Consider the following 56,856-nt stretch of genomic DNA (forward strand, 5'->3'; position numbering starts at 1 on the left):
GGTCCGCCGCCGGCGACTGGTCCGGCGTCCGCACCCTCGCCTGATCCGCCGAGCCGACCAGAAACGAGAAGGAAATGTCCTTCCTGCAACGACTTGCGGCCGGTGTCCTGGCGACCGCCGTCATCACCGGTGGCACGACCACCGCCCACGCCACGCCCGGTGACGCTCCGGGAGCCCAGGACGCGAACGAGGCGTGCGTCGCCCCGCCGGTCCGCGACCTCAACGTCACCAAGATCGTCTACCGGGTGGCCAGAGACCTGAGCGTGTCGGACAAGGTCATGCTCGCGGGCTTCGAGACGGGCTGGGTCGAGTCGCACATGACCAACCTGCCGTGCGGTGACCTGGACTCCCTCGGGGTGTTCCAGCAGCGGCCCTCACAGGGCTGGGGAACGCCGGATCAGATCATGGACGTGGTCTACGCGTCCACGGCGTTCTTCCAGTCGGCGATTCGCGTCGACCGCGCCAATCCCGGGCTGTCCCCGGGCCAGCTCGCGCAGAAGGTCCAGAAGTCGGACTACCCCGAGCGGTACGACCAGGTGGAGGGGCACGCGCGAACGCTGATGGCCGAGGTCGCGATCCCGGTGGACCGGGTGAGCGACATCAACCGGGACGGCTGGGGTGACCTGGTCGCGGTGGACGGCAACGGTGAGTTGTTCGGCTACAACAACGCCACCCTGGTCAGTGGTGACCGCAAGCCGTTCACCTCGGAGACGTGGCGGTACCCCGGCAGCGACTGGACCGGCGCGAAGCTGCTGGCGTCGGGCGATGTGACCGGTGACGGCTACGCGGACCTCGTCGCGACTGGCACCGACGGCACGTTGTCGGTGTACGGCAACGGTTCCCAGGTCAACCCCGGCGGCAAGCCGTTCGGTGGCGTGACGTGGACGTACCAGGGTTCCTGGGCGGACGTCCGGCAGCTGGCGATCGCGGACGTCACCGGGGACGGCTGGGGTGACCTGGTCGCGGTGGAGGGCTCGGGTGCGTTGGTGGTGTACGCCAACGGCAGCAAGGTGAATCCGGGCGGCAAGCCGTTCGGCGGGGAGACCTACCGGTTGGGCGTGGGCTGGGGCAACGTCAAGCAACTCGGTGTCGCCGACCTCAACCGGGACGGGTTCGGTGACCTGGTCGCGGTCGACGGCAACGGTGAGTTGTTCGGCTACAACAACGCCACTTTGGTGAGCGGTGATCGCAAGCCGTTCACCGGGGAGACGTGGCGGATCCGGAACAGCAACTGGTCCGCGGTCAAGCAGTTCACGGTGACGGACGCGTCCGGCGACGGTTACGCGGACATCGTGGCCGTGGAGCCGGACGGGAAGTTGTCCGTGTACGCCAACGGTTCTCTCGTCAATCCCGGCGGAGTCCCGTATGCCGGTGTGACGTGGTCCATCGGTGGTGACTGGTCCCAGGTGCGCACGTTCGCCTGACCGGTTCACCACGAACAGCGCCCCAGGATCCCCGGGGCGCTGTTCGCGTCAGGTTCAGGCCAGCCAGACCGCGGTGTCCGGGGGCAGCTGGTCGCCGTCCATCGGACCGGACGACAGCAGCACCTGACCGGGAGGCAGCGGCACGGAGGCGCCCGAGGTGTTCAGGGCGCAGATCAGCCCGCCGCCCTTGCGCCGGAACGCGAAGCAGCCGGCCGGTGCGCCGTACCACTCCAGTTCCTCACCGGCGAAGCCCGCGTTGGACTTCCGGTGCTCCAGCGCCTCGCGGTAGAGCGAGAGCATCGAACCGGGGTCTTCCAGCTGCGCCTCGGCCGTGAGGTGGTCCCACTCGTTCGGCTGCGGCAGCCAGGTGTTCACGGCCGTGGAGAACCCGAACGGCGGACTGGTGCCCTCCCACGGGATCGGCACGCGGCAGCCGTCCCGGCCGCGCTCGGTGTGCCCGGAACGCTCCCAGGTCGGGTCCTGCAGGGCCCAGTCCGGCAGCTCCACGTTCGGCAGGCCGAGCTCTTCGCCGTTGTAGAGGTAGATCACGCCCGGCAGCGCCAGCTCGACCAGCGTCATCGCGCGGGCCCGCTGCTCGCCCAGCGCGCCGCCGCCGTACCGCGTCACGTGGCGGACCACGTCGTGGTTCGACAGCGTCCAGGTCGCGGGGGTGCCGCTCAGCGCGACGGCCGCGAGCGAGTGCTCGATGGCCGAACGGACCGCGTCGGCGTCGAAGCCTGCCTCGACCAGCCGGAAGTTGAAGCCCAGGTGCAGCTCGTCGGGACGGACGTAGGCGGCGAAGCGCTCGTCGTCGCGCACCCAGATCTCGCCGACGGCCATGGTGCCGGGGTAGCCGTCCATGACCTTGCGGATCATGCGGTGGATCTCGTGCACGCCGTCGTTGTCGAAGCGCGGGTCGTGCGCGTCGTCGGACAGCACACCGGGGGCCTGCGGGCGGATCTCCATGTCCGGCAGGCCGTCGGGCTTGGCCATGCCGTGCGCCACGTCGATGCGGAAGCCGTCGACCCCGCGGTCCAGCCAGAACCGCAGCGTCTGCTCCAGGTCGGCGCGGACCTCCGGGTGGTCCCAGTTGAGGTCGGGCTGCTCCGGTGCGAACAGGTGCAGGTACCACTGGCCGTCCGGCACGCGGGTCCACGCGGGACCGCCGAAGACGGACGTCCAGTTGTTCGGCGGCTGCGAGCCGTCGAAGCCGCGGCCCTCGCGGAAGATGTAGCGGGCGCGCTCCATGCTGCCGGGGCCTGCCTGCAGCGCCTCCTGGAACCACACGTGCAGGTCGCTGGTGTGGTTCGGGACCAGGTCGACCGTCACGCGGATGTTGTGCTCGTGCGCGTCCGCCACCAGCCGGTCGAACGCGGCCAGGTCGCCGAACATCGGGTCCACGTCGCGCGGGTCGGCGACGTCGTAGCCGTGGTCGGCCATCGGCGAGCGGTAGAACGGGGTGAGCCAGAGCGCGTCGACCCCGAGCAGCTCCAGGTAGCCGAGGCGGGACCGGATGCCGTCGAGGTCGCCGACGCCGTCGCCGTTGGAGTCGGCGAAGGAGCGCACGTAGACCTGGTAGAAGACGGCGTCACGCCACCAGACGGACTCTTCGGCGATCTCGGGGCTGAGGTCGGAGGAACGTCGCACGGGGGGTCATCCTGCCATTCGTCTCGCTGCTAAAGGACCCGAACGGGTGATGGGCGCTCAGGAAAAGCTGTTCATCAAGCTGTTCGCGGCCATCTCCATGTAGTCCCAGAGCTGCTTGCGGTGAGCCTCGTCCAGGCCGGCCTCGTCGACGGCGATCCTCATGCAGCGCAGCCACGCGTCCCGCTCGATCGGTCCGATCTTGAACGGTGCGTGCCGCATCCGCAGCCTCGGGTGGCCCCGGTTGTCCGAGTAGGTGTGGGGGCCGCCCCAGTACTGCATGAGGAACAGCCGCAGCCGCTCCTCCGCAGGTCCGAGGTCTTCTTCGGGGTACAGCGGGAGGAGGATCTCGTCGGCCTTCACCTCTTTGTAGAAGCGCGCGACGATGCGGTGGAACGTCTCCTCGCCACCGACCTGTTCGAAGAAGCTCACGGGGTTTCCCACGCACCCATCCTGACTCACGACAGCCACCGCGTGCAGGCCGCCCCGGCTGTTGGCTCTGCCATAGGCGTGTGAACTGGCAGGACGCCTGATGATCACCGTCTCGAATGGGTGTTCTAACTCACTTGGCGGTGAAGCCCGCCTCTTCCAGCGCCGGCATGAGCTGCGCGCGCAGGTTGCGCTGGACCGCCCACTGACGGCCGGGACGCGTCTTCACGGTGACCCGCAGGGTGATTCCCTCCGGCGTGAACTTCTCGACGCCCAGCACCTCGGGCTTGGCCGTGATGTCCGTCTTGAGCGGGTCCTTCTCGGCCACCTCGCCGGCCCGGCGCTCCAGCACCTGGGTGGCCTCCGCGAGGTTCGCGCCGTAGCTCAGCGGCAGGTCGACGACCGCGACCGCGAAACCCTGCGACGAGTTGCCGACGCGCAGGATCTCGCCGTTGCGGACGTACCAGACCGTGCCGCCGGTGTCCCGGATCGTGGTGGTGCGCAGCGCGACCGCCTCGACGGTGCCGGTCGCCGGGCCGAGGTCCACGACGTCGCCGACGCCGTACTGGTCCTCCAGCAGCATGAACATGCCGGCCAGGAAGTCCTTCACCAGGTTCTGGGCGCCGAAACCGATCGCGACGCCCAGGATGCCCGCCGAGGTCAGCACCGGCGTGATGTCGAGCTTCACCACGATCAGGACCTCGAGGAACGCGATTCCGAAGATCAGGATCGTGACGATCGACTTCAGCACCGAGCCGATCGTGCGGGCGCGCTGCTCCCGGCGCTCGGAGATGAGGTTCCCGAGCGCCTGGGGTGCGCGTTCCCGCAACGGCTTGAGCAGGCCCGGCTTCTTGCCTTCCTTGCCGGGCGTCGTGATCCGGTCGATGACCTTGCGCAGCATGGCCCGGAGGATGAAGGCGGCGATCAGGATCACGACGATCTTGATGCCGCCCGCGATGATGTCGGGGCCGTACTTCTCGAAGAAGCCGACCGCCTGCGCGGTCTTGTTCTCGATGTCATCCACGGGACTGGTCACGTGGTCGTGCCCTCCTACAACTCCATGCCGGTGGCATTCGCGAGAAACGTCAGCTGGTCCACGGCGAGAGACACCGTCCGGCTGACCGACCGGCCCGCGTGACCGACCTCGGTCTCGCGGCGGATCAGCACGGGGTGCTTGGTCGGATCACTTGACGAAGCGTGCTGCAGAGCCGCGCACATCTTCCTGGCGTGGTTGGGGTCCACACGAGAATCCGACTCGAACACCGTGAACAAGACCGAAGGGTACTCAACGTCCGTTACCACTCGGTGATAAGGCGAGTAGGAGAGCAGCCAGCCCAGCTCCTCGGAAACGCTTGCGCTGCCGTACTCGTCGGCCCACAACCGTCCGAGCAGGAACTTCTCGTAGCGCACCATGTCGAGCAGTGGCGCTGAGCACACCACCGCCGCGTAGAGCTCGGGGCGCTGGGTCAGCGCGGCGCCCACGAGCAGGCCACCGTTGGACCCTCCCATGATCGACAGCTGCTGCGGCGTGGTCCACCCGTCGCGCACCAGACGCTCTGCGGCGGCGTGGAAGTCGTCGAACACGTTCTGCTTGTTGGCGCGCATACCGGCGACATGCCAGTCCTCGCCTTCCTCGTCGCCGCCGCGCAACGACACATGCACCCACACGCCGCCCGCCTCGACCCACGCCAGCGTGGTGGCGCTGTAGCCGGGGCCGCGGCCGATCGCGAAGCCGCCGTAGCCGGTGAGCAGCGCGGGACGGGGCAGATCGGGCTTCTGCTCTCCGCTGACGACGAACATGTGGACCGTCGTGCCGTCCTTGGACCGGTACGCGATCTGCTGCGTCGTCACGGTCGGAAGCTCGACACGACCCGGTGCGGCCTCGTGCAGCACCGTCTCACCCGTGGTCTTCGAGAACCGGAACACCGACTGCGGCGTCACGAAGTCCGTCCACCCGAACCACAGCGTGTCCTGGTCGTGGTCCGTCTGAGCGTCCACAACGGACATGCCGTGCAACGAACCAGTGCCGGGCAGGGGGATCTCCTGGACGTGCGCGCCGGTCGCGGCGTCGTGCAGGTGCAGCTCGGACACCGCGTGCCGGGTGCGCAGGATGACGAGATCGCCGTTGAGCCACCGCACGCCGTCGAGCACCGAGTCCGGTTCCTCGCTGATCAGCTCGGTCCACTCGGTGGGGTTCGCGGGATCGGCGACGCAGAGCCGCTGCCGGGGCGCGCCGTGGTTGGTGTGCAGGTAGAGCCTGCCGTCACGGGCGACGAACGCCGAGCACTGCACGCCGGCCTCGGTCAGGATCACCGGCTTGAGCGCGCCGTCGCCGTGCAGGTCCGCGATCCACACGGAGTCGTGCTTCATCGTGCTGGGCGCACCGCTCACGACCAGCCAACGGCCGTCCTGCGACACGGTGAGTGAGTAGTAGAAGGTGTGCGCCTGATCGTCGCCGTGCACGTTGAGGTCCGTGGCGGGGTCCGTGCCGACGCGGTGACGCCACACGCGGCGATGGAACAGCTTCTCGTCCTCGGGCAGCAGCGCCGGGTCGAGCTGGCGGACGTAGAAGAACTCCTCGCCGCCGGGCAGCCAGCCGATCGAGGAGTAGCGGCACCGGTCGATGGGCCCCTCGATGAGCTCGCCGGACTCGACGTCGATCACGTGCAGCAGCGAGTGCTCGTTGCCGCCGATCGACACCTGGTACGCGAGGCGCGTGCCTTCGAGGCTGGGGGACCAGCCGTCCAGGGTGGTCCGGCCGGACGGGTCGAGCGCGCTGACGTCGAGCAGCACGCGTTCGGTGCCGTCGGTCTCGCGCACCACGACGACGGGGTGGTCCTGCTCGGGACCGCGGCGGCTGAAGAACGCCCTGCCCGCGCGCCAGGTCGGCGTGGACACCGACCCCGTGCGCATCAGCTCCTTCAGGCGCTCGCCCAGGCGTGCGCGGCCGGGCATCGCGTCCAACCAGGAGCGCGCGAGCACGTCCTGTGCCTGCGACCACTCCGCGGTGCGGGGGTCCGCGGTGTCTTCGAGCCACCTGTACGGATCGGCGACGTCGCGCCCGTGAATCTGCTCGGCGATGTTTAGCCGCTCGGCGATCGGGTAGGTGATCGTCGCAGGCAGTGGAGTGGAGGGAGCCTCTGTCACCTTGTCAAGCGTACCGGGCTCTTGAAAACGACTTCCGATAGGGAGTTCATTCACCCCAGGTTTGATCACACATCCGTGACGCGTCACTTATCACACGTGATTTTTTCCTGGTAAGTGTGGTCTCCTATGGCTGAACCGGTGGAGGTGGTCGCGTGCCAGACCGACAACCGACCCCTATCGGCACCTCGCTACCAGGCGAGACGGCGCCGACGGTCCCCCCATGCCGAAATCAGCCCGAGCTCCGGGTCGTGCCGGATGGGGATCGAGATGGGGGAGGTCCCGGTCCGACGCCGGCGGTTTTCCCCTGGGGAAGACGCAAGGTCCTGCTGCTGAACGCCACGTTCGAGCCGCTCACGGCGTTGTCACTGCGCCGCGCGGTCGTCCTGGTGGTGTGCGGGAAGGCCGAAGTCGTGCACGGAGACGCCTCCGGGCTGGTGCTGCACTCGTCGAAGTCCGAGGTGCTCGTGCCGTCCGTGATCCGGCTGAGCTCCTACGTTCGCGTGCCTTATCGCGGTCGCGTGCCGATGACCCGTGCCGGGCTCATGCACCGCGACCGTTATCGCTGCGCCTACTGCGGCGGGCGGGCCGAGACGATCGACCACGTCGTGCCGCGCTCGCGTGGCGGACCTCACACCTGGACCAACTGCGTCGCCTGCTGTGCGAAGTGCAACCACCGCAAGGCGGACAAGTTGCTGTCCGAACTGGGCTGGCGGCTGCGCGTCGTTCCCGCGGCGCCACGCGGCCCGCACTGGCGACTGCTCGCCGGCGTGGCCGAGGCTGATCCGCAGTGGTTGCCGTACCTGGGCGAACCTGCTGCCTGAGGCTGGTCGTTCGGGTCAGGCCGCGAGGGAGAACTCGTTCTGGCGCGCCGTGATGCGCACGGAGTCGTCCATCGTGATGCGCACGGAGTCTTCGCGTGCGGTGATGCGGACGCTGTCCTGCTGAGCGGTGATGCGCACGGAGTCGTCGTGGGCCGTGATGCGCACGCTGTCGTCCATGGTGATGCGCACCGAGTCGTCGTGCGCGGTGATCCGGACGGAATCGTCGTGCGCGGTGATGCGGACGGAGTCGTCCATCGTGATGCGGACCGAGTCCTGAGCGGTGATGCGGACCGAGTCGTCGTGGGCCGTGATGCGCACGGAGTCGTCCATGGTGATCCGGACGGAGTCCTCACGCGCAGTGATCCTCACCGAATCCTGCTGAGCGGTGATCCGAACGGAGTCGTCGTGTGCCGTGATCCGGACGGAGTCGGCGCACGTGATCCTGACCGAATCGCTCGCCGTGATGCGCACCGAGTCTGCCATCGTGATGCGGACGGAGTCGCGGGCCGTGATCCTGACCGAATCGCTCGCGGTGATCCGAACGGAGTCGGTCGTGGTGATCCGGACGGAGTCACTGGCCGTGATACGCACTGAATCGTCCTTGTAGCTCGGAAGAGTGAAGGTCACGGCCTGGGGGCGGGTCATCGTGAACATTTTGTGTCCTCCAGCTCGCTCGGGGCGGGTGCGCAAGACCCGTATAGGTGAAAAGCTAAGAGGTGGGTGATCCGGGAACAAGACCCCAAACCGGCACCCGTTCGCCGCCGACCGGGTGAGGCCTGACCGGGTGTAACCGCTGCGCCGCACGAGAGCACTCATTGCCCTTACTGGCGGGTATGGACACGCTCTGTAGCGTTCAATCCGATGGAACGTGACATGCGTCATAGTGCAAAAGGCGTGCATGGACGGGGTTTTCGAGCGCTCACCGGTGCCTGGGCGGTGTCGCTCGTGGGCGACGGCGTGCGCATCGTCGCGCTGCCCCTGTTCGCCGCCGCCAGCACCCGCAGCCCGCTCGCGGTGTCCGCTGTGGCCGTCGCGCTCACCCTGCCCTGGTTGCTCGTGGCGCTGCCCGCGGGCGCCCTTGTGGACCGTTGGAGACCGAGAACCGTTGTCGTGGTGGCACATTGGCTGCGCGCCGGGGTGACCGGAGTGCTCGCTCTGGCAGTCCACACCGGACACGCGACGGTCGTCGTCTTGTGCGCCACGGCTTTCGTGCTGACCTCCGCGGAGACGTTCGCGGACTCGGCGTCCCAGGTGCTGCTGGTCGAGCTCGCGGGCCGGGACGAGCTGGAGGCGGCCAACGGCCGGTTCGTGACGGTCGAGACGATCGGCATGGACCTGGCGGGGCCGCTGGCCGCCGCGGTGCTGTTCTGGTGGGCGCCGGCGGCCTGTTTCGCGCTCGACGCGCTCTCGTTCGTCGTCGCCGCGGTGCTCGTGTCGCGCGTGCCGGACGTCGCTCCGGAACGTTCGAGCAGTGATCTTCGCGGACAGCTGGCCGAGGGCGCGCGGTTCCTCGCGCGGACTCCTGGCCTGCGGTCACTGGTAGTTGCTGTTGCAATCACAGCTGTCTGCGCGGCCGCGATCAACGCCATGCTGGCGCTCTACTCCATCCAGGTACTCGGCCTCGCCGAACCGGTGGTTCCTGTTCTCGTCGTGTGCATGGCGGCCGGTGCTCTGCTAGGCGTCCGGCTGTCCCCGCGGCTCGCGGCGCGGTGGGGTGCCGGACGGGTCATGGTCGGGTTCCTGGCGTTGCTCGGCGCCGCGTTCGCGTTGTTCGGCCTCACGCCGTGGCTGGTGGTGGCGGTGCTCGCGTGCGTGCTGTTCGGCGTGGCGTCCGCGGGCTGGAACGTGCTGTCCGCGACCCGGCGGCAACGGCTCACACCAGGTCCGATGATGGGCCGCGTGACCAGCGCTTATCGGGTGCTCGCGTGGGGTCTGTCGCCGTTGGGCGCGGGTCTCGCCGGGCCGCTCGCCGAGGCGACGTCGCTGGGCACCGTCTACGTCGTGGCGGGCTCGATCGTGGGATTCACCGCGATCTTGCTGGCCCGGCCGCTCGCGCGCGGCTGAGTTCGGCTACCGTACCCGCCGTGACCATCGTGGAGACCGTTCTCGTCTTCGCGTTGATCCCGCTGGCGATCTACGGCGTGATCACGCTGCTGACGGTGAGGCCAAAGGCCACCCGGATTCCCCGGTACCGGCCCGGCCAGGAGTGGGGCTACGCCCCGGTGTGGTGGAGTGCGAACCCGGCAGGGTTGAGCGCTGAGCACCACAGCGCCGCCGAGTCCGGTGCCTCGGACTCGACCGCCAAGGGAGGCGCACGTGGCAACTGGTAAGGCGATCGAGGCCGTCGACCCGTCGACGCTGCCCGTCGGTGCCGTCGTGACGAACAGCGGCCGGGTGTCCGCGGCGAAGATGTACGAGCCGCACGCGCCGGAGCTGCCGTTCACGCCCTCCCAGCTCGCGCAGCTGGACGAGGCGCTGACGCTCTCCAGCCGCTCCACGGGCCTCGACTTCAGCGTGTACCTGGGCGAGCTCGGCGCGAACGCTCACGAGCGCGCGCAGGAGCTGCACGGCGCCACCGAGCGCCCGACGCACCACGTTCTCGTGGCCGTGTCGCCGGGCGAGCGCGTCGTCGAGATCGTGACGGGCGAGGAGTCCCACCGCCGTCTCGCCGACCGCGGTGCCAAGCTCGCGGTGATGAGCATGGTGGCGTCCTTCAAGGAGGGCGACCTCGCGGGCGGCCTCGTGTCGGGCCTGCGCATGCTGACCGACCAGGCAGGCAGCGCGCCGCGTTCCTGATCTTGCTTTCGAACGCCCCCGGCACCTCGCCGGGGGCGTTTTTCACGCGCTGACCTCGTTGCGGGCCACCACCAGGTCGGAGATCTTCTCCCAGCCGAGGCTGCGGTAGAGGTGGATGCCGTCGGTGGAGGAGAACAGCAGCCCGGTCGTCGCCCCGTCCCGTGCGGCCTCCCGGACCAAAGTGCCCATCACAACGCGGCCGAGGCCGCGCCGCCGATGCTCCTCCGCGGTCTCGATGCGGTGTGCGACAGCGTCTTCGCCGACCACGACCATCAACCCGCTGGCCGCCACCTCGCCGTCCGCCAGCACCTGGACCTTGATCACCGGATCCCTGGTGATCTCGAGCTGGTAGCCGGCGGGCGGTTCGGGTGCCGGGTGGCCGGCGAGCGCGCGGCGCATGAACGTCTCGTCCGGGCGTGCGACGACCAGTCCGGCCGCCTCGATCTCCGCGATCACCTTGCCCGGAGCGTGCGTGGGGATGCTCAGCCAGCTCGGTTCCCGTTCCGCGGCCACGACTCCGGCCACCGCACCGGCTTCCGCGTCGTCCGTGGCGATCCACTCGAACACCCGGTGCGGCCGGTTCACGTGGACCACCAGGTAGCCGTCGCGGTACTCCGACGTCAGCCCGTCGGCCGCGATCCAGCCGCGGTGCCAGCGCTCCACCAGTTCACCGATCATGCTTCCCCCTTGTCGTTCGCCGCGATCACGACGTCGGAAATCTTGTCCCAGCCCAGTTTCCGGTACAGGTGCAGGCCTTCTTCCGTTGCGAACAGCAGTCCGTCACTCGCGCCGGCCTTGACCGCCTCCTGGACCAGGGCGCCCATCACGACGCTGCCCAGCCCGCGCCGCCGATGCGCCGGCTTCGTCTCGATGCGGTGGGGCACAGCGTCTTCGCCCACGACGGCGATGAGCCCGCTCGCCGCCTCCTCGCCGTCGAACGTCACCACGACCTCGATCACGTCTCCCGGCATCACCCGCACCGAGTAGCCGTCGGGAGGTTTCGGTGCGGGGTGGTCGAAGAGGCCGCGCCGCATGAACGTCTCCGGTGCGCGGGCGACCAGCCCGGCCTGCTCGACCACGCGGGTCACCTCGTCCGGCGAGTCCGTCGCCACCGTCAGCCAGGTCGGCACGGACTGGAGTTCGACGTCTTCCGCGTGCTGCACCACGTTCGCGTCCCCCGCCAGGATCCGTTCCTCCTCCCGGCCGGGCAGATCGGCCCAGACGTGCCAGTTGTCCAGCAGGTCGTGCGGCTCCACCTCCTGCGCCCTGGCCCAGCCGGCGATCCAGCGGTCAACGAACGAGCCGAGCTCCACGCACCGGTCGAGCCGGTCCGCCAGGTCCTCTGTGGACGATTCCAGCACGACGTCGACTCCGTTGCGCCGCAGGTTCTTCAGCAGTCCGAGGAAGTAGTCGGGCATCGTCTCGAACGCCACGCCGGGTTCGTGCCACACGAGCGTGATACCCGGCACGAACCACCACTCCTCGTACATGCCGGTGATGGCGTAGACGCTGCCCAGGAACCGGCCGGGTCCGACCAGTGCCTCGCTCAGCGCGAGGTGCAGGCCGAACTCGTCCGTGGCGTGCCTGCCGTCGACGTGGTGCACGCCGGCGGTGGGACGCGTGCGGGGTGCCTTGGCGGCGATCTCGTTCCACCACATGCGGCCCTCGGGGCTCAGCGGCGCCCACAGGTTCCGTTCCGCCGGAACGCCTTCCATCCAGACGCGCCAGGCGCCGCGGGCGGCGGGAGTGGGCCGCTCGGCCACCGTCCAGTCGTCGCCGTAGCGGGACTGGTCGAGCACCACGTCGAAAAGTCCTTCACCGGCAGCGGAAGGGGACACCGACGCGACGTCCAGCGCGACCCCGGCGTGCGCCACGATCCGGCCGCCGCGGTCCAGGGCGCGCAACCCCACCCACGGACCCTGCTCGTCGACGGGAGCCGAAGGCCGGATGCGGCCGGGGTTGTCGCAGCCGATCAGCGTCACCGGTGGCCAGACGCTCTCGAACGAGCGGGGAAACCCTTCCACGGCACGACATGTGCCGGTTTCCCGTAGGTCCTTGTACAGGGTGTACGCCGGGGGAGTGCCGAAGTCGCCGCCGTCGATCAGCTGGCTCACGCAGGCACTGGCGAGGAGATCACCGCCGGGCAGTTCGGCGTGCACGACCAGATCGCCCAGCAGCCACCACTGCGAGCCCGAGATGCCGAGGTGGAAGTCTCCGGTGAGCTCGTCGGGTGCGACCGTGCATCCGCGCAGCACCAGCCGTTCACGCTCGGGCGGTACGGGATCGGCGAACAGCCCGTCGACGTCCACGACCCGTGCCAGGACCTCGTCGACGAACTCCCCGTCCTCGAGCCACCAGCGCACGACCTCGTAGCGAACTCTCACCGGACCTCCCCAGGACAGCCGCCCGACGCTATGGGAAAGCCCCGCAACGCGCGAACGCATTACGGGGCCCTCGCCGGTTCCAGCTTACGAGCGGTCGAACTCCTGTGCCGCAAGGGCGCGCACGATGCCGGCGCGGCCCTCGGACACCAGCCGCCGCAGGGCGGGCGGGTGCTCGTCCGCCAGCCACGCGTCAGCGGCCTCCACAGTGGACTTCGCGATCGACCACGCCGGGAACATGCCCACGACCATCGACTGCGCGCGCTCGGAGGTGCGGCGGTCCCACACGCCCTTCACGTCGCCGAAGTAGCGCTCGACGTACGGCGCGAGCAGCTCCTTCTGGCCGGGGTGCGAGATGCCCGCGATGATCGCCTCGCTGACCGCGTTGGGCAGGTCGTCGTCGTTCACGGCCCGGTCCCACGCCTCGTCCTTCGCCGCGATCGTCGGACGCAGCGCACGGGTCGACTGCGCGCGGCGGTGACCGGTGGAGGTCGGGTCGCGCTCCTCCTCCGCGGTGATCTCCGGCAGGTCCGCCTTGCCGTGCGCGACGAGTGCCTGCAGCAGACGCCAGCGCAGGTCCGTGTCCACGTCCAGGCCTTCCAGCACGGCCGAGCCGTCGTACCAGCCGCGCAGAACGTCCACAGTGGAGTCGTCGAGCACCGACGAGGTCAGTGCGTTCACGAACGCCAGCTGGTGGTCGGAGCCCGGTTCGGCCGCCTGCGCCAGTTCCAGCGCCTTGGCCACGAACCGGCGCCAGCCCTCCGCGCGCCACGAGTCGTCCGCGTAGGACGACAACGAGGTCTGCGCCTGCAGCAGAAGCCGTTGCACCACACCGACCTCGGACTCCGAGTGCAGCCCGCCGAGCACCAGGTTCACGAAGTCGCGGGCCTTCAGCTCGGCCTCGCGGGTCATCTCCCACGCGGCCGACCAGCACAGCGTGCGCGGCAGCGGCTCGGCGATGTCGGAGATGTGGTCGATCAGCCCGGCCAGCGAGTCCGGGTCGAGGCGCATCGTGCAGTACGTCAGGTCGTCGTCGTTGACCAGCACGATCTTGCCGCGGTGCACGCCGACCAGTTCGGGAACCTCGGTGCGGTCGCCCGTCACGTCCAGCTCGTGGCGGTGCGTGCGGACGAGCTTGCCCGTGCCGTCGTCGTCGTAGACACCGATCGCGATGCGGTGCGTGCGCAGTTCGCCCGCACCCGGACGCGCGCCGCCCTGCAGCACGGCGAACTCGGTGAACTTGCCCTGTGCGTCAACGGTGAACTTGGGGCGCAACAGGTTCAGGCCCGTCGTCTCCAGCCACTGCGCGCTCCACCACGACAGGTCGCGGCCGGACGCCTCCTCCAGCGCACCCAGCAGGTCCGCGAGCGTGGCGTTGCCCCAGGCGTGCTTGCCGAAGTAGACCCGCAGGCCCGCCAGGAAGTTCTCCAGCCCGACGTACGCGACGAGCTGCTTGAGCACCGAGGCGCCCTTGGCGTAGGTGATGCCGTCGAAGTTGACCTCGACCGCCTGCACGTCGGAGATGTCGGCCGCGACCGGGTGCGTGGAGGGCAGCTGGTCTTGCCGGTACGCCCACGACTTCTCGATCTTCGCGAACGTCGTCCAGGCCTGGCGGTACTCGGTGGCCTCCGCCTGCGCGAGCACGGACGCCCAGGTGGCGAACGACTCGTTCAGCCACAGGTCGTCCCACCAGCGCATGGTGACCAGGTCGCCGAACCACATGTGCGCCATCTCGTGCAGCACGGTCTCGGCGCGGCGCTCGTAGAGGTAGCGGGTGACGCGGCTGCGGAAGACGTAGTCCTCGAGGAACGTGACGCAGCCGGCGTTCTCCATCGCGCCCGCGTTGAACTCCGGCACGAAGCACTGGTCGTACTTGCCGAACGGGTACTGCACGCCGAACGCCTTGTGGAAGAACCCGAAGCCCTGTTTGGTCTCCGTGAACAGCCGCTCGTGGTCCATGTGAGGAGCGAGCGAGGCGCGGCAGTAGATGCCGAGCGGGATCTTGAAGTCACCCTCGACGAACTCGTCACGCCACTCGGCGTAAGGCCCGGCGACCAGGGCCACGATGTAGGTCGACATCGGCTTGGTGGTGGCGAACGTGTGCACGTCCGAACCGCCCTCGCCGTCCTCGGTGGCGATGATCTCGCCGTTCGAGATGACCTTCCAGTCGTGCGGCGCCGTCACCTTCATGGAGTAGACGGACTTGAGGTCGGGCTGGTCGAAGCACGCGAACATGCGCTTGGCGTCCGCGGTCTCGAACTGCGAGTACAGGTAGACACCGCCGTCGACCGGGTCGACGAACCGGTGCAGGCCCTCGCCGGTGTTCATGTACCGGCAGTCGGCCTCGATGGTGAGCTCGTTGGTCTCCGCGAGGTCCGGCAGCTTGACGCCGTCCTCCTCGCGGTAGCCGGAGACGTCGAGCTCGCTGCCGTTGAGCACAGCGCGGTGCACGGTCGCCGCCACGATGTCGATCCACGAGGAAGCACCCGGAGTCCGGCTGCGGAACACCACGGTGGTGGTGGAGCGGAACGTGTCCGAACCCGGCTTTCCGCCGCCGTCGGTCAGGTCCAGCTCGATCCGGTAGGACTCCACTTCCAGCAGCTCAGCACGGTCCTGAGCCTGGTCGCGGGTGAGGTTGGGCGCGGCCACTGGTCACCTCGTCTGCCGCGCGTGTGGTTACGCGCTGACGTCGTCGGGAATGGTTATGACTCCCGCATCCAATCACGGAACCGGCGTACGGGAAGAGATGACAGGGTGATCTGGTTGGGCTGATGGGGCGATAACGCCACCGACCGTCACTGAAGGGGCACGCATGACCGACAAGGCGAAGGTCGACTTCTACTTCGACCCTCTTTGCCCGTTCGCCTGGATCTCCTCCCGGTGGATCCTCGAGGTGGAGAAGGTCCGCGACATCGACCTGAGCTTCCACGTGATGAGCCTGTCCGTGCTGAACGAGGGCCGCGACCTGCCCGAGCAGTACAAGGAGCTCATGACGAAGGGCTTCGGACCGGTTCGCGTCGCCATCGCGGCGGAGCAGAAGTTCGGCAACGAGGTGCTGCCGAAGCTGTACACCGCGCTGGGCACCCGCATCCACAACGAGGGAATCAAGGACTTCGACGAGGTCATCCCGCTGGCCCTCGCGGACGCCGGCCTGCCCGCCGAGCTCGCCGAGGCCGCGACCTCGACCGAGTACGACGAGGAGCTGCGGGCGTCGCACCACCGCGGCATGGACCCGGTCGGCATGGACGTCGGCACGCCGACCATCCACATCGACAACGTCGCGTTCTTCGGCCCGGTGCTCACGAAGATCCCGCGCGGCGAGGAGGCGGGCACGATCTTCGACGGTGCCAAGCTGCTGGCCTCGTACCCGTACTTCTTCGAGCTCAAGCGCACCCGGACGGGTGACCTGGACTTCAGCTGAGCCCTTCGGGGGTGTTCAGCTGAGTTTTCTGTCGGGGGTGCTGGCTAGCGTCTCCGGACATGACAGTTCACCGCGTCGAAGTCGCAGTTCAGGGCCCCTGGTCGTTGGCGACGTCCAGGGAGTTCTGGGAGGGCTTCACGCCGTCCGCGTTGCCCGTGCTCGCGGGCGAGGCTCTGCAGGCGACGTTTCTCGTCGAAGGTGAGTGGCGCCGCGCATCGGTCTCCGTGACCCAGCGCGGCGCCTCTGCCGTTCTGGAGCTGTCCGGCGAGGGCGACCTAGATCTGGCGGCCTCGCAGGTGTGCCGCTTCCTGTCGCTGGACGTCGACGGCCGTGCCTGGCCGGACGTCGGTCTGCGCGATCCGGTGATCGCGTCGGCGCAGGCTTCCTTACCCGGCTTGCGGCCGTGCGGCTTCTATTCGCCGTACGAGGCGGCGGCCTGGTCGGTGCTGTCGCAGCGGATCCGCGTGTCCCAGGCCGCTGTGTTGAAGGCTTCGCTGCTGCGGGACGGCGTGTTCCCGGCACCGGCGGAGTTGCTCGGGCTCGACCTCGACCTGCCCGGCCGCAAGCCCGAGTACCTGCGCGCGGTGGCCGAGGCCGCGCTGGACGGGGTCTTGGACGCGGTCTCGTTGCGTGCTCTGAAACCTGCGGCCGCGGTGCTGGCGGTGCAGCAGGTCAAGGGGTTGGGGCCGTTCGCGGCCGAGCTGGTCGTGCTGCGCGGAGCCAACGCTCCGGACGCCGTGCCGCACAACGAGTCCCGGCTGAGTGATGAGGTTTCTGAGCGGTACGGGCGGCCGCTGGCCGAGGTGTCCGAGGCGTGGCGGCCGTATCGGACTTGGGCGGCGGTGCATCTGCGGGTGCTGCGCGAGCGGCGGCTTGGGGGTGCGATGGCGTCTACCTGAGTGTGCTGGCGGTGGTTGAGCTTGGTTCGTGCGACCGAGGTCGCGCACCACCACGAACGACACCAGCGACCGAACCGGCCGCCTTGGTCGGCGGTGGTTGCCCTCGCTCACCATGTCGAGGTTGCCGACGCGTGTCGCCAGGCTCGGCATCCGCGCGGTGCCTACCCTCGTTCACCAGGCTGCCGTCCGACTCGCCCCGCCACCCTTCGGCCCACCCGACATGCGTCACCCATCGGTCCACCACGCCACCTTCCAGTTGGCGTGACCGTCGCCGACGCACGTCTCAGGACACGGCATCCGCGGGGCGCCGCACCCGTTCATCAGGCCAACTTCCGCCCCGCCACTCTCCGGCCCACCCGGCATCCATCACCGTCGGGCTCGCCACGCCCCCTCCGGTCGGCGTGACCGTCGTCGGCGGATGTGACAGGCTGACTGCTGTCAGCGCCGCAAGTGTCACAACCGCCTGGAGGGCTCCCGTGATCGAGGTCGTCAACCCCGCCACCGAGGAAGTCATCGGCACGCTCGCCGAGGGCACGCCGGCCGACGTCGACGTGGCTGTGGCCGCCGCGGTGGCCGCGTTTCCCGCGTGGTCGGAGACCTCGGTGGACGAGCGGGCGAAGGCGGTCCGGGCGATCATCGACGGCCTGCGTGAGCGGGGCGGCGAGCTCGCGGCGACCATGACGCGGGAGATGGGCACACCTCTCACCTTCAGCCAGAAGGTGCAGGTCGCGAACCCCGTCGCCATCGCGGAGGGGGTCGCGGACGTGCTGGAGCGGGGCTACTTCGAGCCCGAGGAGATCGGCAACTCGCTGGTCTTCCGCGAGCCGATCGGGGTGGTCGCGGCCATCACGCCGTGGAACTTCCCGTTGCAGCAGATGGTCGCGAAGGTGGTGCCGGCGCTGGCCGCCGGGAACACCGTGGTGCTCAAGCCGAGCGAGCTCGCACCGGGGACGGCCGATCTGCTCGCCGAGATCATCACGGCCGCTGTTCCCGAGAACGTCTTCGCGCTGGTGCACGGCACCGGGCCTGTCGTGGGTGAGGCGCTGGCCGCGCATCCGGACGTGGACATGGTGTCGTTCACCGGGTCCACGAAGGCCGGGCGGCGGGTGTCCGCCGTCGCCGCTGAGACGGTCAAGCGGGTCGCGCTGGAGTTGGGCGGCAAGTCGGCGTGCATCGTGCTCGACGACGCTGATCTCGGGCGCGCGGTGAAGATCGCGGTCGCCAACGCGTTCATGAACAACGGGCAGGCGTGCAGCGCGTGGACTCGGCTGCTGGTGCCCGCCGACCGGCACGACGAGGCCGTCGAGTTGGCCGCTCAGGCCGCGAAGAAGTACACCTCGGCCGATCCGGGTGAGCCGTCCACGCGGATCGGGCCGGCGGTGTCGAAGGCGCAGCGCGATCGTGTTGTCGGGTACATCCGCAAGGGTGTCGAGGAAGGCGCGACGCTGGCCGCCGGTGGGCCGGAAGCTCCGCTGCCGCAGGGGTTCTACGTCGCGCCGACGGTGTTCGGTGGCGTGACGCCGGAGATGGCGATCGCGCAGGAGGAGATCTTCGGGCCGGTGCTGTCGGTCATGCCGTACGCCGACGAGGACGACGCGGTGCGGATCGCGAACTCCACCATCTACGGGCTGGCGGGCGGTGTGTTCTCCGCGGACACCGATCGGGCGCTCCGGGTCGCCCGGAGGTTGCGGACGGGGCAGGTCGACATCAACGCCGCCGCGTTCAACACGAGCGCGCCGTTCGGCGGGTACCGGCAGTCGGGCAACGGGCGGGAGTTCGGCCGGTTCGGGCTGGACGAGTTCTGCGAGGTCAAGTCGATCCAGCGCTAATTGGGCTGCGGATGACGCCATGGCGGCGTATCACTGCTGCCATGGCTGACTCGGCGCTGAGCATCAGGACCATCGACGAATCCGACGTCTCCGACTTCCAACTGGTGATGGCGTGGGCGTTCCTCAGCGATCCCATGGGAGAGGACAGCAAGTGGCTCAAGGTCCTGGAACTGGACCGGGCGCACGCGGTGTTCGACGGCGACGAGATGATCGGCACCGCCGGGGTGCTGAGCCGCGAGATCACCATTCCCGGTGACCGACAGGTACCCGCCGGCGCGGTGACCGTGGTCGGGGTGAAGCCCGGCCATCGGCGTCGTGGTGTGGCGTCGTTGCTGATGAAGACACAGCTGCACGGCATGCACGAGAGTGGTGAGGCGCTCGCGATGCTGTGGGCGTCTGAGGGCGCCATCTACCGTCGGTACGGCTACGGCGAATACGCGACGAGTCTTGCCATGCTGACGATGCCGACGCGTATGCCGTTCCATCCCGGTGTGCACGTCAGTGACGCACGGATCCGTCAGGTGTCGCGAGAAGAAGCGCTGCCGGTCATGCGTGAGATCCACGAACGGGTGCGCGGCACACGGGTCGGCTGGCTGAGCCGGGTCGAGCACACCTGGGACGTGCAACTCGCGGACCGCGAGGTAGATCGCGACGGGCTCACCGGCTACCGCTACTGCCTGCATCCCGAGGGCTACGTGGTGTTCCGGGTCAAAGCGAACAAGGACGCGGGCGGGCCTGCCGACGAACTGCACGTGCGCGAACTGGTCTGCGAGACCGAGCAGGCGTACGCCGACCTCTACCGGTTCCTGCTGGACATGGACCTCGCGGGGAAGATCTCCTTCTACACCGCCTGGGACGACCCGATCCTGCACATGGTCGACAACCCGCGGAAGGTCTGCCGCGAAGCCGGCGACGCGTTGTGGCTGCGGATCGTCGACATCGACCGGGCTCTGCCGCTGCGCCACTACTCGTCCGATGTGGACACCGTGCTGGAGGTCGAGGACTCGTTCTGCCCGTGGAACTCCGGCCGTTGGCGCTTCACGGCCAAGGGCGGCGAGGCCACCGTCACGCGCACCGAGGACCCTGCGGACGTGTCGCTGGACATCGCGTCGCTCGGCAGTGCTTTCCTCGGTGGGGTACGGCTTTCCGTGCTCAAGCGCGCACACCGCGTGGTCGAGCACACGCCCGGTCACGTGGACGCGTTGTCGATGGCGTTCCTCGGCGCACGTGAGCCGCATTGCCCCGAGGTGTTCTGACGGAACTCATGGCCGCGGTCGCTCGTTGACGGTTCACCTGGTGTGGGAGGTAAAGCCGTGGCCGCCGTGGTGTGGATTGTTGTGCTGGTACTGCTGATCGCAGGGGTGTTCTACCTGGTCAGCCAGAGCAACGCGCGCAAAGCGCGGGAGCTCGACGACGCCAAGGCGGAAGCACGCCGCTGGGTCGAGCGGCTGGGCGGGCAGGTGATGAGCCTCACCGGCAGCAACGCCGCGTCGACGCAGGCGATGGCCGACGCGTCCGAGCGCTTCACCGCCGCCGGCTCGCAGATGGAGCAGGCCCGCACGATCCCGCAGGCACGGCTGGTCACCGAGACCGCGATGGAAGGCCTGCACTACGTGCGCGCCGCGCGTGAGGCCATGGGCATGGACCCCGGTCCCGCGCTGCCCGAGAGCGCTAGCCAGAAGCAGGCGGGCGCCGTCAGCGAGGCCCGCCAGGTCGCCGTCGAGGGTCACCAGTACGCCGCGTCCCCGCACTCCGGTTCGGGCACGCCCTACTACTACCCCGGTGGCATGGTCGCCGGACGTCCGGTGCCTCGTGGCTGGTACTCCGAGCCGTGGTGGAAGCCCGCGCTCGTGGCCGGCGCATGGGGCGTGGGCACGTTCCTGCTGATGGACGCCATGTTCTCCGGCATGCACGGAGTCGGCGACTACGGCATGGGCGACATGGGCATGGGCGACGTCGGCATGGGAGACATGGGCGACATGGGCGGTGCCGACGTCGGCGACGCCGGCGGGTTCGACTTCGGCGACATGGGCGGCTTCGACTTCTAGGGCTGGCAGGCGGGGCACCAGAAGAGGTTGCGCGCCGCCAGTTCCGTGGTCAGCACCTCGGTGCCGCAGACCAGGCACGGCTCCCCGGCACGGCGGTAGACGTACACCTCACCGCCGTGCCGATCCACGCGTGGCGCGCGGCCCATGGCACGGGGCATGTGCTCGGCACGGACGGTGTTGATCTGCCCGACCTTCACGCCGTCCTTCATCAGCACGACCAGGTCCGCCCAGATCGCGTCCCACAGCTCGCGGCTGACCTTGTTGCCGACCAGCAACGGGTTCACGTTGTGCCGGAACAGCACCTCGGCGCGGTAGACGTTGCCGACGCCCGCGAGGATCTTCTGATCCATCAGCAGCACGGCCAGCGACTGCTTCGACCGGATGATCCGCTCGTAGGCGCGGTCGGGGTCGGCGTCGCGGCGCAACGGGTCGGGCCCGAGGCGCTCCCGGATGAGCTTGACCTCGTCTTTGTTCAGCACTTCGCACGCAGTCGGGCCGCGCAGGTCGGTCCAGTGCGTTTCGCCGGCCATCCGCATCCGGACCTGACCCACGGGCAACAGGACCGGCAGCGGTGACTCGGTGAAAGTGCCGTACAGGCCGAGGTGGACGTGCACGATCGCGTCCGGGCCGTAGACGTGGAACAGGTGCTTGCCGTGCGCCTCGGCACGAACCAGCTTGCGACCGTCCACAAGGGACGCCGCGAAGCGTCCCTGCGGACTGGTGACGGTCACGGGCTTGCCCGCGTACCGGCGCTGGTGCAGCCGCGCGAGGCGGTGCAGCGTGTGGCCCTCAGGCACGCTTGTTCTCGTAGGCGCTGACCTGGTCGATGCGACGCTGGTGCCGCGGCTCGCCCGAGAACGGCGTCTTGAGGAACGCCGACACGATCTCGGTCGCTTCCTCGGCCGTGTGCTGGCGAGCACCGATGCCGACCAGAAGGGCGTCGTTGTGCTGGCGGGCGAGCTGCGCGGTGTCGACGTTCCACGCCAACGCGGCGCGGGCGCCCTTCACCTTGTTCGCGGCGATCTGCTCGCCGTTGCCGGAGCCGCCGATCACGACGCCGAGGCTGCCGGGGTCCGCGACGACCTTCTCCGCGGCGTCGACGCAGAACGACACGTAGTCGTCCAGAGCGTCGTACTCGTGGGCGCCGACGTCGACGACCTCGTAGCCCTGCTCGGTGAGAGCCGTGGACAGGTGGGACTTCAGTTCGAAGCCAGCGTGGTCTGCTGCCAGATAAACGCGCACGTCACGGAGTCTGACACGCTGGTGGGTGTGTTCAGCCAGGAGGGGTACCAGCTGAGGCTGGAATGGGGGCCCGAGGGCGTCGGCGCTCTGCGGGACTGTGACGTGCTGATAGTCGTGGACGTGCTGTCGTTCACGACGTCCGTCGACCTGGTGGTCGGCAACGGAGGCCGGGTGCGGCCGTCCCGGTGGAAGCCGGCGTCGGGCAAGACGCTGCGACCAGCATCACTCGTCAGCGCTACGGGATTGGTCGAGTTGCCGTCGCCGAACGGGTCGAACCTCTGCTTCCTCGCCGCCGAGACAGGAGCCCACGTCCTCGCGGCCTGCCTGCGCAACGCCTCGGCGGTGGCCAAGCGGGCCCAGGAGCTGGGGGAGACCATCGGCGTGATCCCCGGCGGCGAGCGGTGGGGCCTCGACATCCTCAACTCGGGTCCGCGCGAGTTCGGACCGTTGCGGCCGTGCATCGAGGACTACCTGGGTGCGGGCGCGGCGCTCGCGGCGCTGGAAGGCAAGGCCTCGCCCGAGGCGCAGCTCGCGGCGACGGCGTTCCGGAACACCGACGTCGAGACCGCCGTGCGGGAGTGCGGCTCCGGTCGCGAGCTGATCGAGAACGGTCACGCGGCGGACGTGGACCTGGCCGTCCGGATCGGCGTGAGCGACGCCGTGCCCGTGCTGGTCGACGGGGTGCTGCGGTGATCGAGATCGCGGACGGGATCTTCGTCCGCCGGCACACCGAGCTGGACCTGACACTAGGCCTCGTCGTCGGATCGGGTGACTCGCTGCTCGTGGACTCCGGCATGGACCCGGCGCTCGCGCGGCAGGTCCGCCCGTCGCGGATCGTGTTGACGCACAACCACTTCGACCACGTGCTGGCCACCGAGGCGTTCCTGCCCTGCGAGGTGTGGGCGCACGAGGACTGCGTCGTCGACGACACCCTGCTCGACGACCGCGCCAAGCACTACGACGACCCGTTCGAGGGCACGCTCGTCGCGCCCACGCACACGTTCCGCGACACCGTCACGCTCGACGTCGGTGGCCGCCGGGTCGACCTGCACCACTTCGGCCCCGCGCACACCTCGCACGACGTGGTCGTGCACGTGCCGGACGCGGGCGTCGTCTTCGCGGGCGACCTGGTCGAGCAGGGTGCTCCCGCTCAGGCAGGCCCGGACGCGACGCCGGCGAACTGGCGCCACGTCCTGGACCTGCTGCTCGAACTGGACCCGCGGATCGTCGTGCCCGGCCACGGCGAGCCGGTCGACGCCCGGTTCGTCCGGGAGATGGCTATCCCGGCGGCCAGGTGAGCCCGCGCCCGCCGAGGAGGTGGCAGTGCACGTGGAAGACGGTCTGGCCGCCGTCCTTGCCGGTGTTGAAGACGAGCCGGTAGCCGGACTCGTCGATCCCCTCGGCCTTCGCGACCTGGTGCGCGGTCGCGAGGATCTGCCCCGCGAGCACCGGGTCGACGTCGCCGATCGCCGTGTGGTGCTCCTTGGGGATCACCAGGACGTGCGTGGGCGCCTTGGGGTCGATGTCGCGGAACGCGAGCGTCGTGTCGGTCTCCGTCACCAGGGTCGCCGGGATCTCGCCCGCGACGATCCGGCAGAACAGGCAGTCGGTCACGCCCGCATCGTATTGGTACCGATGGACCCTGTCGTTCATGCCCGGTGACGTTGAATCATGGCGGGGTGAAGGGCACCAAACTGCTGATCGTCGTGCGGTGCCTCATCAGTTTCGCGATCGGCGTGCTGCTGCTGATCCTCGCGATCCGCTTCGGTGAGGCGCTCTGGCGGGCCACGCACTAGTTCATCAGTGGACGAAGCAGAACTCGTTGCCCTCCGGATCGCGCATGACCTGGAAGCTGCCCTGCTCGTCCGTGACGACCACACCTTCACGGGTGCCGCCGAGACTGACCGCCTTCACGACCGCCGCCTCGATGTCGTCGACCTCGAAGTCGAGGTGCAGCCGGTTCTTCACGTCCTTGCGCTCCGGCACGGGCTGGAACGACATCCGCACGCCACCGGGCGGCTCGACGTGCGCCCACCCGTGCTCGCGGTTCACCGGCTCGCCGCCGAGCAGCTCGGCCCAGAACCGGACGAGCCGGGACGGGTCGTTGCTGTCGACGACGATCTGTTCGAGCCTCACGTGTCCACCAAGTTCTCTCGGGCCCAGTCACAACACAGGTCGAGCAGTCCGAGCACCTTGCGCCCCTGCGCCGTCAGCTCGTACTCGACCCGCGGCGGGTTTTCCTCGAACGCCTCGCGCGAAACCGTGCCCTCGCGCTCCATCGCCCGCAACGTCTCGGTGAGCACCTTGGGCGTCACGTCCGGCAGTGCGGTGCGGAGTTCGGTGAACCGCCGCCGCCCGTCCTGCAACGCCCGCAGCACGTGCGCGGTCCACTTGTCACCGATGCGGTACGGCAGGTCCCCGTGTGTGCATTCCACCTGCTCACCCCCGATATCGTTGCGGAAACCGGACACCCGCACCCTACCTTCGCGCTCATGGCGAAGATCGTTGTTTTCGGAGCGTCCGGCAAGGCCGGCAAGGAGATCGCGGCCGTCGCGGAGGCCCGCGGCCACGAGGTGACCAGGATCGGGCGCGACCCCGGCGTGCAGGCGGCGGCCGAGGTGGCGGCGGGGTACGACGTCGCGGTGAGTTCGGTGGCGGACCTCTCGCGCGACGCGGCGGAGTTCTACCGCGAGGCCGCCGGCGCGCTCGTGGCGTCCGGCGTCGGGCGGATCATCGTGGTCGGCATCTACACGTTGCTGGAGACCTCACCGGGTGTGCGGGTCATCGACGGCCCGGACTTCCCGGACGAGTACAAGCCGTTCTGCCTGGGGCACGCGGCGGGCGTCGAGGTGCTGGCCGAGTCCGAGGCGGACTGGCTGGTGATGAGCCCGTCCGGCAACTTCGGCGGCACGTCCACGGGCACCTACCGCCTGGCCCCGGTCGATCCGGCGGACGAACTGACCTACGAGGACTTCGCCGTGGCCGTGGTGGACGAGATCGACGACCCGAAGCACCACCGGACGCAGATCGGTGTCGCATCAGCGTGATCTGGCTCACGAGAAAGGGCCGAGTGCGGATGCACTCGGCCCTTCGTCAGAGCGGGCGACGGGAATCGAACCCGCGTAGCTAGTTTGGAAGACTAGGGCTCTACCATTGAGCTACGCCCGCGTTGCCGCCCTTGAAGGGGCTGCGGTTAATACCTTAGCGGGTGGCGGTAAGCTGGTTGCAACCGGGGCGTGGCGCAGCTTGGTAGCGCACCCGCTTTGGGAGCGGGGGGTCGCAGGTTCAAATCCTGTCGCCCCGATCGGTTGTCGAACGCCCTCGGCGAAGGAACCTCGCCGGGGGCTTTTGGCTCATTTCACCAGGTAGCGGCTTGCCCACGCGGCCAGCACCTCCGCCACGTACGCGGCGTCCGCGCGGTCGGTCAGCAGGTGGTCGGCGCCGTCGAGCGAGACGAACGACTTCGGGTGACGGGCCGAGTCGAAGATCAGCCTGGCGTTGTCCACACCGACCGTGTCGTCCTGCGGGGAGTGCATGACGAGCAGCGCGCGGTCGAGGCCCGCGATGCACGCGGTCTGGTTCTGCTGGTTGATGTCGAGCAGGAAGTCGTTGCTGATCCGGAACGGTCGCCCGGCCAGCAGCACCTCGGCGACGCCGTGCGCCTCGATCTTCTCCTTGGACGGGCCGAGCAGGTGCTCGACGTGGGTGGTGTCGGCGGGCGCTCCGATCGTGACGACGGCCTTCACCTCCGGCACCTGACGTGCCGCGGCCAGCACGGCCGCGCCGCCCAGTGAGTGTCCGATGAGGACGCTCGGTGCCCCGATGGTGTCGCGGAGGTGGTTCGCCGCGCACACCAGGTCGTCGACGTTGGACGTGAACGTGGTGTTGGCGAAGTCGCCGCCGGACTGCCCGAGGCCGGTGAAGTCGAACCGCAGCACCGCCACGCCGCGCTCGGCGAGCCGGCGGGAGATCCGGGTGGCGGCCACCGAGTCCTTGCCGCAGGTGAAGCAGTGCGCGAACACGGCGGTGGCGGTGATGTCGCCGGCGGGCAGTTCGAGCCGGCCCGCCAGTGCCTGGCCGTCGATGCCCGCGAAGACCGCTTTCCGGTTGTCCATGCCCTCTATGGTGCGTCACGTGCGCTACCAGTACCTCGACGACCGGCTCCGGCAGGCGTTCGACGACGCCGGACTCGACCGCGAGCAGCGGGCGCTGTTGCAGGGCGTGCTGCGCGCACTGGACCCCGACGCCCACCTCGGTGAGCACGTCGCGGGCCTCAACAGCGCCGTTCTCGCCGTCACGCGTGCCAGGACGGCCCTGGAGAGTCACGCGACGGAGGACCAGCCGAGGTGGAACCTGTTGCGCCGCATCATCACCACCTCGCTGGCGTGCATGGACGCAGCGCGACCGGCGTACGTCCACGGTGGCGCCACGAAGCTCGCCGAGGCGCGCAAGGTCCTGAAGGACGTCGACGCGGCCATCGTGGCGGACGGCCAGCGGCTCGACCCCCAGGTGACGGCCGCCGCGGCCGCGAAGCTCGACCCGGAGGCGCTCGAGAAGGCCGTGAAGGAGTGGATCGCTCCACTGTGGAACGGCGTCGGGCTTCCGTTGCGCACCAGGATGATCGCCGAGATCGCCGTCGTCGTCGCGATGCACGGGCGGGACGGCAGGCAGCTCCGCACGGACCTCCTGCGGTGGCTCAAGAAGCCCGGTGACCTGGCCGAGGTGCTGTGGCCTCGCGAGCAACGGCACGTCGTCGCGTTCGTGGTGAGGGGCGCGCGAGTGCTCAGGCACCTGGACGAGCTGCTTCCACAGGCGCGGCAGGAGCCGTTGCACCGCAACAGGTTGCCCAAGGACGACTTCCTGAAGGACGCCGTCACCGGGTCGTCGGTGCTGGTGCGCGTGCCGGTCGAGGCCGCGGACGTGCACACGGCCGCGCGCAGGGGCCGCCGGATCCTCAGCGAGGTGCTCGACCAGTACGCGGCGGGGGAGCGGCTCACCGAACTGACCATCGCGCCGGTCTGGCAGGTCAGCGCGCCGGGCGGGCGGGTCACCCGCGGCACCGAGCACCAGCGCACGGTCGGCAACGCCTATCCGCTCACCGCGTACTGGCCGGCTGAGCTGCGCAGCGCGATGCGGGTGGCGAACCTGGCGCGGCAGGTCGACGCGCCGATGGCGAGCGCGGGGCTCGCGTGGAGTGCGCTGGAGGCGACGGGGCTCGACCCGAGCAAGATCGCGTGGCTGGCCAAGGCCTGTGCGCTGCAGATGTTGCGGCAGCACCTCGTCAGCCTGCACGTCGTGGTCACCAACCACGACACCGAGCTGCGCAAACCGCTCGACGAGCACGTGCCGACCACCGGCGTGAAGCACCACCTGAAGTCGGTGGACGCCTGGCTGGAGGTGTTGATCGTCCACAACCGGCCGGACGAACGGCTCGACGCCGCCCAGAAGGCCATCACCGCGCTCGCCGAGAGCGAGGGCGGTCTCGTGCAGGACCTCGCGGAACTCTGGCGCGCCAGGCTCGCGGACTCGAAGGTCCTCGCGGGCTGGTTGCGCGAGCAGGAGGACACCGCCGCCGCACTGCTGGAGTGGCTCTACGTCACCAGGAACCTGGCGTTCCACGCGGGACGGTTCGCCTCACCCGCCGACACGCTGACCGCGCACGGCGGACAGGCCGTGGCCGACCTCACGCTGGAGTTCCTCGGAAACTGGCGAACTGTCGAAAGACAGCGAAGCCGGCAGGAGACCTCCGCCGTGGAGATCTACCGCCGGCTCGCGCAGAGACAGGATCAGCTGGTGGCCCGGCTCAAGCGAGCGGGGTCCGTGCGCAGGCTCAGCGTCGAGGACATCTCCGGCCCCGACGAGAAGTGGTGGTCGCGTGGCAAGAGTTAGTGCCAATAGTTACGGCTTGGCCTTCGTCAGCCAGTCCTCGACCCGGTCCGGGTTCGCCTCGACCCACCGCTTCGCCGCCTCGTCGGGCGACATCTTGTACTTCGCGATGAACGACGCGACCGTGTCCTGCTCGTCGTTGCTCCACTGGAAGTTCTGGATCAGCCGGACAGCGGGGCCGCCCTTGTCCATGAACTTCTTGGCGGCGATCTTGTCGAGCTCGTAGCGCGGGTAGTCGCAGGCGACCTGGGCCGCGTCCGCGTCACAGCCCGCCTTGTACTCGGGCAGTTCGATCTTGACCAGTTCGATGTCGAGGTGCAGCCACTGCGGTTCGAAGAAGTAGCCGATCAGCGGCGTCTTCTTCTCCTCCGCCTGGCGGAACGCCTTGATCGACGCCTGCTCGCTGCCCGCGTAGACGACCTTGTAGTTGAGGTTCAGGTTCTTCACCAGAGCCTCGTCGTTGGTCACGAACGACGGGTCGCCGTCGAGCACCTGACCCTTGCCCTCGGACTGCGGGGTCTTGAACTTCTCCGCGTACTTGTTGAGGTTCTGCCAGTTCGTGATGTCCGGGAACTCTTTCTTCATCCACGGCGGCACGTACCAGCCGATCACGCCCTTGTTGCCGGACGGACCCACGCGCACGGCGGTGCGCTTCTCCTCGATGTACTTCTGCTTCAGGTCCTCGTGACCCCAGTTCTCCAGGATCACGTCGATCTCGCCGGAGTCGAGGCCCTGCCAGGCCGTCTGTTCGTCGACTTCCTTCTTCGTCACCTTGCAGCCGAGCCGCTTCTCGGCGAGGTACGCGACCACGGCCGCGTTCGCCTCATAGCCGACCCACGGGTTGACCGCGATGGTGACGGAGCCGCAGGGCTCTGTCGGTGCTGCCGAACTGGAGCGGGGTGAGGCCGTCGATCCACCGCCGCAACCGGCAATTGTCAACACGAACGTCATTGCCAGAGCGATTCTGGGGGCTTGCACGAACAGCTCCTCGTCGGGGGGAAGAGCGATGCAGGAGACCGCTCAGTTCAGCTTTTCCCGATCGATCAGACGCAGTCAAGTCATGGGATGATTGGTTGTCCACAAAGGATCAGATATGTATCAGCCCTTGACCGTACCCGTGCGAAGGTCAATGCTGTCGCGCATCGAGAAACGGTGTGCGCAGTCCGCAACAGGTCGGAGTGGTTTGGCGTGGATCCCGTGATTTCGGTCAGGGACCTGTGGAAGGTGTTTGGCCCCAACGCATCTCAACTGGTGGCCTCGGACGAGCTCAAGGCGTTGTCGCGGCAGGAGCTGATGGACCGCACAGGTTCCGTTGCCGCAGTACGAGGAGTGGATTTCGACGTCGCTCCCGGTGAGATGTTCGTGGTCATGGGACTTTCTGGATCGGGAAAGTCCACACTGGTCCGCTGTCTCACGCGGCTGGTGGAACCGACCGCGGGCACGATCATGTTCGAGGGCGAGAACATTCTCGAGGCGGACCCCAAGCGTTTGCGTGACCTGCGCAGGAACAAGTTCTCCATGGTGTTCCAGCACTTCGGTCTGCTTCCTCATCGGACAGTCGCCGACAACGTCGGTTACGGACTGGAAATCCGCGGGGTACCTCGGGCGAAACGTGCGGAGCGCTCGCAGGAAGTGATCGATCTGGTCGGACTGTCCGGAAACGAGAAGTCCTATCCAGATCAGCTCTCGGGCGGTATGCAGCAACGCGTCGGTCTCGCACGCGCACTCGCCGGCGACCCCGACGTCCTGTTCTTCGACGAGCCGTTCTCCGCGCTCGACCCGTTGATCCGGCGCGACATGCAGTCCGAGGTCATCAGGCTGCACCGCGAGGTCGGCAAGACGATGGTGTTCATCACCCACGACCTGAGCGAGGCGCTCAAGCTCGGTGACCGCATCCTGATCATGCGCGACGGCAAGGTCGTGCAGGTCGGCACCGGTGACGAGCTGGTCGGCGCGCCCGCGGACGACTACGTGCGCGACTTCGTGCGGGACGTGCCCAAGGCGCACGTGCTGACGCTGAAGTGGATCATGCGCCCGCCGCGCCCCGACGACGAGCTCGACGGGCCTGAACTGTCGCCGGAAACCGTTGTGCGCGAGGCCGTGCGCAGCGTCCTCGGCGCCAACAAGCCGGTGAAGGTCGTGCGGGACGGCGAACTGCTCGGTGTGGTCGCGGACGAGGAGATCCTCGGGGTCGTGGCCGGGGAGGCGTGAACATGGTTGCCGTCGCCGCCCCAAGGCAACTGCCCCGACTCTTGCAACACAAGAAGGCACTGATCTTCGCCGGCATCGTGCTGGCCTGGCTGGTGCTGTGGCTGGTGTTCCGCAACGTCGGGACGCTGGCGCTCGGCGCCGCCGACCTCACCCCGCTGCACCGGTGGGTCAACGAGATCAACGACGCCGTCGGCGCGTCCAGGAACTCGAACCCCGTGTTCCTGTACTTCTTCAACGAGATCCGGCTCGTCATCGACGAGTTCGTGACCTTCATCCAGGCCCTGATCGCGCAGCCGTCGTTCGGCCGGCCCGTGCCGGTGATCGGCTGGCTCGGCGTGGTCGCGATCGCCGGGTTCGTCAGCCTCGCGGTCGCCGGTTGGCGGATCGCGCTGCTCGCCGTCGCGGGCTTCGTGTTCCTCGGCCTGCAGGGCTTGTGGCAGGAGAACATGGACACGCTCTCCCTGACGCTCGCCGCGGTCGTGATCTCGTTGCTCATCGGCATTCCGCTGGGAATCTGGGCGGGACTGTCCGATCGGGCACACCGGATCCTGACGCCGGTGCTCGACTTCATGCAGACGATGCCGACGTTCGTCTACCTGGCGCCGCTGACGTTGTTCTTCCTGATCGGCCCGGCGTCGGCGACGATCGCGACGCTGATCTACGCCGCGCCGCCGGCGATCCGGATCACCGCGCACGCCATCCGCTCGGTGCCGCGCACCACCGTCGAGGCGAGCGAGTCCCTTGGCGCGACGCAGAAGCAGACGCTGGTGAAGGTGCTGCTGCCGTCCGCGCGCAAGACCATCGTGCTCGGCGTCAACCAGACGATCATGGCCGCGTTGTCCATGGTCACGATCGCCGCGCTGATCGACGCGCCGGGTCTCGGCAAGACCGTCGTGAAGGCGTTGCAGACCCTCGACGTCGGCACCGCGTTCAACGCGGGTCTCGCGATCGTGGTGCTGGCGATCGTGCTGGACCGCGTCACCACGGCCGCCGCGAGCGAGCGTCGCAAGCTCCCGCGCTGGGCGCTGTTCGGTGGCGCCGGTGTCACGGCCGTCTGCGTCTACCTCTCCTACACCTACCTGTGGGCGGCGGAGTTCCAGTCGGACGTCGAGATCGGCAGTGCGATCCGCAAGGGCGCGACCGCCGTGACGGAGTGGGCGCAGGACTCGCTGCCGGTGATCACCGACGGCTTCAAGGACTTCGTCACGTTCGCGTTGATCAACCCGCTGCAGGCGCTGCTGGCCGAGTCGCCGTGGTTCCTGGTAGCGCTGGTGATCGTCGCGCTGTCGTTCATGATCGGCGGCCTGCGCCCGGCGATCGTCTCCGCGGTGTGCATCGCCGCGCTGATCGCGACGGGCCTGTGGCAGGACTCGATGATCACGCTGGCGTCCACCCTGGTCGCCACGATCCTGGTGATGCTGCTGGGAATCGCGGTCGGTGTCTGGATGGGACGCAGCAGGCGGGCCGACCGGTTCATCCGGCCGATCCTCGACGCGGCGCAGGTGATGCCCGCGTTCGTCTACCTGGTGCCCTTCCTGGCGTTGTTCTCCGCGTCCCGCTTCACCGCGATCATCGCGGCCGTGGTGTTCGCGGCGCCGGTCGCCATCAAGATCATCGCGGACGGCATCCGCGCGGTGTCGCCCGCGACCGTCGAGGCGTCCACGGCGCTCGGGTCGAGCTCGTGGCAGACGATCGTGAAGGTGCAGCTTCCCATGGCGCGCGGGGCGTTGACCCTCGCCGCCAACCAGGGCCTGATCTACGTGCTCTCGATGGTCGTCGTCGGCGGTCTCGTCGGCGCCGGCGCGCTCGGTTACGACGTCGTGGCCGGGTTCTCGCAGGGCCAGTTGTACGGCAAGGGGCTCGCGGCAGGTCTCGCGATCGTCGTGCTGGGCGTCATGCTCGACCGCCTCACCCAGGCGGCCGCCAAGCGGTGGACCAACTAGGAGGTCTGGAAAGTGGCTAGGCACAGCGTGCTGGGAGCAGTGCTCGTAGGAGCACTCGCCCTTGCTGGTTGCGGTGGCGCCAAGGTCGGTGACACCTCCTCGGGTGCGACCGGCGACTGCGGCACGTTCAACCTCGCGATCAACCCGTGGGTCGGTTACGAGGCGAACGCGGCCGTTCTCGCGTACGTGGCCGAGAAGGAGCTCAAGTGCAAGGTCACCAAGAAGGAGCTCAAGGAAGAGGTGGCCTGGCAGGGCTTCGGCACCGGTGAGGTCGACGCCGTGGTCGAGAACTGGGGCCACGACGACCTGCGCAAGAAGTACATCGACGAGCAGAAGACCGCCGTCAGCGCGGGTTCCACGGGCGTGAAGGGCCAGATCGGCTGGTACGTGCCGCCGTGGCTCGCCAAGGAGCACCCCGACATCCTCGACTGGAACAACCTCAACAAGTACGCCGACCAGTTCAAGACGTCCGAGTCCGGCGACAAGGGCCAGCTGCTCGACGGCGACCCGTCGTTCGTGACCAACGACGAGGCTCTGGTGAAGAACCTGAACCTCAACTACAAGGTCGTCTACGGCGGCAGTGAGACCGCGCTGATCCAGGCCTTCCGCCAGGCGGAGAAGGACAAGAAGTGGGTCATCGGCTACTTCTACTCGCCGCAGTGGCTGCTCAACGAGATCAAGCTCGAGAAGGTGAAGCTGCCCGAGTACAAGGCGGGCTGTGACGCCGACGCCGAGAAGATCGCCTGCGACTACCCGGACTACGACCTGGACAAGCTCGTGTCCAAGAAGTTCGCCGACGCCAACGGCCCGGCCTTCCAGCTGGTCAAGAACTTCAAGTGGACCAACGAGGACCAGAACACGGTCGCGAAGTACATCGCCGAGGACAAGATGAAGCCGGAGGACGCCGCCAAGAAGTGGGCGGACGCCAACGCCGACAAGGTGAAGGCCTGGCTGCCCAAGGCCTAGAGCACGAAGAAGCCGTGGGGGTGTGGTTCCTGGACGAGAGGAACCACACCCCCACGGCTACCCCCGGCATCAGGCGGCCTGGTGACCGTTGGGTACCTCAGGCTCGTGCCGGTGTGTCATGCGGTGCCACCACGACCGCGGCTTCCCGCCGTTGCGGTAGTACTCCCGGACACGGCGGGCGTCCTCCCGCAGGGCTTCCTGCCGGTAGTCCATCTCCGCCTTGATCGCCTCGGGCGTCCACTCCATCTTGAACTCACTCCTCAGTGCGTTTCTCTCGCTCGCTGACAACGATGAGATTGCTCCTGAGGGGTGACCCCTTACATCGGACGATCACCTAAGGCATCGGCGTCGGACCCCTTACGTCGCACTCGGATAGCTGGATCAGCGGATCCCCGCGGCCGGGGTAAGGGGCCACGATCGAGGGCATGACTGTCGCCCACTTACCCACGCGACCTCCGAAGTTCTTCGACCCCGCCACCGAGGTCCACTACGACGAGCAGCTGGGTTCCTGGCACGTCTTCTCCCTCGCGGACGTCCAGCGCGTGCTCTCCGACGTCGAGTGCTTCTCGTCGGACTACGGCCTCACCGACGAGTCCAGGCCGCTCGCCAACCCCCTCCTGAGCGGCATGTGGGCTGCGGACGGGCAACGTCATCGCGACCTGAGGGCCGCGGTCGCCGACCCGTTCAGCCCGCGGGTGATGTCCCGGCTCGAGACGTTGATCCGCGCCATCGCCATCGAGCTGGTCGACGGCCTCGACCCCGGCGGCTTCGACGTGGTCACCGCGATCGGCAAGCCGTTGCCCACCAGGGTGATCTGCCACCTGCTCGGCCTCGACCCGAGCGCTGAGGAGCGGATGACCGAGTGGCAGGAACGGCGGTACGAGGACGACGCCACCACCAACACCGTGCCGCCGCAGACCGAGATGGCGGAGTTCTTCGCCGCCGAGCTCGAACGGCAGCGCGTGGAGCCGGGTGACGGCCTGATCGCCGAACTGCTGGCGGTGCAGGCCTCCGGCTACCTCGTCGACGGCAGGCCCATGTCGGACTGGGACCTCGTCGGCTACTGCGCGATGCTGCTCGGCGCCGGCGTGGACACGACCGCGGCGACCATCCCGAACGCCGTGCTGTTCCTGACCGAGTTCGGCTGCTGGGACGAGCTGCGCGAGGACCCGTCGCTGATCCCGGGCGCGATCGAGGAGACGATGCGCTGGTACCCGGTCTTCCCCGGTCCACGCAGGCAGGTGACGCGAGACGTCACGATCGGCGGTCAGGAGATCAAGGCGGGGGAGCGGGTCAGCGGCTGGCTGAGCGCCGCCAACCGCGACCCCGCGCGCTACGCCGACCCGGACACGTTCGACATCCGGCGCAGGACGCGGATCATGACGTTCGGGCACGGGCCCCACCACTGCCTGGGCGCCGGACTCGCCCGGCTGGAGAAACGCGTGCTGCTCGAAGAGATGGTGCGCCGGCTTCCCCTGCTGCGCAGGGAGACAGGCGCACCACTCGTGCGGAGGCAGTGGATGCTCGACAACCTCGAGACAGCCACCTTCCGCTTCGACTAGGCCTGCTTCTGCATGGCCGTCACGTCCGCCGCCCACTGCCAGGGCGCCGCGGTGCCGCCGGGCAGCGAGTTGAAGTACTCCCAGCCCGCCACACCACCGAAGTTGGCGTACTTGGTCTTGAGGCTGCGGACGGTGTTGCCGAGCGTCGTCATGCTCACGTAGCCCGACCCGCCGTTGGCCGAACTGGTGAGCGTGCCGAGCACGACCTTGTTGGCCGGGATCAGCCGCCGGTTGATGATCTGGTCGTAGTTCGCGGTGCTGCCCGCGTTGCCCCAGCCGTTGTAGAACTGGCCGTTGAACCACGCGATCTTCGAACCGTGGCTGCGGTACAGGTCCTCGTAGTTGAAGCCGGAGAGGTTGCCGCCACCCCACAGCGCGCTCGCCACCGGGGAGAGCGTGACGATGAAGTTCGCGCCGAAGTCGGTCTTCAGCTGGTCGATCACGCGCCGGATGCCCGCGATCGACATGCGCTCCTCGACGTCGAGGTCGACGCCGTTGAGCTTGTAGGTGCGGATCGTGTCGCGCAGCAACGGGTAGTAGGTGTCGAACTGGGTGTCGAGCCGTTGGAACGAGCCCTGTGCGGCGCCGCCCACCATGCCGATCACGTTGACGCCGCGGGCCTGCATCGCGGCGAGGTCCGTCCACATCTGGGTGTAGCGGGAGTGCGACGGCGGGTGGTCGTTGAGGTGCACGATCCTGTTGTCGTTCAGGTGGATCGCGGCGACCAGGACGTCCGTGACGCCGGTGTTGCGGTCGAGCAGGGGCTTGGGCGAGACGTACGTTCCGGTCGCGCCGTTGCTGTACTGGGTCTGGTAGTAGACGACGGTGCGCTTCTGGGTGGCCGCCTGGGCCGGTGGCGCGGCGAGCGCCACCAGCAGCAGGGCCAGGAACAGCTTCTTCATGCGTTACCTCGTGAATCGCAGGGTGATCACTTGGAACGGGCGCAGCACCACCTCTGCCGACGCGTCGGCCAGGGGCCGTTCGAGCAGGTCGGTCTCCTGGATCGCCGTGTGGGCGAAGGAGGTGCTGATCGAGGCGCGGGCACGGCCGCCGTGCGCCTCGTAGAGCCGGACGATCACGTCGCCCGACCGGTCGTCGGCCAGCTTCACGGCCTCGACCCTGACCGCGGGGTTGTCCGTGCGCACCAGGGGTTCTGGCACGTTTGAGCCGCGGACGGCCTGCGGCGGCAGGTTGATGCGGTACCCGGCGTCGATGGCCTCCGGGATGCCCGCGCCGACCACGAGGGCGTAGCGGAAGCGGTGCTCGCCCTGGTCGGTCTCGGGGTCGGGGAACCTCGGTGCGCGCAGCAGGGACAGGCGCACGGTCGTGGTGGTTCCGCCGTCTTCGCGGGTGGTGCGGGTGACCTCGTGGCCGTAGGTCGAGTCGTTGACCACCGCGACGCCGTAGCCGGGTTCGCCCACGTGCAGGTAGCGGTGCGCGCAGATCTCGAACTTCGCCGCCTCCCACGAGGTGTTCGTGTGCACCGGGCGGTGCAGGTGGCCGAACTGGGTCTCCGCCGTGGAGACCTCGGCGCGCAGGTCCAGCGGGAACGCGATCTTGAGCAGCTTCTCCCGTTCCTGCCAGTCGACCTCGGTGTCGAAGTCGACCTGCTTGGCACCCTCGCGCAGCCGGATGGTCTGGGTGAGGACGGAGTTGCCGAACTTCGCCCGCACCACGACGCCGTCGGAGGTGTCGACGCGTTCGGACGGGATCAGGTCGGCCTTCCAGTTGCGGTAGAACGGGTCGATGTCCCAGGCGTCCCACTGGTTCGGGTTGTCGCGGTGCAGCTGCGGCATGCCGGCGAAACCGTGCGGCGGCAGGACTTCGCGGTCCTCTTCCAGGTCCAGAATGGACAGAACGATGCCGTCGCCGTCGATCGTGACGCGCAGCCGGCCGTTGTCGAGGACGCCGTCGACCGGTGCGACGAACGCGCGAGGGGTGTCACCGCCGAGCACGTCGAACGTCAGCTCGTCGTCGCCGTCGCCCTTCAGCGCGTCGATGGCGCGGGCCGTCAGCGCCTTCAGTTCGGACGCCACGCGGGCATAGGTCGCCTCGGCCTCGCGGTGCACCCAGGCGATCGAGCTGCCCGGCAGGATGTCGTGGAACTGGTGCAGCAGCACGGTCTTCCACAACCGGTCGAGCTCTTCGTACGGGTACTCGGCGCCGGCCAGGGCGGCGGCCACCGACCAGTGCTCGGCCTCGCGCAGGAGGTGTTCGCTGCGGCGGTTGCCCTGCTTGGTCTTGGCCTGCGTGGTGTAGGTGGCGCGGTGCTTCTCCAGGTACAGCTCACCCGCCCACACCGGCGCGTCCGGGTACTCGTCCTGCGCGGCCTGGAAGAACTCCCGCGGCGGCTCCACGCGCACGGTCGGCGAGCCTTCGAGGTTCGCCACGCGGTGCGCGGTCTCCATCATCTCGCGGGTGGGACCACCGCCGCCGTCGCCGTAGCCGAACGGGACCAGCGACCGCGAGGCCTTGGCGTGCTCGGCGAACTGGCGTGACGCCCGCGCCAGTTCCTCGCCGCTCAACGACGAGTTGTAGGTGTCGACGGGCGGGAAGTGCGTGAAGATCCGCGTGCCGTCGATGCCCTCCCACCAGAACGTGTGGTGCGGGAACTTGTTGATCTGGTTCCACGACAGCTTCTGGGTGAGGAACCAGCGCGAGCCCGACAGCTTGATCAGCTGGGGGAGCGCCGCGCTGTAGCCGAACGAGTCGGGCAGCCACACCTCCTCGGTCTCGACGCCGAAGTTGTCCAGGAAGAACCGCTTGCCGTGCACGAGCTGACGGGCCATCGCCTCGCCGCCGGGCATGTTCGTGTCCGACTCGACCCACATGCCGCCGACCGGCACGAACTGTCCACTCCGGACCTTCTCGCGCACGCGGTCCCACACGTGCGGGTGGTGGTCCTTCATCCACTCGTACTGCTGGGCCTGCGAGCACGCGAAGTAGAAGTCCGGGTACTCGTCCATCAGCTTGGTGACGTTCGAGAACGTCCGTGCGCACTTGCGGACCGTCTCGCGCAACGGCCACAGCCAGGCGGAGTCGATGTGCGCGTGGCCGATCGCGGAGACCTTGTGCGCGGAGGCGGTGGCGGGCAACGCCAGCACGCCGGCCAGCTCCGCCCGCGCGAGATCTGCGGTGGCGGCGACCTCGTTGAGGTCCAGCGCGTCCATCGCCCGGTCCAGCGCGTGCAGGACCTTGTGCCGGCGCGGGTCGTGGTCCGGCAGCTCCTTCATCAGCGACTGCAACACCTCGATGTCGAGCATCAGGTGCCAGACCTGCGGCTGGAACACCGCGAGCTCGGCCTTGAGGATCTTGTACAACGGCTCGGTGCCCGCCGTGGCCTTGTCGCCCAGCGCGGTCGGCAGGAACGGGTGGAAGTCGAGGATCGTCGGGTTGCCCGCGGCCTCCAGGTAGAACAGGACTTCGCGACCGTCGACGGGCAGGTAGGTGTTGCGCGGCTCGATGCCCTTGATGGGCAGGCCGTCCGCCGTGTACGCGAGGCCCTCGGACTGGAAACCGGGGCCTGGGTGGGTGAAGCCGAGGTCCAGCACGACCTCGACCTGCCTGCCCTGCCATGCCTCCGGAACGCTGCCGCTCAACCGGAACCAGCTCGTGCTCCACGGGGCACCCCACGCGTCGCCGACCGCGGCCGGTTCGTAGGTGGCGGCCAGGGCCTCGTCGACCGGGACGGGCTCGTCCGGCACGGTCCACACGGCCAGGTCCAGCGGCGCGGTCTCGCCGTAGACGGCCGGGCGGATGCGTTCCTTCAGCGTGCGGTTGAGTCGTTCTTCCAGCAGCGCGCGTTCGTCGTGCACGTGTTCACCCCAGCTCGATCGAAGCTCGCACGCCCTGCCGCGCGAGGCTCATCCACTCGTCGAAGAAAGCGCCGCCCGGACCCCACGAGGGCCGGTCGCCGTGCAGCTTGATCGGCGTGCGCTCGACCGGCACGTGCGCTGCCTCGCGCACGATCCGGGCGATCGCCTCGCCGAGCGGCTTGACCTTGCGTTCCGTCGTCAACAACCCCAACTCGTACTCGCGTTCGGGGAAGTCCACCAACGCACGGTCGACGTCGTGCGAGCACCACCACGTGACGCCCCACAGGTTCGAGCAGGTCAGTGCGTTCGCAAGCGTTTGCTCGGCGAACTGCGGTGCCTGCTCGGCGGTGATCTCGGGCTGGGCGGCGCCGACCTCCTGCAGCCACACGGGCCGCTCCGGGTCCTTGGCGTGCGCCTTCGCCAGCTCGATCAGGTACTCGGCGTGATGCACGCTCTCTGGACTGAGCGATCCGTAGCGCTGCGCGGTGCCGTTGAAGACCCACGAGTGCACGGTCGTCATCGCGCCTTTGTTGGCCGCGTGCTCCGGCAGGAACGCGTGCTCGCTCTCGTACCAGACGGCGTCGTACTCGGAGTGGACGTGCGGGTGGCCCGGTGCGGCCTTCTCGCACTCGGCGAGCAACGCGTCGATCCACTCGCCGGCCTGCTCGGGCGCGCACGGGTTCGACTCGGTCAGCAGGTTGACCTCGTTGCCCAGCGTGAAGCCGAGGAAGTTCGGCTTGTCCCGCAACGCCTCGGCGAGCGTGCGGACGTAGAACTTCTGCCCGCTGATGACGTCCGGATCGGTGAAGATGTTGCGGCGGTGCCAGGTCTGCACCCACGACGGGTAGAAGTCGAAGCTCGACAGGTGCCCCTGCAGGACGTCGACCTGGACGTCGAGGCCTGTCTCGTGAGCCGCGTCGAGCATCCGGGAGAGCTGGTCGACGGCCTGGGGACGGACCAGTCCGCGGTTGGGCTGGAACACCGGCCACAGCGGGAAGACCCGCACGTGGTCGAGACCGAGAGCCGCGATGGACTCGAAGTCGGCTTTCACGTCGTCGAGGGAGAAGTCGAGCCAGTGGTGAAACCAGCCCTGGGACGGGGTGTAGTTCACGCCGAAACGCAAGGTTGAGCTCCTCGGGGTGTCAGCCCTTGATCGCGCCTTCTCCCACTCCGCGGAAGAAGTGCTTCTGCAGCAACAGGAACAACAGGATCAGCGGGACGACGGCGATGATCGTGCCCGCCGCCACCAGCCGCTGGTTCTGCACGAACGTGCCCTGGAGGTACGCCAGGCCGATGGTGAGCGTGCACTTCTCCTGGTCGCTCAGCACGATGAGCGGCCAGAGGAAGTCGTCCCAGCTGAACATGAACGAGAACAGCGCCACCACGACCAGCGTGCCCTTCACCGACGGCAACCCGAGCCGGGTGAAGCGCTGCCAGGCGTTGGCGCCGTCGATGACCGCGGCCTCCTCGACTTCGGCGGGGAGTGCGAGGAACGCGTTGCGCAGCAACAGGACGTTGAGGGCGGCGATCGCGCCGGGCAGCACGACGCCGGTGAGGGTGTTGGTGAGCCCGAAGCCGCGCATCACCAGGAACAGCGAGATCATGATCGCCTCGAACGGCACCAGGATGCTGCTGGCGAAGATCACCGCGGCGAACCTGCGGCCGCGGAACTTCAGCCGTGCCAACGCGTAGCCGGCCATGGCCGCGCCGAGGCAGTTCGTGATGACGTTGACGCTCGCGACGCCGAGCGAGTTGAGCGCGAACGTCCAGACGGGCACCACGTCGGCCACGGCGGCGTAGTTGCCGAACGTCGGGTCGTCCGGGATGAAGTCGGGGACGAACACGTCCTCGTTGGGGCCCTTGATGCTCGTGGCGAACTGCCAGAGGAACGGCCCGATGCTGATCGCGAGGATGCCGAGCAGCCCGAGATAACGCAGTGCCAGGTAGACGTGGGCGCGCTTCACAGCTGGTCCTCCCTGCGGTTGAGCTTGAGGGTGACCAGCAGCAGACCCAGCAGGATCACGAACAGCACGACGCTCAACGCCGAGGCGTACCCGACCTCACCGGTGAGACCGCGGCCGACCGACTGGATGAGCATCACCAGCGTGGTGCTCGCCCCGCCGGGACCACCGGATCCACCCGACAGCAGGTAGATCTCGGAGAACACGCGGAACCCGTTGACCGCGCTCAGCGCCGCGACCAGCACCATCGTCGGCCGCAGACTCGGCACGGTGACCGACCAGAACCTCCTGACCGGTCCCGCGCCGTCGACCATCGCGGCCTCGTGCAGGTCCTTCGGCACGTTCGCGAGCGCGGCCAGGTAGATCACCATGTAGTAGCCGAGGCCGCGCCAGACCGTCACCACCATCGAACTGATCAGCAACAGCGTCGAGTCGGTCAGGAACGGGATCCTGTTGCCGCCCAACGCCTCCACCATGCTGTTCACCAGGCCGCGGCTGTCGAGCAGCCACGTCCAGATGAGCCCGACCACGACCGTGGACGCGATCACCGGCGTGAAGAACGCCGTGCGGAAGATCCCGATGCCCGGCACGATCTTCTGCGCGAGCATCGCGACCAGCAACGGCAACAGCACCAGCGGCGGGACCACGCCCACCATGTAGAGACCGCTGTTGCGCGCCGCCGCCCAGAACTTCGGGTCCTGGAACATCCGCACGAAGTTGTCCACACCGGTGAACTGGCCGCCGCCCAACGCACTCGCGTCCGTGAACGCGAGCACGATCATGTTCAGGAACGGGAAGATGACGAACAGCAGGCAGACGGCCAGTCCTGGGGCCAGGAACAGCCACGGCGTGTACGGGCGATGAGTCATCGTTCGCCTACTTGAGGAGCCGGTTGCACTCGTTGACGGCGTCGTCCAGCGCCTGCTTCGGCGACTTCTTGCCGAGCATGGCGTCGGCCAGCTGCTGCAGAAGTGCCTCGCGCATCTGGTCGCTGAACTGCACGGGCGTGTAGTTCACCGCGGTCTTGAGCTGCTTGGCCGCGGCCACCCGCACCCGCGCCTCGTCGGTGCCGTCCTCCGTGGTGAAGTACGGGTCGTCGCCGCCCTTGCTCGTGCTCGGGAAGATCGAGGCGAGCTTGGCGAACTTCACCTGGTTCTCGGCGTTGGTGACGAACCTGCCGAACGCCAGCGCCGTCGCCTGGTTCTTGCTGCTCTTCGGCACGCTCACGCCGTGCAGGAACATGTTGGCGCTGCCCGTGTTCGTGATGGGCGTGGTGATGCCGATGTTCGCGTAGAGGCCGGGCGCGTCGGTCTTGAACTTGCCGAGGTCGTACGCGCTGCCGGGGTTGAGCGCCGTCTGCTGCGCCATGAACTTCGTGCCGGCGCCGGTGTAGTTCTGCGTGAGCGCCTCGGGAATCAGCGCGCCCGCGTCGTACATCCGCTTGTAGCTCTCGACGAACTCGATGCCCTTGGGCTCGTTGAAGGTGAACTTGTCGTTCTCGAACAGCTTCACGCCGTAGAGCCCGAAGTCGGCGATGCTCGGCGTCTGGCCGAGGATCGCGATCTTCTTCTCGGCGAGCTTCAACGCCTGCTCTTCGAGTTCCTTGAAGTTCGTGGGCGGCTTGTTCGGGTCCAGGCCCGCCTGGCTGAACAGGGCCTTGTTGTAGAAGATCGGGCCGGTGTTGAGGTACCAGGGGAAGCCGTAGCAGCCACCCTTGCCGGGGATCTCGAACGCCTGCCAGGCGTTGCCGAGGTACTCGGGCTTGGCCTCCTTGAGCGCCTCGTCGAGGTCGACGAGCTGGCCCGCCTTGGCGAGCGGGAAGCTCAGGTCCGGCGGTACGTTGATCACGTCGGGAAGACTCCCCGCGCTCGCGTCCGCCATGACCTTGGCCAGGTACCCGTCCGCGGGCTGGTCGACCCACTTCACCGAGGTGCCCTGGTGCTGCTTCTGGAAAGCGTCGATGACACCGCTGACGTAGTCGGTGTACTTGGGCTTGAGGGACCAGGTCTGGAACGTGATCTCGCCCGTGACCTGGCCGGTTGTGCCCGTGGACGTGCTGGACGTGCCGGACAGTCCGCATCCCGCCACGGGCACCGCCGCCAGGCCCGCGAGGAACGTGCGCCTCTTCATTGACACCCACCTCCTTGGTCGCGGACCCTAGCTAAACCGGTTTATCTCCGGCTAGCCTCCGAACGTCTTGTTGTCTCGTTCTGGACAGGGTGCGGGTGCGGTGAAGAGGCCAACGATCAAGGACATCGCGGCGGCGGCAGGGGTGTCCAAAGGCGCTGTGTCGTTGGCGTTGAACGGCCGGTCCGGGGTGTCGGAGCTGACCCGGTCGCGGGTGCTGGAGGTCGCGTCGACCCTGGGGTACCGGCCTTCGGTCACCGCTCGGGCGTTGTCCTCCGCGTCCGCCGACGCCGTGGGGCTGGTGCTGGTGCGGCCGCCCCGCGCGCTGGGGGACGAGGCGTTCTTCTTCCAGTTGATCGCCGGGATGCAGTCGGAGATGTCCTGCGCGCTGCTGTTGCAGGTGGTGGACTCCCGCGAGGCCGAGATCGCGCTGTACCAGCGGTGGTGGGCCGAGCACCGGGTCGACGGGGTGTTCCTGGTGGACCTGCTGGTGTCGGATCCCCGGGTCGAGCTGATGTCCGCGCTGGGACTGCCGGCCGTGGTGGTGGGCGGCGCCGGGCACCACGGGGAACTGGCCTCGGTGTGGGCCGACGACTACGCGGCCATGACCTCGGTCGTCGAGTACCTGAAGTCGTTGGGGCATCAGCGAATTGCCCGGGTAGCCGGGTTGGCCTCGTTGTTGCACACCGTCCGGCGGGATGCGGCGTTCGCATCGTCCGTTGTGGACGGTGTGGTGGTGGCCGGGGACTACACGGCCGAGGCCGGAGCGCGGGCCACGCGAGAGCTTCTGGCGATGGACGCCCGGCCTACGGCGATCGTCTACGACAACGACGTGATGGCGGTGGCCGGGGCCGAGGTGGCCGCGTCGCTCGGGCTCGCCGTGCCGGCCGAGCTGTCGATCGTGGCCTGGGACGACTCGGTGCTGTGCCAGCACGGGCGGCTGACCGCGTTGTCCAGGGACACCTTCGCGTTCGGTGCTCGGGCGGCTCGGGCGCTGGTGGCCGTGATCGACGGGGCCTCGCCGACCGATGTCGAGGACGTGCTGCCCGAACTGGTGGTGCGGGGGAGCACCGGACCGGTGTAGGTGGGGTGTGGATCACCCCACCCCACACGTCAGGTGAGTGAGGCGACCTGGTCGCTCACCACCTGGGCCGCCGCGGACACCAGGGCCGTCACCGCCGGGTTCGTCGAGTTGTCCTGGCGCCAGCCGAACTGCGTGTAGACGCGGAACGTCGAGGACCAGGGCAAGCGGACCAACCTGCCGTCGGCGAGCTCGGCGGACACGGTGACCTCCGGCATGAGCGCGATTCCCAGGCCGGACGCGACCGCGCGTTTGGCGGCGTCCACCGAGTCCAGTTCCAGCACGGGGGCACGGGTGTCGTCGTAGCCCAGGGAGTGCTCGAAGAGCTCGTGGTACGAGGCGCCGTTCTCGGCGCGGATCAGCGTGCTGCTCGTGAGGTCGTCCTCGGACAGCGACTGGCGCTGGGTGAGCATGTGGTTCGGGCCCGCGATCATCACCAGGGGCTCCGGGCACAGGACCGTGGTCTCGAGACCCTCGCGGGGTTCGATCGCGCCGATGAAGAACGCGCAGTCCAGTTGGCCGTCGCGCACCGAGTTCAGGTTGTTCAGCGCGTTGCGGGAGTGCAGCGAGAGTTGGACCGACGGGTAGCGCCAGCACATGTATTCGATGAGCGGTAGCAGACGGTAGTCGGTCAAACTCTGTGCGGAACCGATGACGAGTTTGCCGTGGGGCTCACCGTTCATCGTGATGGCTTTTCGGGCCTTTTCGGTGAGGTTGATGATGTTTCGCGCGAACGGCAGTAGTTCCACGCCCGCGGAGGTCATCTGGATACCTCTGGGAAGGCGTCGGAAAAGAACGACCCCGAGGGCCTCCTCCAACGCCTTGATACGGGTGGTGATGGTCGGCTGCGAGCAGTTGAGCGTGGCAGCGGCCTTGGTGAAGCTCCCTGTCTGAACCACGGTCGTGAACGCGAGAAGCTGGCGTGTCTCCATCAGGCGGATCCTCGGGGTAAAACGGTGCGACGACTTTTTCTCGTTCGTTCCCGTGGTCCTGTTACGGATGGTGCGGGAGCAGTAACGCTACCTGTCAGCCGCGCCGGGCCGATTGGTGCTTATGGAGTCATCTTGATCGGTCTGGAAAGGCTGTTTCGGCCGAACGAGTGAAATTGAGACGGGCGCTTTGACGGGCGGTAGCTGGGCGACTCTTTTCGGTTAAGCCTTTCGCCAGGCGAACAAAACAACGCCGGCACCTCCGCGGGGAGGTGCCGGCGTTGTGGGTGGTGGATCAGGCCCCGCAGGCTCCGCCGCCGAGCAGGAAGCTGTAGACGACCGGCGGCTCGGTGCCGAGTTGCTGGGTCACGGTGAGGCGGATGCCGTCCGCCCACTCGTAGGTGTGGGGGAACTCGCTGCGCCACGTTTCGAGGATCGACGCGCGCTGCCCGCCGCGGAGTTCGATCGTGGTGGTGCGTTGCGCGCCGTCCGGGGTCGCCGAGTCACCCGCGTCGACGGTCGTCAGGGTGTGCACGCCCAGGCCGTTGGACGGGGCCTTCACCATCTCGCCCGTCGCGTCGCGGAGGTAGAGGGCCAGCTTCGACGTGTCGCCGATCGCGTTGTAGCCGTCCGGGTCGATGTTGCACCTCGCCCTGCGGTTGACCTCGCCGAACGCCAGGAACGGGCCCCGCGAGTCCGTGAGCGCGATCGAGGCGACGCGTTCGGCCATCACGTTCGTGCCCTCGCCGACGCCGGCGTAGAGGGCCACTCCGGATTCGGGCAACTGCGGCGCCGCGTCCTCGTCCGCCAGGTGCACGCCCCAGCCGGGATGCAGCGGGGTGCGGCCGACCACGACCTCGTCCGCCCAGAACGAGATCGGCTCGGCGCCGGGCAGCCAGGTGCGGCTGAAACCCTCGGTCTGGCCGTTGACGGTGAGCGCGTAGGCGGACGCCGTGGCGACCTGCGGGAAGACCGGGGTGCCGGCCGACGCGGGTGCCACCGCGGCGGCGGCCAGCGCGGCGCCCGCGGCGGTCACGGCGAGGAATCTGGTGGAAGAACGGTGCACGTCCAGCTCCCGGAAGTCGGGTGAAGCCCCCATGACGGCGCGAATCCGCCGTCTGGAGGCGACGTTAGCGAACGGGCCCGACAGCGCTGGGCGGCCGTGCTCGCCGGGGTGGCGGCGGTCACAGCACGGGTCTCGCCTAGACTCGCTGGAAATCCGGGCGCCCAGGTGGTGGTACCGGCTGTCTTGCACGTTCTTTGTTCGTTACGAGGAGTCCACGTTGAAGAGCACCGTCGAGCACCTGAGCCCGACGAGGGTCCGGATCAACGTCGAGGTGCCGTTCGACGAGCTCAAGTCGAACTTCGACCAGGCGTACCGGAAGCTCGCGAAGCAGGTCCGCATCCCCGGCTTCCGTCCGGGTAAGGCCCCCGCGAAGGTTCTGGAGAACCGCATCGGCCGCGCCCCGGTCCTGGACGAGGTCATCCAGGAGGCCATCCCGGCCAAGTACCTGGAAGCCGTCAACGCAGGCGAGGTGCGCACGCTCGGCCGTCCCGACTTCGAGGTCACCAAGATCGAGGACGGTCAGACGCTCGAGTTCACCGCCGAGGTCGACGTTCGTCCCGAGATCACCGTGCCCGCGTTCGGCGAGCTCGCCGTGACGGTCGACGAGCAGGAGGTCACCGACGAGGACGTGGCCACCCAGCTCGACGAGCTGCGCGCGCGCTTCGGCACGCTGACCGGCGTCTCCCGCCCGGTCGAGACCGGTGACTTCGTCATCGTCGACCTGTCCGCCACCGTCGACGGCGAAGAGGTCGAGGAGGCACGCACCAGCGGCCTGTCCTACGAGGTCGGCTCCGGCCAGCTCGTCGAGGGCATCGACGACGCCCTCGTCGGCGCCTCCGACGGCGAGACCAAGACCTTCGCCACGACGCTCGTCGCCGGTGAGCACGAGGGCCGCGAGGCCGAGGTCACCGTGGTGCTGAGCAGCGTGAAGGAGCGTCAGCTCCCCGAGCTCGACGACGAGTTCGCGCAGCTCGCCAGCGAGTTCGACACGCTCGACGAGCTCAAGGCCGACCTGCAGACCCGCCTGAGCCGCGTCAAGAAGATGCAGCAGGGCGTGCAGGCTCGCGACAAGGTCCTCGAGGCGCTGCTGGAGACCACCGAGGTCCCGCTGCCCGAGGGCATCGTCCAGGGCGAGATCGACGCGCGCAAGCACGACGCCGTGCACGCCTTCGACCACGACGACGCGAAGTTCGCCGCCTGGCTGACCGAGCAGGGTCAGTCGGAGGAGGAGTTCGACGCCGAGCTCCGCACCGCCGCCGAGCAGGCCGTCAAGACGCAGCTCGTGCTCGACTCGATCGCCGACGCCGAGCAGGTCACGGTGTCCGACGGCGAGCTGACCGAGCGGATCATCTACCAGGCGCAGCGCTTCGGCATCTCGCCCGACGAGTACGTCAAGCGCGCGCAGCAGTCCGGTCAGCTCGGCGCGATCTTCGCCGACGTCCGCCGGGGCAAGGCGCTCGCGAGCGTCGTGCGCCAGGCTGAGGTGAGCGACTCGACCGGTCAGAAGCTGGACCTCGACGAGCTCTTCGGCGAGACCAAGTCCGAAGAGGACTCGGAGAAGTAAAGCCCTTAGCGAACGCGGGCGGTGTCGGGCATCTGACGCCGCCCGTCTTCGTTAAGGTCGATCGCAGAGAGTTTTGACATCCAGATTCGTTCCACCTGGAGTTAGGCAGGCAGACGTGACGCAGCACTCCTTCCCGACCCCCGAGATGCGGTCGGCCACCGCCGGGATGAACCTCAACGACTCGGTGTACGAGCGGCTGCTCCGCGAGCGGATCATCGTCCTGGGTTCACAGGTCGAAGAGGGCATCGCGAACCAGATCACCGCTCAGTTGCTGCTTCTCGCCGCAGAGGACCCCGAGAAGGACATCACGCTTTACATCAACTCGCCGGGTGGTTCCGTCACGGCGGGCATGGCCATCTTCGACACGATGCAGCTCATCCAGCCGGACGTGGCCACGTACGCGATGGGCCTCGCCGCCTCGATGGGGCAGTTCCTGCTCTCGGCCGGCGCACCCGGCAAGCGCCACGCGCTTCCGCACGCCCGGATCCTCATGCACCAGCCGTCGGCCGGTGTCGGCGGTACGGCCGCGGACATCGCGATCCAGGCGGACATGCTGACGCGCACCAAGCGCGAGATGGCCGAGCTCATCGCGGAGCACACCGGCCAGACGCTCGAGACCATCACCCGCGACTCCGACCGCGACCGCTGGTTCACGGCGCAGGAAGCGCTCGAGTACGGCTTCGTCGACAAGGTCGTCACCAGGGCTCAGCCCGTCGGCGACTCGAACAACTGACGTCAGCTAGGAGACCTCAAGTGAGCCAGTTCCACATGCCTCAGTCGCGGTACGTGCTGCCGTCGTTCGTCGAGCGCACCAGCTATGGCATGAAGGAGTCGAACCCGTACAACAAGCTCTTCGAGGAGCGCATCATCTTCCTCGGCGTGCAGGTTGACGACGCTTCGGCGAACGACGTCATGGCGCAGCTGCTGGTGCTCGAGTCCGAGGACCCCGACCGCGACATCCTGATGTACATCAACTCGCCGGGTGGCTCGTTCACCTCGCTGATGGCCATCTACGACACGATGCAGTTCGTCCGCCCGGACATCCAGACGTACTGCCTCGGCCAGGCGGCCTCCGCCGCGGCCGTGCTGCTGGCCGCTGGCACGCCCGGTAAGCGCCACGCACTGCCCAACGCGCGAATCCTGATCCACCAGCCTTCGATGGAGGGCGCGTACGGTCAGGTGTCCGACCTGGAGATCCAGTCCAACGAGATCCAGCGCGTGCGCCGCCTGATGGAATCCACCCTCGCGCGGCACACGAACCGGACGGCGGAGGAGGTTCGCGAGAGCATCGAGCGCGACCGCATTCTGACGGCCGAGGAGGCCAGGGAGTACGGCATCGTCGACACGGTGCTGCCCTACCGCAAGCTTTCCGCCAAGTCCTGAGCGCGGTCGTCCTGAGGGCTGGGAATCCCCAGCCCCCGGGCACTGCGCGCCCACCCGACACGCCGATGTGACCGGTTATCTGGCCTGATCGGCGCGTCGGGGGGCCGCGGGTCCTCCCCTGAAACGGGGTCGGCCAGGTACCGTCAGGAGAACGGGCTCAGCACCCACAGCCAGTGGGACTGCCACAGCAAGTCAGCAGGCGCACTACAGCAGGTGTGCGCCGGAGGGGACATAGGTCAGCGGTCATGGCGCGTATCGGTGACGGCGGCGACTTGCTGAAGTGCTCTTTCTGCGGAAAGAGCCAAAAGCAGGTGAAGAAGCTCATCGCCGGCCCCGGCGTTTACATCTGCGATGAGTGCATCGATCTCTGCAACGAGATCATCGAGGAGGAGCTGGCCGAAGCCGGTGACGTGAAGCTCGACGAGCTGCCGAAGCCCGCCGAGATCCACGAGTTCCTCGACCAGTACGTCATCGGCCAGAGTGACGCCAAGCGCACCCTGTCCGTCGCCGTCTACAACCACTACAAGCGCATCCAGGCGGGCGACCGCGGGCGCGAGGGTCGTGACGACGGCGTCGAGCTGGCGAAGTCGAACATCCTGATGCTCGGCCCGACCGGGTGCGGCAAGACCTACCTCGCGCAGACGCTCGCGAAGATGCTGAACGTGCCGTTCGCCATCGCCGACGCGACGGCGCTGACGGAGGCCGGGTACGTCGGTGAGGACGTCGAGAACATCCTCCTGAAGCTCATCCAGGCCGCTGACTACGACGTGAAGCGCGCCGAGACGGGCATCATCTACATCGACGAGGTCGACAAGATCGCTCGGAAGAGTGAAAACCCGTCGATCACGCGCGACGTCTCCGGTGAGGGCGTTCAGCAGGCACTGCTGAAGATCCTGGAAGGCACGACGGCATCGGTGCCTCCGCAGGGCGGCCGCAAGCACCCGCACCAGGAGTTCATCCAGATCGACACGACGAACGTGCTGTTCATCGTGGCGGGTGCGTTCGCAGGCCTGGAGAAGATCATCCAGGACCGCGTCGGCAAGCGCGGTCTCGGCTTCGGTGCCGAGGTCCGTTCCAAGGCCGAGGTGGAGGCGTCGGACTTCTTCGCCGACTCCATGCCGGAGGACCTGATCAAGTTCGGTCTGATTCCCGAGTTCATCGGGCGTCTGCCGATGGTCGCCTCCGTCACGAACCTCGACAAGCCGTCGCTCGTGATGATCCTCACCGAGCCGAAGAACGCCCTGGTGAAGCAGTACCAGAAGCTCTTCGAGATGGACGGCGTCGAGCTCGAGTTCACCAAGACCGCGCTCGAGGCGATCGCCGACCAGGCGATCCTGCGCGGCACCGGTGCTCGTGGCCTCCGGGCGATCATGGAAGAGGTCCTGCTGCCCGTGATGTACGACATCCCGAGCCGCACGGACGTCGCCAAGGTCGTCATCACCGAGCAGACGGTGAAGGAGAACGTGAACCCGACCATCGTGGCCCGGCAGCCCTCGCGCCGGGAGCGTCGGGAGAAGTCTGCTTGAGTTCGTCTTCACAGTCGAAAGGGCGCCTGGTCACCGACCGGGCGCCCTTCGTCGTTGAGAGGTCCTAAGGTGGAGGCATGTCGTTGCCTCACGTGCTCCTGCTCCACGGCTACACCGGTTCCGGCCCCGGCCACTGGCAGCGCTGGCTGGCCCAGACGGTGTCCGAGCACGGCGGCCTCGCCGACCTGCCGCACTTCAGCAGCCCCGAGGCGCCCGACCGCGACACCTGGCTCGGTGAGCTCGACACCCACCTCGAAGCCCTGCCGGCCGATCGTGAACGGGTCGTCGTCGCGCACTCGCTCGGCTGCTACCTGTGGCTGCACCACGCGGCCCGCGAGAACATCGCCCACGTCGACCGCGTGCTGCTGGTCGCCCCGCCCGAGCTGGACCACCCGGAACCGGCCATCAAGTCGTTCTTCCCGGCCCCGCTCGACCCGGCCGGCCTGCGCCGCGCCGCCACCGAGACCCGCCTGATCGCGGGGGAGGGCGACCCGCACTGCTCGATGCAGGCCGCCAAGCAGCTCGCCGAGGCGTTGCGGATCGAGATCGACGTGCTGCCGGGTGCCGGGCACATCAACATCGACGCGGGCTACGGCGAGTGGCCGGCGGTGCTCAAGTGGGTGCGGTCGAAGACGGTGCCGCTCTCACCGCGCTAGACGTCACTTCCTTGGGGGGAACGTGATCAACCTTGACGAGCTCGTCGAGGAACACGGCGTCGTCGGCGCCCAGCTCGCCGTCCTGACCGACGGTGAGATCGCCGACGTCACCGCAGGCGTGCTGAACGCCAGTACGCGCACTCCGGTGACGCCGGACTCGCTCTTCCAGATCGCGTCGATCACCAAGGTCTGGACGGCGACGCTCGTCCAGGAACTCGCGAACGAGGGCCGGCTCGACCTCGACCGCCCGGTGCGCGACGTCCTGCCGGGCTTCCGGCCGGTGGTCACGCCGCGGCAGCTGCTGACCCACACGTCCGGCATCGACGGCGATCTGTTCCACGACACCGGTTCCGGCGACGACGCCGTCGAGAAGTTCGTGGCACGCCTGGCCGACGCTGCGCAGATCAGCCCGCCGGGCGAGCTGTGGTCCTACTGCAACAGCGGGTTCACCGTGCTCGGCCGGATCGTGGAAGTGTTGCGCGGCAAGCCTTTCAACACCGTCCTGAAGGAACGGATCGCCGCGCCGCTCGGTCTCACCGTCGCGACGACCTATGCGGAGGGCGCGGCACTGCACGCCGCCGTCGGGCACGTGGACGGACAACCGGTGACCGATCCGGGACCGGAGTCCGACTGGCCCGCCGGGTCGGCGCTCGCGATGAGCGCACGGGACCTGCTCGCGTTCGCGCGCATGCACCTCGCGACTCCGGCGTTCGCGGTCATGCGCGAGCCGCAGGTCTCCTTGCCGGACTTCGGGAATCGCGCGTCCTGGGGCCTGGGCTGGGACCTGCCGGACTACTCCGGCGGCGTGGTGATCGGTCACCACGGTGCCAACAAAGGCCTGGCATCGTTCCTGCGGATCGCACCGGAACGCGGGATCGCCGTCGCCCTGCTCACCAACGGCGGCGGTGCACGCGAAGTGTTCGACGACGTCATCGAGAACGTCTTCAGCGTTCTCGCGGGCGTGCGCAGGCCGGAGCCGGCGAGGCCGCCCGCCGCGCCCGAAGCGGTGGACGGGCGCTTCCTCGGAACATATCGCTGCGCCGGCCATGAAGTGGTTGTCACACAGGCAGATCACGGCCGCGTGCAGGTCGACCTGGACGACGACGTGCGCGAGTTCGTGGCTCTGCGTTCCGACGCGGTGATCGCCGTGGACGAGCCGCACACCGTGCTGGTGCTCAAGAACGACCTTCTGCACTTCGGACGGGCGGCCGTCCGAATCTGAGAACTCCTGGGGGAGAAGCATGATCAATCTGGACGAACTGATCGCGGAACACGGTGTCGTCGGCGCCCAGGTCGCGGTGCTGCACAACGGCGAAATCACTGATGTGGCAGCAGGTGTGCTGAACAACGTCACCGGCGAGAAGGTGACGAGCGACTCCATCTTCCAGATCGGGTCGATCACCAAGGTCTGGACGGCGACGCTCGTCCAGGAGCTGGTGAACGAGGGACTGCTCGACCTCGACCGCCCGGTGCGCGACGTGTTGCCGGAGTTCAAGCTCGCCGACGAGGAGGCCGCGCGGATCATCACGCCGCGCCACCTCCTCGCGCACACCGCGGGCTTCCAGGGCGACCTGTTCCACGACACCGGCAACGGCGACGACATGCTGGAGAAGTACGTCGTGCGCTTGGCGGAGGCGCGCCAGGAGGTCCCGCCGGGCGAGCTCTACACCTACTGCAACAGCGGCTTCACGTTGCTCGGCCGGATCGTGGAAGTGTTGCGCGGCAAGCCTTTCCGCACCGTGCTCCGGGAACGCCTGATCGACCCGCTCGGCCTGCGCACCGCCGCCGTGAGCCACGCCGAGTACGCCGCCCAGACGTGCGCGACGGGGCACACGGGCGCGGAGCCCAAGCCCGCGGACAGGCTGATGGCCGAGAGCGACGCCCCGGCGGGAACGGTGCTCGCGATGAGCGCACGGGATCTGCTGGAGTTCGTGCGCATGCACCTCGGCACCAGCGAGTTCGACGCGATGCGCGAGCCTCAGGTCGTGCCGCCGGACTTCGGCTACAACGGCGAGCAGGGGCTCGGCTGGATGTTGCACGACTACCCCGGCGGAGTCACCGGAATGGGCCACACCGGATCGACCGTGGGATTCCGGGCCTTCCTGCGGGTGGTTCCGGAAGCCGGACTCGCGGTCGCGATCCTCACGAACGGCGGACCGCCCCTGCCGCTGGTGCGCGCGGTCTTCGACGAGGTGCTGGGCGACCTGGCGGGCGTCACCGTGCCCGACTTTCCCACGCCGCCGGTGCTGCCGGTGCCGGTCGACGTCGAGAGGGTCGTCGGCGTCTACCGCTCCACCGGGCTGGAGAGGCACGTCACCGAAGGCGACGGCGGCCGGGTGAAGCTGCGGTACGTGGTGCTCGACCCGGGCTGGGAGTCCTTCGTCGACGGCGACGAGCACGAGTACACCGGCCTGCGGCACGACGCGTTGATCGCCGTCGAGGAGGAGAACGGGTTCCACCCGGTGGTCGTGCTGTGCGGCCGCGACGAGCAGGACCAGGTGAAGTGGCTGCACTGGGGCCGGGCGGCCCGCCGGGTCTAAACGGCGCGCTTCGCGTACTTGGCGAGGAATTGGACGACGTCGGGCGTCACCTTCCGGTACAGCCCGTCGTCGTGGCCGCCGCCCTTCACCGCGCTCGCCTCTGGCCGCACCTCGCGGATGAACCGGCGGGTGCCCTCGATGAACTTGTCGCGGTCGCCGATCCACACACCCAGCGCGGTCGGGCCGGTGGACCTGATGTGGCGCAACGGGTCGAGCGACGTCCACTCGCCCTCGTCCTTGAACGCCCGCCGCTTCGCCATCTCCGGCCACGTGGTGATCAGGCCGGGGGAGATGACCGCGGCGGCCGCGATCGGGTCGCCGCGCTCGGCCCGGCGGCGGGCGTAGAGCAGCGAACCGAAGCCGCCCATCGACACCCCCGTCACCGCGAACGGCTCGCCGTAGCCGCGGTCCTTGAGCCAGCGCGGGACCTCGTCGAGCAGCATGGCCATCGGGTCGTCGCCGGGGATGTTCTCGTGCCAGTAGTTGTTGCCTCCGTCGACCGCGACGAAGCCGAACGCGGGCACCGAGCCCTTGGCGACGGCGGCGGCCAGGACGTCGGGCAGGTTGCCCACGGCGGCGTGCTTGGCGTCGCCGTTCAGGCCGTGCAGCAGGATCGACATCGGCAGGCCGCGGGGGTTCACGCCGGCCGGGAGGTAGAAGGCGAGGGTGACGTCGCGGTGGCGGGCGACGGAGTACACGCGCTCGAAGCGGATCGCCGGTTTCGCGGCCGAGGCGGTCCTCACCCGGTCCGCGGTCGCGATCTGCTGCTCCACGGCGTTGGACGACGACACGTACGTCGCGACGCCGGTGGCTGTCGCGATGACCACGCCGATCGCCGCCAGGAGGGTGCGGCGGCTGTACCTCGGTTCCCCCATGCTCACCTCATCGCGTGGGCACCGTTCCTCGTTTCCTACTCAGAGGACGGAACGCACGCGTAAGGCAGACAGTTCCTCACTCGAATAGCCCAACCACGTCAGCACGTCCTGATTGTGCTCGCCGAGTGCCGGGACCGCACCCGGTGACCACTCGAAACCGGCCACCGGCGGCGGCAGCATCCGGGCCGTTCCACCGGGAACGCGCACGTCAACCCAGGTGTCGAGCTGCGGGTGCGACGGCAGGTCGGTGATCGGGCGGGTCAGCGCGGCCGGCACGTCGGCGGCGTCCAAAGTGGTCAGCAACTCCGCCGCGGTGAGGTCCGAAAACGCCTGTTCGAGCAGTTTCTGCAGCTCCACGCGGGACGCCACTGTGGCGAACCTCTCCTCCGGAGCGAGCCCGATCAGGTCGCACAGGCGCTGCCACTGCCCGTCGTTCTGCACGGCCAGGTGCACGGCGCCGTCCGCACAGGCCACCGGCCCGTACGGCGCGATGCTCGGATGGTGCGCGCCCGACCGCGGGGCCGCCGCACCCGTTCCGGCGGCGTAGAGCATCGGCTGGTGCATCCACTCCGCCATGGCCGCGAAGAGTGACAACCGCAGTCGTGCGCCTTCACCCGTCCGGCCGCGTTGCAGCAACGCCGCCAGCACCGCGGCCTGCAACTGGACGCCCGCCGCGATGTCCGCGACCGAGATCCCGGCGCGGGCCATCACGTCGCCCTCCCCGGTCAGCGACACCAGCCCGGCCTCGGACTGCACCAGCGCGTCGAACGCCTTGCGGTCCGCGTACGGGCCGTCCCAGCCGTAGCCGGACAGCTCACCGACGATCAACGTCGAGGGCAGCTCCAGCGCGAGCCGCTCCCACACCCGTGGCGACAGGTTGCACAGCAGTACGTCAGCGCGCGCCACAAGCCGTTCCAGCACCTCACGGCCGTCGGGGTGGTTGATGTCCAGGGACACCGACTCCTTGCCGACGTTCGTCCACGCGAAGTACGACGACACCTCGCCGCACGACGAGTCGTAGTGGCGCGCGAAGTCACCGGAGCCAGGCCGTTCGATCTTGATGACCCGAGCGCCGAGATCAGCCAGCAACCGCGTCGCGTACGGCACCGCGACGGCCTGCTCCAGGCTCACCACCACGACACCGTCAAGCGGTCTCAACCACGCGCTCCCCACCGGTGTAGACGTTCATCGAGTCGCCGCGCAGGAAGCCGACGAGCGTCATGCCCTGCTCCTCGGCCAGTTCGACGGCGAGCGACGACGGCGCCGACACCGCCGCGAGCACCGGAATCCCGGACATCGCGGCCTTCTGCACCAGCTCGAACGAAGCCCGTCCGGACACCATCAGCACCGCGCCGCGCAACGGAACCAGGTTCTGCAACACCGCCCAGCCCAGCACCTTGTCCACGGCGTTGTGCCGCCCCACGTCCTCACGCACGACCAGCAGCTCGCCGTCGACGAACAGCCCGGCCGCGTGCAGCCCGCCGGTGCTCTCGAAGACCTTCTGCCGCTCCCGCAACGCGTCCGGGAATCCCGTCAGCGCCTCGGGCGTGACCTTCACCTCGTCCAGCGCGGGCGAGTAGCGGGTCTTGAGCTTCACCGCGTCCAGCGCGCCCTTGCCGCACACCCCGCACGACGACGTGGTGTAGAAGTTCCGCTCCACCCCGGTGTCCGGCGGCGGCACACCCTCGGCCAGCGCGACGTCCAGCACGTTGTAGGTGTTCATCCCGTCCGGCCCGGTGCCCTCGCAGAACCGCGCGATCGAGATGTCCTCCAACGACCCGATGACGCCTTCGCTGAGCAGGAAGCCGTGCGCGAGCTCGACGTCGTGGCCGGGCGTGCGCATCGTGACCGCCAACGCCTTCCCGTCGACCCGCAGCTCCAGCGGCTCCTCGGCGGCGAGCGCGTCGATCCTGCGCCGACGACCGCTCGGCGACACGCGTTCGACCGCTCGGCGCACCGTCACTCGGCCCATGTGCACATCTCCTTCGGAACGCTATGTTCCCCACCGACCAGGCTACGTGGGAGGGATTCCGGGGCATGGACGACGTCGTGATCGTCGGGGGCGGCCACAACGGGCTGGTGGCGGCCGCGTACCTCGCCAGAGCGGGGAAATCGGTCAGGGTGCTGGAGAAGCTGCCGCACGTCGGCGGGGCGGCGGTGAGCGCCTCGCCGTGGGAGGGCGTCGACGCCCGGCTCTCGCGCTTCTCGTACCTCGTGTCGCTGCTGCCCGATCGGATCGTGTCGGATCTGGGGCTGAAGCTGGCTTTGAAGTCTCGTTCGGCCTCGTCCTACACGCCGAACGGCAAGCGCGGGCTGCTGGTCGAACGCTCGCCCGGCGCGGCGACGGTGGCCTCGTTCGAGGCCGTCTGCGGGTCGCTGGAGGACTGGGAGCGGTGGCAGCGCTGGTACGCCGACCTGGAGCTGATGGCGGAGGCGCTGGCGCCGACTCTTTTGGAACCGTTGGTGTCACGGGAACATCTGCGCGTGCACGTCGACAAGGTGGTGCGCGGCCGGTTGTGGGAGCAGGTCTTCGAACGGCCGATCGGCGCGACGCTGCAGGAGCTGTTCGACAACAACCTGGTGCGCGGGGTCGTCGCCACGGACGCGTTGATCGGCACGCACTCGTCGCTGCATTCGTTGCGCGCCAACAAGTGCTTCCTCTACCACGTGATCGGCAACGGCAC

The 56,856-nt window shown here is 68.5% G+C and carries 56 protein-coding genes and 2 tRNA genes (2 of these 58 running past the window's edge); 30 read left to right on the forward strand and 28 right to left on the reverse strand.

Annotation, left to right across the window (positions count from 1 at the left end):
• Both ACH413_RS38965 and ACH413_RS38970 read left to right on the forward strand, forming a co-directional pair.
• Positions 1–44, forward strand: partial view of a VCBS repeat-containing protein gene (locus tag ACH413_RS38965; protein ID WP_360046060.1) — the 3' portion only. 1,372 nt of this gene lie to the left of the window's left edge; 44 of the gene's 1,416 nt are visible here — the last part of the coding sequence; the start codon falls outside the window, past its left edge; its stop codon occupies positions 42–44.
• Positions 45–74: 30 nt separating this feature from the next.
• The gene (locus tag ACH413_RS38970; RefSeq protein ID WP_360046062.1) at positions 75–1,424 is read left to right on the forward strand and encodes a VCBS repeat-containing protein; all 1,350 of its coding nucleotides are present in this window, start codon (positions 75–77) and stop codon (positions 1,422–1,424) included.
• Positions 1,425–1,478: 54 nt separating this feature from the next.
• On the opposite strand, the gene ACH413_RS38975 is transcribed toward ACH413_RS38970, so the two are convergent.
• The 4 genes from ACH413_RS38975 to ACH413_RS38990 all read right to left on the reverse strand — a co-directional run bounded on the left by ACH413_RS38975 (position 1,479) and on the right by ACH413_RS38990 (position 6,644).
• Entirely contained in the window at positions 1,479–3,071 is a 1,593-nt protein-coding gene (locus tag ACH413_RS38975; protein WP_360046064.1) for a glycoside hydrolase family 13 protein, read from the reverse strand.
• A 57-nt stretch (positions 3,072–3,128) separates the two neighbouring features.
• Positions 3,129–3,512 carry a globin gene (locus ACH413_RS38980; protein WP_360046066.1) on the reverse strand — a complete coding sequence of 128 codons (384 nt, stop codon included), beginning with the start codon at positions 3,510–3,512 and terminating at the stop codon, positions 3,129–3,131.
• A gap of 118 nt (positions 3,513–3,630) precedes the next feature.
• Complete coding sequence (locus tag ACH413_RS38985; RefSeq protein ID WP_396425627.1) at positions 3,631–4,512, reverse strand: mechanosensitive ion channel family protein; 882 nt, start codon at positions 4,510–4,512, stop codon at positions 3,631–3,633.
• 35 nt (positions 4,513–4,547) lie between these two features.
• Entirely contained in the window at positions 4,548–6,644 is a 2,097-nt protein-coding gene (locus tag ACH413_RS38990) for a prolyl oligopeptidase family serine peptidase (protein ID WP_360046068.1), read from the reverse strand.
• Positions 6,645–6,796: 152 nt separating this feature from the next.
• On the opposite strand from ACH413_RS38990, the gene ACH413_RS38995 reads away from it, so the two are divergent.
• Positions 6,797–7,465: an HNH endonuclease gene (locus ACH413_RS38995; protein ID WP_396425581.1), complete on the forward strand. Its 669-nt coding sequence runs from the start codon at positions 6,797–6,799 to the stop codon at positions 7,463–7,465.
• Between the two features lie 15 nt (positions 7,466–7,480).
• Here the strand turns inward: ACH413_RS38995 and ACH413_RS39000 are convergent, their stop codons facing one another.
• Positions 7,481–7,948 (reverse strand): DUF2345 domain-containing protein, encoded by a 468-nt coding sequence (locus ACH413_RS39000; RefSeq protein ID WP_396425629.1) that lies wholly within the window; start codon positions 7,946–7,948, stop codon positions 7,481–7,483.
• Between ACH413_RS39000 and ACH413_RS39005 the strand changes: the two genes are divergently transcribed.
• From ACH413_RS39005 to ACH413_RS39020, 4 genes are all read left to right on the forward strand, one after another.
• Entirely contained in the window at positions 7,902–8,072 is a 171-nt protein-coding gene (locus ACH413_RS39005) for a hypothetical protein (protein ID WP_360046201.1), read from the forward strand. The genes ACH413_RS39000 and ACH413_RS39005 overlap by 47 nt on opposite strands.
• 266 nt (positions 8,073–8,338) lie before the next feature.
• Positions 8,339–9,529, forward strand: a complete 1,191-nt coding sequence (locus tag ACH413_RS39010; RefSeq protein ID WP_360046071.1) for an MFS transporter — start codon at positions 8,339–8,341, stop codon at positions 9,527–9,529.
• A gap of 20 nt (positions 9,530–9,549) precedes the next feature.
• The gene (locus tag ACH413_RS39015) at positions 9,550–9,795 is read left to right on the forward strand and encodes a hypothetical protein (protein ID WP_090010263.1); all 246 of its coding nucleotides are present in this window, start codon (positions 9,550–9,552) and stop codon (positions 9,793–9,795) included.
• Entirely contained in the window at positions 9,782–10,261 is a 480-nt protein-coding gene (locus ACH413_RS39020; protein WP_360046073.1) for a DUF5130 family protein, read from the forward strand. Before ACH413_RS39015 ends, ACH413_RS39020 begins: the two co-directional genes overlap by 14 nt.
• A gap of 42 nt (positions 10,262–10,303) precedes the next feature.
• On the opposite strand, the gene ACH413_RS39025 is transcribed toward ACH413_RS39020, so the two are convergent.
• From ACH413_RS39025 to pepN, 3 genes are all read right to left on the reverse strand, one after another.
• Complete coding sequence (locus ACH413_RS39025) at positions 10,304–10,939, reverse strand: GNAT family N-acetyltransferase (RefSeq protein ID WP_360046075.1); 636 nt, start codon at positions 10,937–10,939, stop codon at positions 10,304–10,306.
• The gene (locus ACH413_RS39030) at positions 10,936–12,645 is read right to left on the reverse strand and encodes a GNAT family N-acetyltransferase (RefSeq protein WP_360046077.1); all 1,710 of its coding nucleotides are present in this window, start codon (positions 12,643–12,645) and stop codon (positions 10,936–10,938) included. Before ACH413_RS39030 ends, ACH413_RS39025 begins: the two co-directional genes overlap by 4 nt.
• 84 nt (positions 12,646–12,729) lie before the next feature.
• The gene (pepN, locus tag ACH413_RS39035; protein WP_360046079.1) at positions 12,730–15,291 is read right to left on the reverse strand and encodes an aminopeptidase N; all 2,562 of its coding nucleotides are present in this window, start codon (positions 15,289–15,291) and stop codon (positions 12,730–12,732) included.
• A gap of 163 nt (positions 15,292–15,454) precedes the next feature.
• Between pepN and ACH413_RS39040 the strand changes: the two genes are divergently transcribed.
• The 5 genes from ACH413_RS39040 to ACH413_RS39060 all read left to right on the forward strand — a co-directional run bounded on the left by ACH413_RS39040 (position 15,455) and on the right by ACH413_RS39060 (position 20,839).
• Positions 15,455–16,063 (forward strand): DsbA family protein, encoded by a 609-nt coding sequence (locus tag ACH413_RS39040; protein WP_360046081.1) that lies wholly within the window; start codon positions 15,455–15,457, stop codon positions 16,061–16,063.
• 59 nt (positions 16,064–16,122) lie between these two features.
• Entirely contained in the window at positions 16,123–16,962 is an 840-nt protein-coding gene (locus ACH413_RS39045; RefSeq protein ID WP_360046083.1) for a DNA-3-methyladenine glycosylase 2 family protein, read from the forward strand.
• A 476-nt stretch (positions 16,963–17,438) separates the two neighbouring features.
• A complete protein-coding gene (locus ACH413_RS39050; protein ID WP_360046084.1) occupies positions 17,439–18,791 on the forward strand; it encodes an aldehyde dehydrogenase family protein in 1,353 nt (450 codons plus the stop codon).
• Between the two features lie 41 nt (positions 18,792–18,832).
• A complete protein-coding gene (locus ACH413_RS39055) occupies positions 18,833–20,047 on the forward strand; it encodes a GNAT family N-acetyltransferase (RefSeq protein ID WP_360046086.1) in 1,215 nt (404 codons plus the stop codon).
• 57 nt (positions 20,048–20,104) lie between these two features.
• On the forward strand, positions 20,105–20,839 hold the full coding sequence (locus ACH413_RS39060; RefSeq protein WP_360046088.1) for a hypothetical protein: 735 nt from the start codon (positions 20,105–20,107) through the stop codon (positions 20,837–20,839).
• On the opposite strand, the gene ACH413_RS39065 is transcribed toward ACH413_RS39060, so the two are convergent.
• A complete protein-coding gene (locus tag ACH413_RS39065; RefSeq protein WP_360046090.1) occupies positions 20,836–21,636 on the reverse strand; it encodes a zinc finger domain-containing protein in 801 nt (266 codons plus the stop codon). The genes ACH413_RS39060 and ACH413_RS39065 overlap by 4 nt on opposite strands.
• Positions 21,629–22,081: a ribose-5-phosphate isomerase gene (locus ACH413_RS39070; RefSeq protein ID WP_319981739.1), complete on the reverse strand. Its 453-nt coding sequence runs from the start codon at positions 22,079–22,081 to the stop codon at positions 21,629–21,631. The genes ACH413_RS39065 and ACH413_RS39070 overlap by 8 nt, the downstream gene beginning before the upstream one ends.
• 21 nt (positions 22,082–22,102) lie before the next feature.
• Between ACH413_RS39070 and ACH413_RS39075 the strand changes: the two genes are divergently transcribed.
• Together ACH413_RS39075 and ACH413_RS39080 are read left to right on the forward strand one after the other, a co-directional pair.
• Positions 22,103–22,774: a 2-phosphosulfolactate phosphatase gene (locus tag ACH413_RS39075; RefSeq protein WP_360046092.1), complete on the forward strand. Its 672-nt coding sequence runs from the start codon at positions 22,103–22,105 to the stop codon at positions 22,772–22,774.
• A complete protein-coding gene (locus ACH413_RS39080; protein ID WP_360046094.1) occupies positions 22,771–23,379 on the forward strand; it encodes an MBL fold metallo-hydrolase in 609 nt (202 codons plus the stop codon). Before ACH413_RS39075 ends, ACH413_RS39080 begins: the two co-directional genes overlap by 4 nt.
• Here ACH413_RS39080 and ACH413_RS39085 read toward each other — a convergent pair.
• From ACH413_RS39085 to ACH413_RS39095, 3 genes are all read right to left on the reverse strand, one after another.
• Positions 23,360–23,734 carry a histidine triad nucleotide-binding protein gene (locus ACH413_RS39085; RefSeq protein WP_396425589.1) on the reverse strand — a complete coding sequence of 125 codons (375 nt, stop codon included), beginning with the start codon at positions 23,732–23,734 and terminating at the stop codon, positions 23,360–23,362. The two genes, ACH413_RS39080 and ACH413_RS39085, sit on opposite strands and share 20 nt — an antisense overlap.
• Before the next feature lie 147 nt (positions 23,735–23,881).
• Positions 23,882–24,217 carry a VOC family protein gene (locus ACH413_RS39090; RefSeq protein WP_360046098.1) on the reverse strand — a complete coding sequence of 112 codons (336 nt, stop codon included), beginning with the start codon at positions 24,215–24,217 and terminating at the stop codon, positions 23,882–23,884.
• Positions 24,214–24,516, reverse strand: a complete 303-nt coding sequence (locus ACH413_RS39095; protein ID WP_360046100.1) for a helix-turn-helix domain-containing protein — start codon at positions 24,514–24,516, stop codon at positions 24,214–24,216. Before ACH413_RS39095 ends, ACH413_RS39090 begins: the two co-directional genes overlap by 4 nt.
• Positions 24,517–24,573: 57 nt before the next feature.
• Here ACH413_RS39095 and ACH413_RS39100 point away from each other — a divergent pair, with 57 nt between their 5' ends.
• Positions 24,574–25,128 carry an NAD(P)H-binding protein gene (locus tag ACH413_RS39100; protein ID WP_360046102.1) on the forward strand — a complete coding sequence of 185 codons (555 nt, stop codon included), beginning with the start codon at positions 24,574–24,576 and terminating at the stop codon, positions 25,126–25,128.
• 50 nt (positions 25,129–25,178) lie between these two features.
• Here the strand turns inward: ACH413_RS39100 and ACH413_RS39105 are convergent.
• A tRNA-Gly gene (locus ACH413_RS39105) sits at positions 25,179–25,249 on the reverse strand.
• A 62-nt stretch (positions 25,250–25,311) separates the two neighbouring features.
• Here ACH413_RS39105 and ACH413_RS39110 point away from each other — a divergent pair.
• A tRNA-Pro gene (locus ACH413_RS39110) sits at positions 25,312–25,385 on the forward strand.
• A gap of 49 nt (positions 25,386–25,434) precedes the next feature.
• Here the strand turns inward: ACH413_RS39110 and ACH413_RS39115 are convergent.
• A complete protein-coding gene (locus tag ACH413_RS39115) occupies positions 25,435–26,196 on the reverse strand; it encodes an alpha/beta hydrolase (protein ID WP_360046104.1) in 762 nt (253 codons plus the stop codon).
• Between the two features lie 19 nt (positions 26,197–26,215).
• Here ACH413_RS39115 and ACH413_RS39120 point away from each other — a divergent pair, with 19 nt between their 5' ends.
• Positions 26,216–27,970: a hypothetical protein gene (locus ACH413_RS39120; RefSeq protein ID WP_360046106.1), complete on the forward strand. Its 1,755-nt coding sequence runs from the start codon at positions 26,216–26,218 to the stop codon at positions 27,968–27,970.
• Positions 27,971–27,979: 9 nt separating this feature from the next.
• Here the strand turns inward: ACH413_RS39120 and ACH413_RS39125 are convergent, their stop codons facing one another.
• Positions 27,980–28,918, reverse strand: coding sequence for an ABC transporter substrate-binding protein (locus ACH413_RS39125; RefSeq protein WP_360046108.1), 939 nt, complete (start codon positions 28,916–28,918; stop codon positions 27,980–27,982).
• A gap of 300 nt (positions 28,919–29,218) precedes the next feature.
• Between ACH413_RS39125 and ACH413_RS39130 the strand changes: the two genes are divergently transcribed.
• The 3 genes from ACH413_RS39130 to ACH413_RS39140 are packed head-to-tail and all read left to right on the forward strand — an operon-like array spanning position 29,219 to position 33,087.
• Positions 29,219–30,178, forward strand: a complete 960-nt coding sequence (locus ACH413_RS39130) for a betaine/proline/choline family ABC transporter ATP-binding protein (RefSeq protein WP_360046110.1) — start codon at positions 29,219–29,221, stop codon at positions 30,176–30,178.
• 41 nt (positions 30,179–30,219) lie between these two features.
• Positions 30,220–32,121 (forward strand): ABC transporter permease subunit, encoded by a 1,902-nt coding sequence (locus tag ACH413_RS39135; protein WP_360046112.1) that lies wholly within the window; start codon positions 30,220–30,222, stop codon positions 32,119–32,121.
• A gap of 12 nt (positions 32,122–32,133) precedes the next feature.
• Complete coding sequence (locus ACH413_RS39140; protein ID WP_330270360.1) at positions 32,134–33,087, forward strand: ABC transporter substrate-binding protein; 954 nt, start codon at positions 32,134–32,136, stop codon at positions 33,085–33,087.
• 69 nt (positions 33,088–33,156) lie between these two features.
• On the opposite strand, the gene ACH413_RS39145 is transcribed toward ACH413_RS39140, so the two are convergent.
• Entirely contained in the window at positions 33,157–33,333 is a 177-nt protein-coding gene (locus tag ACH413_RS39145) for a hypothetical protein (protein WP_360046114.1), read from the reverse strand.
• A 179-nt stretch (positions 33,334–33,512) separates the two neighbouring features.
• On the opposite strand from ACH413_RS39145, the gene ACH413_RS39150 reads away from it, so the two are divergent.
• Positions 33,513–34,649: a cytochrome P450 gene (locus ACH413_RS39150; protein ID WP_360046116.1), complete on the forward strand. Its 1,137-nt coding sequence runs from the start codon at positions 33,513–33,515 to the stop codon at positions 34,647–34,649.
• Here the strand turns inward: ACH413_RS39150 and ACH413_RS39155 are convergent.
• From ACH413_RS39155 to ACH413_RS39180, 6 genes are read right to left on the reverse strand one after another with little or no spacing between them, the layout of a single operon-like run.
• Positions 34,646–35,551, reverse strand: a complete 906-nt coding sequence (locus ACH413_RS39155; RefSeq protein ID WP_360046118.1) for a glycosyl hydrolase family 18 protein — start codon at positions 35,549–35,551, stop codon at positions 34,646–34,648. The two genes, ACH413_RS39150 and ACH413_RS39155, sit on opposite strands and share 4 nt — an antisense overlap.
• Before the next feature lie 3 nt (positions 35,552–35,554).
• Positions 35,555–38,464 (reverse strand): glycoside hydrolase family 38 C-terminal domain-containing protein, encoded by a 2,910-nt coding sequence (locus ACH413_RS39160; RefSeq protein ID WP_360046120.1) that lies wholly within the window; start codon positions 38,462–38,464, stop codon positions 35,555–35,557.
• A 4-nt stretch (positions 38,465–38,468) separates the two neighbouring features.
• A complete protein-coding gene (locus tag ACH413_RS39165) occupies positions 38,469–39,587 on the reverse strand; it encodes a glycosyl hydrolase (RefSeq protein WP_360046122.1) in 1,119 nt (372 codons plus the stop codon).
• A 19-nt stretch (positions 39,588–39,606) separates the two neighbouring features.
• Entirely contained in the window at positions 39,607–40,428 is an 822-nt protein-coding gene (locus ACH413_RS39170) for a carbohydrate ABC transporter permease (protein WP_360046124.1), read from the reverse strand.
• Complete coding sequence (locus ACH413_RS39175) at positions 40,425–41,294, reverse strand: sugar ABC transporter permease (RefSeq protein WP_360046126.1); 870 nt, start codon at positions 41,292–41,294, stop codon at positions 40,425–40,427. The genes ACH413_RS39170 and ACH413_RS39175 overlap by 4 nt, the downstream gene beginning before the upstream one ends.
• Positions 41,295–41,301: 7 nt before the next feature.
• Entirely contained in the window at positions 41,302–42,555 is a 1,254-nt protein-coding gene (locus ACH413_RS39180) for a sugar ABC transporter substrate-binding protein (protein ID WP_360046128.1), read from the reverse strand.
• A 100-nt stretch (positions 42,556–42,655) separates the two neighbouring features.
• On the opposite strand from ACH413_RS39180, the gene ACH413_RS39185 reads away from it, so the two are divergent.
• Positions 42,656–43,636 carry a LacI family DNA-binding transcriptional regulator gene (locus ACH413_RS39185; protein ID WP_360046130.1) on the forward strand — a complete coding sequence of 327 codons (981 nt, stop codon included), beginning with the start codon at positions 42,656–42,658 and terminating at the stop codon, positions 43,634–43,636.
• A gap of 29 nt (positions 43,637–43,665) precedes the next feature.
• Here ACH413_RS39185 and ACH413_RS39190 read toward each other — a convergent pair whose 3' ends face one another.
• Together ACH413_RS39190 and ACH413_RS39195 are read right to left on the reverse strand one after the other, a co-directional pair.
• A complete protein-coding gene (locus ACH413_RS39190; protein ID WP_360046132.1) occupies positions 43,666–44,565 on the reverse strand; it encodes a LysR family transcriptional regulator in 900 nt (299 codons plus the stop codon).
• 292 nt (positions 44,566–44,857) lie between these two features.
• On the reverse strand, positions 44,858–45,661 hold the full coding sequence (locus ACH413_RS39195; RefSeq protein ID WP_360046134.1) for a hypothetical protein: 804 nt from the start codon (positions 45,659–45,661) through the stop codon (positions 44,858–44,860).
• A 184-nt stretch (positions 45,662–45,845) separates the two neighbouring features.
• Between ACH413_RS39195 and tig the strand changes: the two genes are divergently transcribed.
• The 7 genes from tig to ACH413_RS39230 all read left to right on the forward strand — a co-directional run bounded on the left by tig (position 45,846) and on the right by ACH413_RS39230 (position 53,297).
• Positions 45,846–47,192 carry a trigger factor gene (tig, locus tag ACH413_RS39200; protein ID WP_360046136.1) on the forward strand — a complete coding sequence of 449 codons (1,347 nt, stop codon included), beginning with the start codon at positions 45,846–45,848 and terminating at the stop codon, positions 47,190–47,192.
• Positions 47,193–47,337: 145 nt separating this feature from the next.
• The gene (locus tag ACH413_RS39205; RefSeq protein ID WP_189160236.1) at positions 47,338–47,925 is read left to right on the forward strand and encodes an ATP-dependent Clp protease proteolytic subunit; all 588 of its coding nucleotides are present in this window, start codon (positions 47,338–47,340) and stop codon (positions 47,923–47,925) included.
• A 35-nt stretch (positions 47,926–47,960) separates the two neighbouring features.
• The gene (locus ACH413_RS39210) at positions 47,961–48,575 is read left to right on the forward strand and encodes an ATP-dependent Clp protease proteolytic subunit (RefSeq protein WP_090071479.1); all 615 of its coding nucleotides are present in this window, start codon (positions 47,961–47,963) and stop codon (positions 48,573–48,575) included.
• Between the two features lie 245 nt (positions 48,576–48,820).
• A complete protein-coding gene (clpX, locus tag ACH413_RS39215; protein WP_093605708.1) occupies positions 48,821–50,101 on the forward strand; it encodes an ATP-dependent Clp protease ATP-binding subunit ClpX in 1,281 nt (426 codons plus the stop codon).
• Positions 50,102–50,178: 77 nt separating this feature from the next.
• On the forward strand, positions 50,179–50,757 hold the full coding sequence (locus tag ACH413_RS39220) for an alpha/beta hydrolase (protein WP_360046138.1): 579 nt from the start codon (positions 50,179–50,181) through the stop codon (positions 50,755–50,757).
• A gap of 22 nt (positions 50,758–50,779) precedes the next feature.
• A complete protein-coding gene (locus tag ACH413_RS39225) occupies positions 50,780–51,979 on the forward strand; it encodes a serine hydrolase domain-containing protein (protein ID WP_360046140.1) in 1,200 nt (399 codons plus the stop codon).
• Between the two features lie 19 nt (positions 51,980–51,998).
• Complete coding sequence (locus ACH413_RS39230; RefSeq protein ID WP_360046142.1) at positions 51,999–53,297, forward strand: serine hydrolase domain-containing protein; 1,299 nt, start codon at positions 51,999–52,001, stop codon at positions 53,295–53,297.
• On the opposite strand, the gene ACH413_RS39235 is transcribed toward ACH413_RS39230, so the two are convergent.
• From ACH413_RS39235 to fdhD, 3 genes are read right to left on the reverse strand one after another with little or no spacing between them, the layout of a single operon-like run.
• Positions 53,294–54,172 carry an alpha/beta hydrolase-fold protein gene (locus tag ACH413_RS39235; protein ID WP_360046144.1) on the reverse strand — a complete coding sequence of 293 codons (879 nt, stop codon included), beginning with the start codon at positions 54,170–54,172 and terminating at the stop codon, positions 53,294–53,296. The genes ACH413_RS39230 and ACH413_RS39235 overlap by 4 nt on opposite strands.
• A 39-nt stretch (positions 54,173–54,211) precedes the next feature.
• Positions 54,212–55,330: a CaiB/BaiF CoA-transferase family protein gene (locus ACH413_RS39240; RefSeq protein WP_360046146.1), complete on the reverse strand. Its 1,119-nt coding sequence runs from the start codon at positions 55,328–55,330 to the stop codon at positions 54,212–54,214.
• Complete coding sequence (gene fdhD, locus ACH413_RS39245; protein WP_360046148.1) at positions 55,317–56,144, reverse strand: formate dehydrogenase accessory sulfurtransferase FdhD; 828 nt, start codon at positions 56,142–56,144, stop codon at positions 55,317–55,319. The genes ACH413_RS39240 and fdhD overlap by 14 nt, the downstream gene beginning before the upstream one ends.
• Positions 56,145–56,209: 65 nt before the next feature.
• Between fdhD and ACH413_RS39250 the strand changes: the two genes are divergently transcribed.
• A protein-coding gene (locus tag ACH413_RS39250; RefSeq protein ID WP_360046150.1) for an NAD(P)/FAD-dependent oxidoreductase crosses the window boundary here: on the forward strand, positions 56,210–56,856 show its beginning. 868 nt of this gene lie beyond the right edge of the window; only the first 647 of its 1,515 coding nucleotides appear in the window; the start codon lies at positions 56,210–56,212; its stop codon lies beyond the right edge, outside the window.

The sequence above is a fragment of the Lentzea sp. NPDC020367 genome, assembly GCF_044387305.1.
Classification (GTDB): Bacteria; Actinomycetota; Actinomycetes; order Mycobacteriales; family Pseudonocardiaceae; genus Lentzea.

Bases quoted from the DNA above. Each gene is read 5' to 3' on its own strand.
- ACH413_RS39045 (WP_360046083.1), top strand. From the start codon at position 16,123: ATGACAGTTCACCGCGTCGAAGTCGCAGTTCAGGGCCCCTGGTCGTTG.
- fdhD (WP_360046148.1), bottom strand. From the start codon at position 56,144: ATGGGCCGAGTGACGGTGCGCCGAGCGGTCGAACGCGTGTCGCCGAGC.
- ACH413_RS39085 (WP_396425589.1), bottom strand. From the start codon at position 23,734: ATGAACGACAGGGTCCATCGGTACCAATACGATGCGGGCGTGACCGAC.
- ACH413_RS39150 (WP_360046116.1), top strand. From the start codon at position 33,513: ATGACTGTCGCCCACTTACCCACGCGACCTCCGAAGTTCTTCGACCCC.
- ACH413_RS39000 (WP_396425629.1), bottom strand. From the start codon at position 7,948: ATGGCAGACTCGGTGCGCATCACGGCGAGCGATTCGGTCAGGATCACG.
- ACH413_RS39205 (WP_189160236.1), top strand. From the start codon at position 47,338: ATGCGGTCGGCCACCGCCGGGATGAACCTCAACGACTCGGTGTACGAG.
- ACH413_RS38970 (WP_360046062.1), top strand. From the start codon at position 75: ATGTCCTTCCTGCAACGACTTGCGGCCGGTGTCCTGGCGACCGCCGTC.
- clpX (WP_093605708.1), top strand. From the start codon at position 48,821: ATGGCGCGTATCGGTGACGGCGGCGACTTGCTGAAGTGCTCTTTCTGC.
- ACH413_RS39115 (WP_360046104.1), bottom strand. From the start codon at position 26,196: ATGGACAACCGGAAAGCGGTCTTCGCGGGCATCGACGGCCAGGCACTG.
- ACH413_RS39125 (WP_360046108.1), bottom strand. From the start codon at position 28,918: ATGACGTTCGTGTTGACAATTGCCGGTTGCGGCGGTGGATCGACGGCC.
- ACH413_RS39190 (WP_360046132.1), bottom strand. From the start codon at position 44,565: ATGGAGACACGCCAGCTTCTCGCGTTCACGACCGTGGTTCAGACAGGG.
- ACH413_RS39100 (WP_360046102.1), top strand. From the start codon at position 24,574: ATGGCGAAGATCGTTGTTTTCGGAGCGTCCGGCAAGGCCGGCAAGGAG.
- ACH413_RS39220 (WP_360046138.1), top strand. From the start codon at position 50,179: ATGTCGTTGCCTCACGTGCTCCTGCTCCACGGCTACACCGGTTCCGGC.
- ACH413_RS39210 (WP_090071479.1), top strand. From the start codon at position 47,961: ATGCCTCAGTCGCGGTACGTGCTGCCGTCGTTCGTCGAGCGCACCAGC.
- ACH413_RS39025 (WP_360046075.1), bottom strand. From the start codon at position 10,939: ATGATCGGTGAACTGGTGGAGCGCTGGCACCGCGGCTGGATCGCGGCC.
- ACH413_RS39145 (WP_360046114.1), bottom strand. From the start codon at position 33,333: ATGGAGTGGACGCCCGAGGCGATCAAGGCGGAGATGGACTACCGGCAG.
- ACH413_RS39040 (WP_360046081.1), top strand. From the start codon at position 15,455: ATGACCGACAAGGCGAAGGTCGACTTCTACTTCGACCCTCTTTGCCCG.
- ACH413_RS39230 (WP_360046142.1), top strand. From the start codon at position 51,999: ATGATCAATCTGGACGAACTGATCGCGGAACACGGTGTCGTCGGCGCC.
- ACH413_RS39010 (WP_360046071.1), top strand. From the start codon at position 8,339: ATGCGTCATAGTGCAAAAGGCGTGCATGGACGGGGTTTTCGAGCGCTC.
- ACH413_RS39195 (WP_360046134.1), bottom strand. From the start codon at position 45,661: ATGGGGGCTTCACCCGACTTCCGGGAGCTGGACGTGCACCGTTCTTCC.
- ACH413_RS39055 (WP_360046086.1), top strand. From the start codon at position 18,833: ATGGCTGACTCGGCGCTGAGCATCAGGACCATCGACGAATCCGACGTC.
- ACH413_RS39180 (WP_360046128.1), bottom strand. From the start codon at position 42,555: ATGAAGAGGCGCACGTTCCTCGCGGGCCTGGCGGCGGTGCCCGTGGCG.
- ACH413_RS39175 (WP_360046126.1), bottom strand. From the start codon at position 41,294: ATGACTCATCGCCCGTACACGCCGTGGCTGTTCCTGGCCCCAGGACTG.
- ACH413_RS39155 (WP_360046118.1), bottom strand. From the start codon at position 35,551: ATGAAGAAGCTGTTCCTGGCCCTGCTGCTGGTGGCGCTCGCCGCGCCA.
- ACH413_RS39235 (WP_360046144.1), bottom strand. From the start codon at position 54,172: ATGGGGGAACCGAGGTACAGCCGCCGCACCCTCCTGGCGGCGATCGGC.